We start from the raw sequence: 57,671 nt of genomic DNA on the forward strand, positions 1-57,671 counted from the left end.
TTGGCGCTGCAATGAGAAAGTTAGTACAGATTTGTTTTGGGGTGTTAAAGCACCAAAGCGAATACCGATCTCAAGCAATTTAAATGAGTGTTTGAAATCGGTATAGAGAGATGGTATCTACATTGGACAAACGTTTAGCAGCCAATTAACATAATAGGTCAACCGACATCTGCAGCGGCATATTTTTTTATCAGCATTTATGCCAATAACCGTTAAATTTCATTTAACCTGATGGACTGAAGTCCAACCTACATGGAACAAAAACTTAGTAAGCTTAGTGTTACTCAGTGCCCGCTTTTAACTCTATAGAGATAACTTTTGGCCAGATATAAGAAAAAAGCCAATTTACGAAGAAATAAACCACAAGCAGTACAACAATACGAACGTCTGAGTCATAGCCGCTAAATTCTACCAGTTGCTTACCCGTAAGCATTAAAAATATTAATGTCGCTAAAAAAATAGCAAACCAGATGCTTTTGGATTTTCCTGTTGAAACACAAAGGCTACCGCAGCTTTTACACTTTACCTCAGAGAGTCCAAACCGTTTAAGTGGTAATAACTTGTTTACATCACTTTTTGAAATAAGTGCATTTTGACAATTTGGACAAAGAATATTCATTTTAAACCTTACAGCTATTTCAGCAGAAAAATATAGCTGGCTAAAGTAAGCGACACAGCCGCAAAAAACAAATTTTATTTGTCCTATTTTAATCCTTCATAGTTTTTAGCTAGAGATATCATCATTTTTTTACCACTCTCACTGCTTATTTCCGCTAATTCAAGTATCTTTAAAACCTCTACTGCATCAGCTGGATTAATTGGATTACAACCACCTAACTTTATAGCTTGAGCAATTTCTAAGTAGTATTGCTTGTAGCAACCCTGCTCAGTTTCTATCGCTGTACTCGAAAACTCAGTGTATAAACGACCATAGTTTTCCTCATTTTCGACACCATACAAGGAATTTACTGGGCTTATACCCTTTTTTAATTGCTCTTCTTGCGGGTCAAAACCATATTTAATGAAACTTCCTTTTGTTCCTTCAATACGAAAGCGCATATTGGGAGCCGCGGAAAATGAACTTGCATGGAGAACAACCTCAAGATTTTCATAATGAAGTTGCACGTGAAAATAGTCAGTGGTTTGAGAGTTTGCTCTTAATGGTAAACATCTTGCCGTTAATGCTTCAGGCAGACCAAAAATATTGATGGCTTGATCCACTAAATGCGAGCCTAGATCAAACCATATTCCAGAGCCCTTTCCTGCTTGTTCTCTCCACCTTTGCCTAACGGTAGGGCGAAAACGATCATAATGAGATTCAAAGTATCGAACATCTCCAAGTTGATTGTTTTTTAAAAGCTTTTTAACCGTTAAAAAATCCCCATCCCACCGCCTGTTATGAAAAACAGACAGTAATAACCCCTGCTTTTTAGCTAAGTCTACTAGCTCCTGCGCTTCTACACTGGTGGTAACCATAGGTTTTTCTATAACGACATTAATGCCATGTTCTAAGCACAATTTTGCCAATGAATAATGCACATTATTTGGCGCTGTGATGACAATTAATTCAAGGTTTGCACTCGTTATTAACGCTTGTGCCGTATCAAAAATGGCAATATTAGGATGTTGCTCCCTTACTAATTCTTTTTGAGAACTATTTATCGCGACTAACTCCATATATTCTGATGTTTCTATCAGGGGAATATGAAATGTTTTAGCTGAATATCCGTATCCTATTACACCCACTTTTATCATGTAAAAATAACCTGTTTTTATGACCAGATGAATTTGTTGAAAACTAAGATTTTATTAAACATCATTCTAAAGTTTTTTGCCAAACTCAAGAGAAACGCCTTAGTACCACCATCCCATTGATGATTCATAATAAAATAAGCGGAAAACCCATTAGACAGATTCCCCTTGTTATACACATAATTTTATCGACGGCTGTCCTCATCTATTTTGGCAGTACAGCGAAAAAATAAAATTGTTTATTTGGCCACAGTTTTTTGATCTCTGCGCTAGCGATACATAGCTTAAATCTTTTCAAATACTGTCACTCTGAGCTTTCGATCGACATTCTCATCAGGAAAGTCACACTCACTGGTAAATCGATCAATCATTTTCAAGGTATGAGTCGATGCGGTAATAATTTCGGCATCTGACTGATCCCACGTTGCATCAAAGCGATGAAACATGCAAATCAACCAGCCTCCTGGGTTTAAAAGCTTTGAGCATAGACTGACCAATCTCGCAAAGTCTTGCCCTTTAGGTTGATGCTCTGAATGAGGTGACTTATACACTTTTGGTGGCGGATCTAAAATAATCCCGTCGAAGGTCTGGCCACGCTTTATTGCTTTAGGCAAATGCTTATAGATATCACCCTGTATAAAGCTGCGCGTGCCAAGGTCAAGGCCATTTTTTTTGTAGCTTTTTTCGATACGGGGTAACAAGTCTTTCGACTTATCCAAATGAATAGCGGCTTTTGCACCACCTTTTAAAGCAGCGATACCTAGACTACCAGTAAATGAAAATAAGTTGAGAACACGGCGACCCTCACTATGATCAGCTAACCATTTGCGCACTGGACGCGCATCAAGATACAAACCGCAGTTATGCATAGCATCCGGAAGTAAACTGTAATAAATACCATATTCTTTAACAAATTCTGGAGCGTCGGAAAAATCACCATATAGCGCAAACATTCTTTCCTTCAACCGTAATCCAAGTAATTGATCACCTTTGGCTAGAATTAGTGTAAAGGGAAAGTGCTGTAGCAGTGCATCTTTAATCGCATCAAGATCGTCACGAATATCCTCTTTATATTCAACCACAGCCATAGTACCGAATTTTTCAATAACAACACTTTTTGCGCCTTCAGCGTAACCATGAAAAACACGCCAACAATCAAATTCATCAGACTCATGTAAAACTTTTCGATCATTCCATGCTTTTGCGATTAAATCATGCCAGTTAATTGTCAATTCTATGCCCTGCCCGTATGTGTTTTTTAGTCTTGATTCCCACCTGAAATAAAAGGATGCGGGGACTCTAACTTATTGAGCTAGCATTATAACGAACCATAGCTTGTGTTAATACTGATATCCACACAGAAACAAAGTTCCTGTAAAGACTCTCTGTAAAAACCCTGCCAAAATACATAATTTTCACATACGTCTTACTAAACTAGTGATAATAACCTGTGATAAATAGTTGGCTATTCATATTTGGCCCATGACAGTAATCACTGGCTTTAAGGTTGACGGACTAAAGTCCGACCTACAAAAAAACACCTAACGCTACATAGTCGCTCGCAGGCACTATGTAGGTTGGACTTCAGTCCATCAAGTTAAATGAAATTTAACGGTTATCGGCACAAATACCGAGTGACAAAAGCAATACACAGCTGCAAGTTTTTTTTGACCTATGACAGTAATCACTGGCTAAACGGTTGACGGACTAAAGTCCGACCTACAAAAACGCCTAACGCTACATAATCACTCACAGGCACTATGTAGATTGGACTTCAGTCAATCAAGTTAAATGAAGTTTAACGGTTATCAGCACAAATACCGAGCAACAAAAGTAATACACAGCTGCAAGTTCTTTTGGCCCATGACAGTAATCACTGGCTTGACGGTTGACGGACTAAAGTCCGACCTACAAAAACGCCTAACGCTACATAGTCGCTCGCAGGCACTATGTAGGTTGGACTTCAGTCCATCAAGTTAAATGAAATTTAACGGTTATCGGCACAAATACAGAGTGACAAAAGTAATATACAGCTGCAAATTTTTTGGCCCATGACAGTAATCACTGGCTTGACGGTTGACGGACTAAAGTCCGACCTACAAGAAACGCCTAACGCTATATAGTCACTCACAGGCACTATGTAGGTTGGACTTCAGTCCATCAAGTTAAATGAAATTTAACGGTTATCAGCACAGATACCGAGTGAGAAAAGTAATACACAGCTGCAAATTTTTTTGGCCCATGACAGTAATCACTGGCTAAACGGTTGACGGACTAAAGTCCGACCTACAAAAAAACACCTAACGCTACATAGTCACTCGCAGGCACTATGTAGGTTGGACTTCAGTCCATCAAGTTAAATGAAATTTAACGGTTATCAGCACAGATACCGAGTAACAGGGTTGCACAACAGCGCTATTTACAAATAGGTTTTTTCAGCTTTAGTTACCTTCTCTAAATAACGACGAGATTCTACCTTTGGGTGCTTTTTAGTCAGCAGATAATAAACCACTTTAGGCGATTTAGTATTGAGTACTTTCATCGCGGTTTTACGATTACCATGAAAGGTTTTTAATACATTGCCGCTGCCGCCATTGTAAGCTGAAATAATGGCGTAATGACGACTGGTGTCATTACTAACATCTTTTAAATAACTGTTATTGAGAATGTGTAAATAGGCTGAACCAATATCAATATTAAACGCAGGATCAAAGAGTTGCTGCTTGCTTGGCATACCTTTTTTCTTTTTAATACGTTGAAAAACATCAACTCCAGCGGTACTAGGCACAACTTGCATCAAACCATAGGCATTAGCGGTACTTACAGCAAATGGATTAAAACTACTTTCAGTTTCAATAATGCCATAGATCAGCTCTGGTGATATTTGATAACGATTAGCCGCCGCAAGTACATGCTTACTGTATTTTTGTTCACGTAAGTGTTGATGTTTTTCAACCATTTTAATGCTAACAGCATAAATTTGTTTTCGATTTTTTTTGTATTTCTGTAAATTAAATTCTGTTAAATACTTAGAAAATCGATTAGCACGCCATGAGTATTGAATAGGCTTATTGTCGCGATCAAGCACCTGTTGGTACAAATATGGTGTGCCGGAGAGTTGTGGCGCTTCGCTTGAAAATATATCAGTTTTTCGAGGATCTGATGTTGCTAATAAAGTAGTCACAATGGCACGCTGTAAATTGTGCAAGGTTTTAGCCTGAGACTGAGCCGCTAAAGTTTCGATTAAAATGCTGCCTTTTTCAAAGTCAACAATGGCACGCGCTTGGTAGTCGTTAGTATATTTAACCAGTTTTTTATTGCTCGGTATTTGAGGCTTAGCTTCGCCCCATAAGTCACCTATATGCTTACTTAACTCTTTAAGCAACACTTTGATATTGTTGATATCTTGCTGAATAAGTCGATTAGTTTCAACTGTTTGATGAGCAATGGTAATAAGATCAGTATCGTTAGCATTTATTTGTTTAATTAAGCTTTCAGCACTACGAATTGAACTGAGGTTAGGTATGCTCTTACAACTGATTAAACTTATGACTATAAATAACAACAACACTTTTTTAAACATTAAACAACGACCTTTAGTTTATTTGCTTGCCACATAGCACTATATAGATTCATCTGCTGTAAAGTACAAAATAGCTTAATAATATAAAGCGAATGCTTTGCACTATACTTTTTGTGACCTTTATCAAACGAGTTGGACTCACTGTACTAGCGGTAAATGCAACACTTATTACAACGGGGTTCATTAAAAGAATGTTGGTTAGTTCATGGTAATTTGACCAAGTCAATTAACCTTATTAAAAAATAATTTGCCGCAATTAAACCAAGTAGCTCGCTATTATTAACCTTTGCTGTAAGTTGAAATCTAGAGCTGTGCTCTACCTCATGGCGTGTTGTTATGAGTTTTCAGACGCGCAATTCCAACATATTTCAAAAGACGGGGCATTTTTCTCTGAGCAGTTTGTGCAGGTCCAGTCCTCGCCATCAATGTCACTCTGTGATGAGTCTAATATTTCTGTCGCACGTTCCAAGTCGACATCATCTGTAACCCAAACTTCAGGCCAAGAGTCGAAAGCGGAGATTTCTCCTATAGCGCCCTGAGAAAATTCATTTTTAATAAATGTGCTTATTCCTTGTGCTTCAATAAGGTTTTTAATATTGCTAACCAGTAAAAGACTTTCGTTGGAATATACTATTTTCATAATTAAATTCACCTAAGCATTTAATCAGAGAAACTTCCCTCTGATTTATTTTATATATTAATAACAAAACTTTGCCAGTATTACCAATGCTCGCTTATAGATAAACTAGCTATTTGTCTTATTTTTCACCTCAAAAAGAAATAATAGCTAACTGTCTATAACAACAATGACTAAAATTGGATAAGATGAAAAAATCACTTTTTATAGATAATATTGCCAAGTGAATGTACCGCCAAAATCATGCAAAAAAATCTTGATACTTATATTTAGTAAATAGTAGCAAGGTGTTGTTTATAAAACACTAAAACAGTTTGTTCGTGCTACACTGCTTTAGTGTTTTGTATTGGTTAACCGCGTTTTTTGACCGCGCTTTATTAATGCTATTTTACTAGTGGCTAAGTCTAACTATGAGTATTCTTGCTGTTTTACCTCACTATAATGTTGTAAAACACGCGCAGTGAAAAAATAGCTTCAAACTAGTGGCTGGCGCTTATATTGACCTAAGTATAAAAACTAGCAGACATGAGCAATGTCATAGATAATCTGTGTTAACAATAATATTTATGATCAAATATTTATGATCAAATAATATTGAAGTCAGATTTATTAAGCGTAATTATAAAAGGCTATTGAGTGAGTATTTTAACAGTTGAGCATATCAGTAAAAACTTTGGCGCACTGCAGGCGGTACATAATGTGAGCTTTGAAATTAACCAAGGCGATATTGTTGGCTTTTTAGGTAAAAATGGCGCGGGTAAAACGACCTTAATGCGCATGATAACCGCTTTTCTTGCCCCCTCTTCTGGCAGAATTTTCATTGATGGCGACGACATTACTAAACACTCGTTAACTATCCGGCAAAAAATTGGTTACCTACCCGAAAATCCGCCTTTGTATACCAATATGACCGTATTGCAGTATGTAAAGTTTGCGGCTGAAATAAAAGGCGTTGCCGCTAAAAAACAAGCTGTTCAGCTCGCTAAAGTATTAGAAGACTGCCAATTAGACCAGGTTAAACACAAAACCATCTCAACCTTATCTAAAGGCTATAAACAAAGAGTGGGTATTGCTCAAGCGATTATTCATGAACCTAAATTACTTATTTTAGATGAACCCACCAGTGGCCTTGACCCCATGCAAGTTCAACAAGTATTAGCACTTATTAACAACCAAAAAGAACAAAGAACCGTGTTACTGAGCACACATACCTTGCCTGAAATTGAAAAAATAGCCCAACGTATTTTAATGATTAAATCTGGGCAACTTATTATTGATCAGTCATTACAAACCTTACTAAAAGGCAATATAAATAACACTGATAAAAACAGCCAAGCTCAAGCATTAACCTTAGAGCAAATATTTTTTAACCATCACCAAGAGTCAGCACCTGTCTCATCAAAAAACCCCATACAAACGCCAAACCAAAATGTAAGTAATTACTGATGAATAAAATTATCGCACTGACCAAAAAAGAGCTACATAGCTACTTTAGTAGCCCTGTGGCCTACATTATTCTCATTGCTTGTTTGTTATTATTTAATGTGCTTTTTTATATGTTGATAGAGCAAAATAGAGAAGTGTCATTACGAGACATCTTTCAAGTGATGGAGTTTATGTTTATTTTTATCATCCCTTTATTAACCATGAAGTTATTTGCCGAAGAAAAAGCTAACGGCACCATGGAGTTTTTGCTCACTGCCCCCTTAACACCGAGTATGATCGTGTTAGGTAAATACTTTAGTATGCTAATTTTTTACTCACTGTTAATTAGCATCACTGGCATTTATTATTTTATTGTTGAGTATTATGGCAACCCCGACCCTGGCAGTATTTTATCGGGTTATGTGGGTATTTGGTTAGAAGGCGCACTTTTCATCGCCATAGGTTTACTGACCTCGTCGTGGACACGAAATCAAATTATTGCCGCGATGACCTCGTACCTGATCCTATTCTCACTGTATTTTTCAATCAGCTTTACCAAGTATTTCACTGGCTTTGCAGAAAACTTTTTGATCCAACTCAGCACGCGTAGCCATCTTGAAAATTTCGCTATGGGTATTATCACGGCCAGCGATGTTGTCTATTACTTAGCCGGCATTGTGCTCTGCTTGATATTAACTGGCTTGAGCATCAACCATAGGTTGTGGCAATAAATGATGATTAAAAACAATAAAACTTTACTACTTAAAAAGTTATTACCTACGTTGATTGGCGCAGCGCTCTTGCTATTTATATTAGGTTTAGCGTTATTTTATATTGATGCGCAATTTTCTTTGCTGTCATTGAGCCTTGCTAGTGGCCTTACATTAGGCGGCGGCATAGCATTTTTAGTTTTGCTCAAGCTTAACAGTCAGCTTAATCAGACTGACGCTAAGGCGATAAAGGCGGCATTCAACGCCACTAATTCAACTGATACTAATCAAGGCAAGGCTAAGCCCCGTTTTATTAGCCCACAAGGAAAAAAAGTCTGCCTTATTTTTGCTATGATTATCGCGAGTATAGGTTTTCTGGCTATCAGTCATCATGCGGCCAATAGCATAACCACGCGATGGGATGTCACGGCAAGTCAACAACACACCTTAACTAAAAACACTATCGAGTTTATTAGCACACTGAAAGAAAAAGTTGAATTAACCGCGTTTTATGTCGGTTTGCCACCAAAATATTTACAAGATTTATTTAAGGAATATGAAAGGCTTTCTGCTGGCCTGATCAGCACGCAAATAATTGACCCAATAGAGAATATTTCATTCGCCGCTAAGTTTGGCAATGTAGTCAGTGGCGCCGAACGTAAAGTTATTGTCCAATCAATTAATGGCCGAAAAGATGTTGATTTTAGCGATGACGCACTGACAGAAGAAAAACTCACTAATGCCATTGCCCGCGCTAGTAGCCCGCCAAGACAGCTTTACTTTCTCACTGGCCACGGTGAATATTCACTGAAAAACACTGACAATGTCGGTTTATCGACCTTTAAACAGTTATTGGCTGATAACAATATTAACAGTAAACCACTGATGTTAGGTATAACTCAGTCGATTCCTGCTGATTGCGATGTGCTGGTTATTGCCGGTGCTCGCACTGAACTTACAACACAGGAAGATAAGTTAATCATTGATTATTTAAGCGCCGGTGGTGATGCCTTATTTCTGGTTGAACATACCAGAGTTACCACGCCTGATAAGCCACTAACCGCAGAACAGCTAGAGCAAAATCCGTCATTAAATAGCATTATTAATCAGTGGGGACTTAAGGTTAAATCCGACATTGTGGTTGATTTAACCAACCATGTCGGTAACGATGTTGGCAGTCCTGCCACCAAAAACTACCAAAAGCATAAAGCCATTACCCAAGGTTTAGATTATACCTTTTACGTTAGGCCGCGCTCCATTGAGATGTTAGCCCAACGTCGCCCAAGTATTAAGTTAGCGGTTATTGCCGCGACGGCATCAACAGAAAAAAGTTGGGCAGAAACTAACCGAAATTTAGCGATTCAATATGATCAAGGCATAGACACCCCTGGCCCAGTGCCCATTTCTTATGTAGTACTTGAAGAGCATAAAGAGATAACTGCTAGCCCGAATAAAGTGCAAGCGCCTCGTTCTGACACTCGAATGATTGTTTTTACCGATGCAGATTTCTTAACCAATGTTTATATTAATCAATACAGTAATGCCCAAATGGGGCTAAATATTGTCAACTGGTTAGCTGAGACAGATTATCAGACTTTTTTAAGTGCGAAGGTTATAAAAGTTGAACGCTTAGATTTAACCAGTAAACAAAAACGTCAGGTCATGGTGATATTATTTTTCAGCCTATTTTTCTTTGTTATTGTTGGCATAGTGGTTTGGTTAAAATCAAAACAGCATTAATATTAGCTATTGCCTTTTAACATTAGCCGTTAACATTAGCCAATGAATACTAGCCAATGCCCAGCTTGGCTAGCCATAATTGCCAACGCAGTTGCCGATAGCTAAGTTGTAGTTTTATTAACTGCTTAGCACGCTCTTGTTGGTTAATATCATCAGCAAAATTTTGATAGCTTAGTTGTGCAAAGCCGTTTGATATAGCACAAAAGTTCGCTGACAACTCAGGTCGAGCTGTAGCAATAACATCAGCAAACTGTTGCGCGGTCATCGACCTTGCTTTGACCAATTGATGCTGCGCCATTAATTTTAAGGTTTTTAAATACAGGGCTTTAATTTTATCCTCAGCTTTCCCTTTCGCCTTGCCCTTAACAACTTTATAGCCATAAAACAGCAAGGTGGCACCAGCTAATATCAGCAAAAAATATAAAATATTTTTACCCTCCTTTAAACTCGCTAACAGCTGCGCCATAACACGCGATTGCTTTTCGCCCGTATAACCAATAACCCAACGTGTCCATTGATAGTCAATGGCGTCAATTTGCATTTTAACTTGCTTATACCACCACATGGCGTGTAATGGTTGCAGCGAAAAAAGTCCGGAAGATAAATTATCATACTCCTGCATTAAGCTAGTCGAAAATCCCCTTTCAACACGTTCTGGATCAACCGCTGCCGTTGGGTCTATGCGCTGCCAACCGCTGTTAGGTAACCAGACCTCAGACCAAGCATGGGCATTGCGCTGATAAACACTTAAATAATTTCCACTGAGATTGAACTCGCCGCCTAAGTAACCAACCACCATGCGAGCAGGAATGCCGGCAGCACGCATTAAATAAGTAAAGCTACTGGCATAATGCTCGCAAAATCCCGCCCGAGTGTCGAAATAAAACTGGTCTAAACTATTATTATTCAGCCGAGGCGGCTGCAAGGTGTAATAATAGTTTTCTTCATTAAGTTCAGTTAACACCTGATTAATTAACTGCCGGTCATCAGGATACTGCTGACGCAATTGTTGGCCTTTAGCGAGCAATTTAGGGTTGTTGTCAGTGCTTAATAGCAAATTTAAAGCACGGGTAGCATCAGGCAATGTCGCTGACATTTTGGCTGCTGGATAACTGGTGACTTGATAACTTAATGTTTGACTAATAATACCGCGATAAAACAAAGCAAAGTCATCACGCTGACCAATATTGCCTTGCTCACTAGTGGCAAAGTCGAGCGCAAATAACCAAGATTGAAAGCTAGGCTCAGCAATCACCTGATAGCTTAATCCTGTGCCACGTAATTCAATATCGGCTGAACTGTTCGCCTGCTCCAAGGTAGCTGAACCATAACTACTTTGAGCATTTTGACCACTTTGACCACTTTGACTATTTTGACTTAGGTCTCGACGGCTTTGTCGCCAAGTTACCCCGTCAAAATCATCTAATACCATCGCCCGCCAATACAGCTGAGCATGTTCAGGGTTACTATTTTGGAAACTGACACGAAACGCCAATTCATCCGACAAAGCTAATTGCGCAATATCACCAATTTTCACACTATCTGACAGCCCAACTTTTGCTGATTCAACACTTGGCACTTGCCAAAACGGACTTAGCTTGGGAAACCCGACAAATAACGCCACCGCTAAAGGCACTGAATATAAGCCGAGTTTAGCGACTAATTTAGCTTGTGCCAATACCGCCATTGTTGGTGCAAATAAGTTAAGTAGAATCATTAAATTGCCAAAAACCAAAACAATAACAGCCAATGAAAAATAAATAGATTGAATAAAAATTAATGAAGAGGTGGCAACAAAAATGCCTAATACCACCAGTTGATATAAATCTTTTCGCCTCGGTATTTCAAACATCTTTAAACTATAAGCGAAGCATAATAAATGCATCATGCTCAGCAAAAGCCCTAATGTTTGCCCCGCAACAGCGATAGCCACACTACCTGAAATAGCCAATAGTAGCATCAACCAAGGCGGTAATATTTTAGGTCTTACATAGCTTTTTATCGATTGGCTCAGCCTTGATACCAGAGCGCCTTTGCGAGCAATATTCAAATGCACAATAAACTGCAACGCCAAGGCAAAAGTGGCAAACAACAAATATAACAAGTGCAACTGTATAACTAAGGTTGCAAGGTTAAGTAGCTGAAAAATTAATAAACAAAAATACATTTGACTAGTAAGTTTTAGATCATTATTTTCACTAGGATTTTTACTTTTTCTGGGCTTAAATTTTTGTTTAAAACTGGGTTTAATTATGTTTTTCATCATGCACTCAATAACGTGCCAATGCGGTTAAGCATTTTAAGGTATGTTGTGCACTATGGTCATACTCAACCACTTGGTCGGGGAGTTTCAATGAAAAGGCAATTTGCTTAGTGCTACAGTCTTTAATTGCATAACTTAACCAACTTAAACGCTGTTCAAGTGTGCCGTTTGGCAGGCGCTCAAAGTCTAACTGCAACTTGCCTGATAGGGCTTGTTGATATTGTTTTGTTAACCAACCTTGTCCTTGTGCCACATGCTTCCATGCCACACGACTCAAGGGTTCACCCAGTTGATAATGTTGCAATTGGTGAAATTCATCTTGGCCCGGTTGAAAACTGTCTTGATAACTTTCAAGGTTATTTTCCGCCACTTCAATCGCCAGATTTTGTTGCTTAACGGTCCAAACATTGGCAATAGGCTTTGGATAAGCGGTAACTTGCTGAGCAAAATCTAATCGGGTCCAAGCTTTAAATAACCCAAAGCCAAATTCGCTGATAATTAACACTCGACCCAGTGGGTATTGGCCTCGTTGACAAACTCGATAAGGTATCCGAATGTTGTTTTCACCTATTTCGAGTTGTGCCAATGTTGTTTTGCTAAGCGCACTGTTGCTTGGTTTACGCTTGCTTGATTTATTTTCGTCCACGCTGTGATCAATTACTTGTTCGGTCTTTACCCTTGCTTGATCAAAAGAAAAACTAATAGTAAAGCGCACTTTTTTACTGGTGATCACCAGTGGAAAATACAGCGTTGAATCCACAAAACCTTGCAATGAATTTGTCGCTTTAAACTGTAAGCCAGAAAGATTAAAAAAACTATGGTGCAAAACCACAATGAAAAAACTAACTAGTAAATAGCTGATTAATATAATGACATTATTCTGATAATTGGTGCCCAGTAAAAACAGCAACAGCATAAACATTAACAAACCGGCACCAAAACGTGTGGGCATAATAAAAATATTACGATGATTAATTTGTTGTCGGCTGGCTTGTGGAATTCGACGAGTTAGCCAAGCATTAAAGTACTTATGCAGTACGCTTTTCAAGCTAGCGATTATCGACCCTGAGCTTATCGAAGAGAACACGGTGTTTTTTCCTTTGCTTAACAACTAACGCCCCCTTTTCACTCGATGGCAATCACTGAACTTCGTAACTAAAATTAATAACTTAACATATTAATTTTAAAATATTACTAAACGCTGTGATTTAAATTACAGCCTTAAAGCAACGGATTAGTCGGGTCAACCTGCGACAATATTTGCTGAGAAATTTCATCCGTTTGCTCAAACATATGATGTTGTTGTGGCGCTAGTCTATGTTCACATACTGGGGAGAATACCGCTTGAATATCTTCGGGTATAACATAATCACGATTTTGAATAAAAGCCCATGACTTTGCAGCTGCCAGCAATGATTTTCCAGCACGCGGCGATAACGCCTTAGCTTGCGACTCACTTTGTCGGCTCACTCGGCATAGTGCAATCACATAATCTACAATAGCAGGCGCAACACAAATAGTCGCAATATGCTGTTGTATTTCTCGTAATTGCTCAACACCAAGAAAAGGCTTAATAGCCATGACATCGCGGTGTGATGTTACTGATTGTAAAATTTTACGTTCGGCATCTATGCTAGGAAATCCTAAAGAAATTCGCATCATAAAACGGTCTAATTGCGACTCTGGCAACGGATAAGTGCCCGCATGTGACATGGGGTTTTGTGTCGCTATAACAAAAAATGGCTCAGGTAATAGATGGGTTACACCGTCAACACTCACTCGTCCTTCCTCCATAGCCTCTAGCAAAGCGCTTTGGGTTTTAGGACTGGCGCGGTTCACTTCGTCAGCTAACACCACTTGATTAAATATTGCGCCCGGATGTAATTGAAATAACTTTGTCGCTTCATCAAAAATAGCAATACCAATAACATCGGCGGGCATCAAATCTGAAGTAAATTGAATACGTTGATATGACAAGCCTAAAGTTAAGGCTAAGGTGTTAGCTAAGGTGGTTTTGCCCATACCGGGTAAGTCTTCAATTAAAATATGGCCTTTAGCAAACAAACACGCCAAGGCTAATTTCACTTGATGGGGTTTGCCAATAACGACAGATTCAATTTGAGCCAAAACATTGGCAACCACAGTTTGCATACTTGTCGTTCCTTCTTATTGAAACATTAGCATAATTAATTATTCAACGAATACCAAGTAAAATAAACCCTCATTAGATTATGTGCACACTAGATACAGCAGTAAGTGAAGGAGTAAGTGCAGTAATAAAACCCTGAAAAATAGTATTGAAATCAAAAAAGCTGTCATTGGCCAAAAAATAGCGCAAAAAAACGCCGCTTATTTGACCTTAGTCAACAAACGACAATATGGCCTTGTGGCATGCTAGCCAAATGTGTAAATCGAGACAGTAAATAAGCATGAACTTTCTCTTGATATATCGCTATTTTTTAGCTCAGTTGTGCTTTCACTCTCGAATATAGGTCGAGAATAGTGGCCTAATAATGGTCGAATCATTCTTGCATCATTTTCGAATAATGGTCGAGTTTACCTTTATCATTAACAGCAACTGACTCAACAAACATGCGCGATTATAGGTCGCATTTCGGAGATAAGTTATGGATGTCGATTTTAGCGAAATAAGCTATTTAGTTAACCCATCTAGTCTTACATTACATGCCGATCATCAGCAGTTTTTGTTATCGTTAATTGGCCCTACCGTTATAGATATCCATGGCGAAAACAATAATGAATGGCGAGTTATTTCAACATTACTACAGGGTAATGAAGCTTCAGGACTGATAGCCATACATAGATGGCTCACCACAGGAAATAGATTACCTCGACCTAAAACGAATATTCGCATTATTATTTCATCTGTTGAAGCGGCTACTTATCAGCATTTATTTCATCACAGATACCTGCCCGAGGGCATTGATTTAAATCGCTGTTTTAACGAAAAAAGCATTCGAGGCGGTATTGATGGAAAAAATAAAAATATTGACGGCTATATTCAACGAGCGAAATTAATAGAAAATGCCATACGCGAGGTTAACCCTACAGCCATTATTGATTTACATAATACTTCAGGTAATGGCCCTGCCTTTGCCGTCAGTACGCTGATAAATCCCAATGTGTTGTCGATTACGTCTTATTTTTGCGATACCTTGATTTTATCTGATATTAGCATTGGCGCTATGATGGAGCTGAATTTCTCCTGCCCTGTAGTTACGATTGAGTGTGGTGGTAGTTTTGATGACCAAGCGCATGATGTTGCTTATAATGGTATCAAAAAATTTACCCTTTGCGATGGCCATTCTACTTTACCACAAGATAAGGCCGTGCAAATTCTTTACAAACCTTTGCGTTTAGTCATTAAAGCAGAGCGCAAACTATCCTTTAGCAAACGTGACGAAGGCTATAGTGGCGTAACCTTGCGACAAAATATTGAACAATTTAACTATGGTGGATGCTGTGAGGGGCTGCTATTAGGCTGGCTTGATGATAAGGGTTTAGAAAACCTTGAAATGTTAAACGACCAAGGCGTAAACGTGATCGAACAGTACTTTAAAATGGTTGATAATAAATTGCTCTGTGCAACCAACTTGAAAATGTTCATGGCGTCAAATCAAAGCCATATTGTCCGTTCTGATTGCCTATTTTATGTTGTAAATAGCGTCAATAATTACCTTTCATAGCTAGCTTTATTAAAAATAAGGCAATAATCACTAGCCAATAACTTTCAAATAACGCTCAAATAACTATCAGTTTGATTAACGCGATAAAAAGTCAGTTTACGCTGGCTTCATGCAGCGCTATAAAGCCGTTAATGTTTGGCTTGATATTTTTTGATACGCTTAATTCTTTCGCGGCAACACTGATTTCATTTAACCCAAGAGAATAAAGCCTAGCTTACACTGGTTTATTTCTTTAGATTGAACATATCAACAACTCTGATCTTATTGATACTTACCCCATTGATAGACCATTTATATTTTGACCCCATTGATAGTAAAAAAGCTGAGGTAACTAACTCATACTAAACGGTGCATCAGCTATCGCTTGTTCTAGGGCTATATTCTCTAAACCTAAGTCGCGTAGCGCGTGAATAAACTTCAAAGTTTTAAAACTATCAAACCATACCGTCAGTTGTTTGTTAAATTGTGCTTGCTTGTTCACTTTTTGCTTAGCCACAAAATTCAGTAAACCTATACTGATTAAAGCCTGCTGGCTATTTTTAGGTAAAAAAACTAGCCATAGTTCAGGTTGTTGTCGATATTGCCATAGGCATTCAAATGCTTGTAAACAGGCTTTTAATTGCACAAAAACGGCTGGATTATAGTATTGATAATCTAGCCCTTGTTCGACAAGTTGCATGATGTTTTGCACTGCTGGCCCAGTACCAAAAGGCACGCGCTGTGAAGGCCTAGCTTCTAATTTTATCGTTACGTCGGCTAAGTAAACCACCTCACCCAATTTAGCCAGCTTGTTTAACAGGTAAAAGTCTTCACCGGCATTGCGTTTAGGAAAACCTCGCGCCTGACAGTAGGCCAGCATATCAAAAGATAAAATACTGCCAATAGTAAAATAAGCATAAGGTGATTGCGCATAGTGCAAACCAGCAACGTAATAGCGTAAAGCGTTTTCGTAGCGTAAATTGGCTTGATGAATGGCTTGGTGTTCACTGTAATGATAAAAATTACAACAAGTAGCAACGGCATGCTTAAGCGCTACATTATTAACAGCATGAGCGGTAAAATAATTATCAGGTAAATAGGCGTCAGCGTCTGTTGAATGTACCCAAGAAGCATTAATATGACCTTGAGTAAATAGTGTTATCGCTAAGTCTGCGCCAATTTTTCTTGCTAAACCTACGCCTTGATCCCCAGGAATCGGTTGGCTGTAACGATTAACCATTAAGATTGACGCATTAAGCTTTTTATGGCGACTCGAATGGCAAAGGTCAATTAAACTTAAATTACCCTGCTGCCAAATCAGTTCACCCCGTTCAGTAATACTCTGGGCTAAGTCACTTTGCGCTTGTTGATGCTGACGACCAAAATCGCTGTCGGGCTGATTAATCACCACGATTAACAAACACTGTTGCTCAACCAGTGTCGAGTCAATAAATCGGTCAATAAATTGCGCAGACTCTTCAAACGCTGGAATAACAAGCACGTGCTGATAGCTGCCCTGTTCTGGAAACGACGCCAGCAATAGTGCTTCTGGCTCAGCATAATGGGCTAAATATTTAGCGCATGTTTTATGCTGTTGTTGCGCAGCGCTGTTGTTAGTCATGGTGCTTATTACCTTAAAAGCTTACGTGCTTTTGTAGTACTTGAAGAAAAAATCAGTTTCAAGGCGATGACCTAAATGCCGCATTGCACATTAATGCAAGGCCGCACGAAAAGGTAGCGCCGCACAAATGTCCGCTTCAATGTCTAAAACTTCGGCTAAACGTTGATCAACGTCTGCTTTAGGAAAATATTCGTAAGCTAATTCAATAAATAAATTTTTATGCTTTTCTTCTGATTTAGCGATAGTTTGATAAAATTCTTTGTCTTTGCCTTCTGGTAGCGCTTGTGCAATCAAAAAAAATCGTTCATGACCACGCGCTTCAATTACGCCGCCCACGATTAATCTGTCCATAAAAAACACATCACTACCGTTACGAAAAACCTTTCTAATTTGATTAATGTAAGGGTCTTTTTCATCCGCGCCTAATTGTCCGCCACGGGCATAAATTAATTTTAGTACCTGTTTAAAGTGAATAAGTTCTTCAATAGCTAAGTCCGCCATCGCTTTCACTACTGATTTTCGATCTGGATAATGAGAGATCATCGACATCGCCATACCTGAGGCTTTTTTTTCTGCTGCGGCATGATCAGTTAAGAAGGTGTCGAAGTCATTCAGCACTGCATCGGCCCAAGCTTTAGGGGTTTGATATTTTAATTCGAACATAGGTAAGTTTTACACAATAAACAAGAAAGAAATAATAGCGGTATTTTACACGGGTAAAAACAAGCGACAAGAAAAATACCCTGATAATGTCCAAGATAGTAGCAATAATGTTGTCATAACTTGCTCAGAGTAATTTAAATGATAATTTGCGGCTAACCTCGAGCTAAAGTTAATATTTTCAGGGGTTAACTACAGTACTAAAAATAACACTAATGACGTTAATGTTAGCAGCACTAACTAACGGCACTAATAATCACTCGCATATACTGCCACTAAACAATAGTTTCAGCTCAGTGGCTTTAGCAAAATTAGCCTTAAGCACTAGCGTAAAAATAGCTGGACCAAGCACATTTTTGTCATGGGTGATGATGTAATTAACGCCAGTTTCCAGTTGATATTTTAATCGCTATAGTGGCTGATTTTTAAGCGCTTAATTCACTGGTTAATTCACTCATTAATTACCGCATCAACTCAGGCTAAATTTTATATTTATCTGGCTCAAACATTTGTTTATTAAAGCGTAAATAAAACTAATTTTGTCTACAAAATTAAGTTATTATCAAACAAAATAAAATTACAATAATAAGAAAAAAGCTCGGTAAAAACTTGGATGTTAACTTAGTGGCCTTTTTCAATACTGACATCCTTTTAACCCTTTAAGTGTTTTTTATAGCTATGTTCAACAAACTATTAAGTCAATTATTTCAAAAAACTGAAAGTAGTACCCCCAATGTATATTTTTTCGAAGAAAGCAGACAAGGTGTTGATTCAGAAAAAGAAGTTGAAAATCAGCAGGCTAATAAAAATCGTAATATAAACAATAATACAAACCACGATGGACTGATGCTTTACTCATTTGAAGATGAATATCAACAAAATTTTTATGACTACCTATTAGGCGAATCTAACCAGGTAGAGTCACCAAATGACCATGAACTATCGCAACTTATATCATCAAAAATACAAGGTTTATTGAAAAATCCAAAATTGATTTTAGATGTATTACCTATATTACCCTTATCTTTAACAAAAATTATTCAGCAGATAAATAACCAAGACTTTGATACTGAAGCTTTAATCCAATTAATTCAGCAAGAGCCTGCCATTGCCGCAAAGGTTATCGAGCTAGCTAATTCGGTTTATTATAATCGTAACAATAAAGAGATCACGGATCTTAAATCTGCTTTTTTGCTGTTAGGTGCCAACGGTTTATCAGAAGGCGTTATTAACGGCTTTGTTAATAAGCTAGTACCAAATTCAACTATTTACTTTAGACAATATGGTCAGAAAATATGGCAACATAGCTTATCTACCGGCATAACAGCAAAAGCACTGGTGGCTAAATCGTCCATAAAAGACAGTGCAGCTCAAGCTTACTTTATCGGTTTAATTTGTAATTTAGGCGACCTCGTCATTTATCAGTTACTCACTGATGCGTTTGCTATTGTTCATCCAGATTGTCAGCCAAACTCTACCTTATTTAAAAATTTAATGGCTAAAGAATCAAAGAAACTGACTTATTTTATTGCTAAACATTGGAATTTTCCTGATTCAATATTAGACGCATTAGCCTTACAAGCAAAAGTTAAACGCGCAGCATTATTACCCACATTGCACCATAAAATGCCCCTAGCCTGTTATGTTTATGAAGCAAAAATCATTAGCCAACTTGAGCTAAGACTGGCGCATAGCGCTATTGATGATGAATATATTAAAGAAGTGTCAACCTCCTTACTTTTCACGGAAGAAGCCAATAATCAGTTGCAGCAAGTATTAGCCGATAAGCAGTTAGAGAAAACTTAACATTATAGCCGTTATTTATTTTTATTGAGCTCATGGCATTGTTAAGGTAAGTAATACATCCTAAAAATTCATACCAACGATAACATCAGCACAAGTATATTATTCGCTCAACTCCATCGAAATATTATGTACTGCTGCACATTTTTGGTCACTATTCAGTGCCTATATAATGACCATAAATATGCAGCCGTAGTTGTCGTAAGCGCAAACATCAATAAAAAACACTGGACTTAAAGTCAGCATTTCATCTTCTCACCCATCACTTCGGTGTTCAAAATTTTTGCGACTCAGTTGGCTTTCACCGCAAAGAAAGCTGCAGCGAATACTAGGAAAAAATCACCTTTAATGCATCATAAATCTAACCAGGCGTTCTCTAGCGGTAATTATCAAGCACCCGACTTGACTAATGTGCTAATCCTGAAGAGGGCTCGATAATTTGCAATTAACTTTGGCTGTTGTTAATTTTGATAACGATAAGCTTGGTTATAAAAGTTATCGTTATCAATACACACTTATTATCTTTACAATATTGCTACTGTTTAATTATTTTTTTTAATAGTGATCGTTATTAAATGTCACTGTCTGAGTCTCATCACCATGATTGAAATAAAAACACCCGCTTACCGCCGAGCAAGCTTCGCGTTAGCCTTAGGGTCTTTCCTCGTATTTTGCAACTTGTACATGTTCCAACCTATGTTGCCCTTGATGGCTGAAACCTTTAGCGCCAGTGCCATTGAAATTAACTGGTTACTCGCGGCATGTACGTTAACGTTAGCGCTTACTCTTGTGCCATGGGCTATCGGTTCAGAAATGATTGGCCATCGTAAGGTCATGATACTGAGTCTTTTTTTATTACCATTTACGGGTATAGCCATGTTGCTAGCCGATTCATTGCTAACGTTAACGTTAACACGCGCGGTGATGGGCATCTCTCTTGCTGGTTTTATAGCCGTTGCTGTGGCATATATGGCTGAAGAATTTACCCCAACAGCCTTAATACTTGCGATCGGTGGCTATATTAGTGCTAATTCATTAGGGGGAATTTTTGGGCGTTTATATGGTGGTTTTATCACTGAATATTGGGGATGGGAACTCGCGGTAATAGGTATGGCTATTTTCAGTTTATTCGGTGCGTTACTCGTTAACAGACTGTTACCCGAGCAGCAAAATTTCATCCCCACAAAGGGGCAGTTTCGCGTTCATAGTCGTCATGTTATTGGTCACTTGAAAGAGCGTAAATTGTGGTTGGCTATGATGATTGGTGGACTAAATTTCTCATTGTTTGTTAACCTTTACACGGTAATGGGATTTCGTCTTGTCGCACCACCCTATTCGCTGTCAATTAGCTTAACCTCGATGATTTTTTTGTGTTATCTCACCGGTACAATTACCGCAAAGTTAAGTGGCCGTTGGAGCCAAAATTATAGCCCGATTAGTGGCATAGTATTAGGAACAACAATCAGTGCGATAGGCATGTGGGTTGCAGCTTATGACTCATTACCCGCAATGCTTATGGGTTTATTGCTTATTAGTTCTGGCGCTTTTTTCACCCACTCACTTGCTTATGCATGGGTAAGTCAAAAAGCGAGTGCAGCGAAAGCCACTGCCACTGCGTTATACCTTGTACACTATTATGTTGGCGGTAGCCTAGGTGGTTTTTACTTAATTGCCTGCTGGCAGTATGGAAGCTGGAATGGCGTACTTACTGGAGGAATGGTGCTTTATAGTTTGATTTATCTGCTCTGTTGGCAATTACACCGCCGTACTTTTTCACCGTTGAAAACAAAGGCACAAAGCAATATATGAAGCTAGGTGTAGAAGCTGAGTAAAGTTGGAGTTATCTAAATAAAAATGGAAACACCCAATAGGAAAAATCAACTAAATGTGGAAGCTTACAATTTTATGGGTTAAGCGGCAGCTAGCTATCGGTTGTTTCTTAGGTCAGCTGACTAATATTTATCACAATAAATAGTCCGCTTAGGCACCATTGAGGTCGCAGCGACTTTAAAGAAAAATAGCCAGCCAAATTTTTGTATTTATTGATATTAGGTATTATTGTTGGCACCCTAAGATAGCGCTAAAGCTCCTCCAAGAATAAATACACTCCCCACGGTACGATTAACGAAATTCATACTACGAGATCTTGAGAGAAAAGGGCTTATTTTAGAGCCAAGTGCCACATACATAAACATGGAAGCAACATCGAGGAAAAACCAAGTGCTTGCAAGTAAGGCATATTGCTCAATTGAAGGTAAGTATGCATTACATGCCCCATTGCCGAAATAAAGATAGCGATAACGATTGTATTCTTGCCTGCTTGAATTATTTTTAATACAAATGTTCTAGCATTATTTGGCATTACAAAGCCCACAGACTATCCATTGAAGTTTTGAAAAGCACGACTATATAAATTGATATCGGTTTCTTTCACTTCGCCACGCATTAATTTTTTTTCTATACCAGGACCTAAACGCATTGTTGTATTAGTCGCATTAATTTGTTCATCACAATGACTACAGGATAGTTTCGGTTTGGCATTTTCACCGCAGTTTTTGTGAACATATTCGACGGGTGGTCCATCAGCATCAGCCGTCCACTTATCTCCCCACATAGTAATACTAATTAATATGGGGTAAAGCTCAAGCCCTCGCTCTGTCAGTTTATATTCAAACCTATTGTATTTTTCATCATACAAATGTTTATAAATTATTTCTTCTTCTACCAGTCTATTTAACCTATCGGATAGTCGGTGTTTAGTTATCCCAAGAGATTGTTGTATATCCGAAAACCGGCGAATTCTCATGAAAATTTGCCGAATAACTAACAGTGTCCATGAGTCACCAAATATAGATAAAGAACGGGCAATAGAGCAAGTTTGAGTATTGACTTGATCCCATCTCATTAATAGCAGCCTTTTATCATCATAAAGTATTATCGCCAAATTATACTTGACAAGTTCCATTTTGCAACCATAGAATAAGTAAGGTTCTATTTTAGAACCGAATGTACTTGTAGTTAACCGGAGGCAAAAATGTCACAAGAGAAACAAAATGTAGAGTTTAAAAAATCATCGTGTATTCTTTGCAGTGTCAATTGTGGTCTAGACATTCAAACTGGTGGTGAATCAGGTAGAGAACTTTTAAAGATTAAAGGTGATCGAGACAATCCATCATCTCAAGGTTATCTCTGCAACAAAGCGGCTCGTTTAAATTATTATCAAATGGGACAAGACAGGATTGATACTCCCATGCGACGTAAAAGCGATGGTAGCTACGAGGCTGTATCTTGGGAAACGGCAATTAAAGAAGTCGCGGCAGGTTTAAATAAAGTCAAAAATAGTCACGGTGGTGATAAAATTTTGTTCATTGGCGGTGGTGGTCAAGGCAATCACCTAGGTGGGCTTTATAGTGATGGCTTACAAAAAGCTTTGGGCGTGCGCTACCGCACAAACGCTTTAGCACAAGAAAAAACAGGCGAATTCTGGGTTAGCGGTAAAATGTTTGGTGGTGGCCCTCATGGCGATTTTGAACATGCTGAAGTCAGTGTGTTTCTAGGTAAAAATCCATGGCAAACGCACGGTTTCCCAAAGACTCGCACGATACTAAAAGATATATCAAGAGACCCCAAGCGGGCAATGATCGTTTTAGACCCTTGTGTTACCGATACAGCCAAAATTTCCGATTATCATTTACAACTACAGCCTGGTACTGATGCTTGGGCATTATCAGCAATGATTGCTATTGTGATCCAAGAAGAACTTGAAGACAAAACTTTCCTATCAGATCATACTGAAGGCTTTGATCAAATTCACGCTTACTTTGCTCAGTTGGATATTGCAGAGTATTGTAAAATTTCTCAATTAGATCTTGATTTAGTGACTCGAGCTACTCGACGATTAGCTCAGGCGAAATCAGTATCAATATTTGAAGATCTTGGTACGCAGCAAAATATTAATTCGACACTGGTAAGCTACTTACAGCGCATTTTATTTGTTATTACTGGCAATTTTGCCAAAAAAGGAACGGCTAATATCGGTGTATCTTTATTATCAGTAACCGATGCAAGTAAGGGAGATGTTTCAGCAAAAAGCACCAAGAAAAACATCAATAAGAAAGTAAGCCCTGTCCTTGGCTCAAAAGTCATTGTAGGTTTATTGCCTTGTAACGAAATAGCAGATGAAATATTAACCGACCATCCTGACCGATTTAGAGCGGCAATAATTGAAAGTTCAAACCCTGTTCATTCTTATGCTGACAGCGCTCGAATGCGCGAAGCAATGCAAGCATTGGAATTTTCTGTAGTAATCGATGTTGCCATGACAGAAACAGCTAACATTGCTGACTATGTTTTACCTGCAGCAAGCGCCTATGAAAAACATGAATGTGTATTTTTCCAAGTCGACTTTCCTAAAAACACTTTTCAGTTACGTCACCCTATTGTTGACAAGCTGGCAGGTACTAAGATTGAAGCTGAAATTCATACCCTCCTAATTGAAGAACTTGGTGCTTTAAAACCTCTTCATGTGGCTATTTTGAGAACGGCAGCAAAGTTAGGTCGACGAAGCTTTGCGCTTGCATTCACCGCATTACTTAAATTTAAACCGGAGTTGATGAAAGTATTACCTTCTTTGTTATATCGTTCTTTAGGGCAAACGTTAAATCAAGGAAAGTCTGCATCCGCGGCTCCTTTTTGGGCTTTGTGTCACCAATTTGTCCGTAAAAATCGAACTTATGCTAACAATGCTGGCTTTACAGGTTCGCTATGGCAAGCAGGTGAAAAAATGTTTGAAACCCTATTAAATAGTCCATCAGGCTTTATTTTTTCCGACTCTGGCACTGACTACAGTGATACGTGGAAGCGAATGTCTAGAGCGGATAAACAGATTCAATTGCATCTACCCGAACTATTCCCACAAGTTTGTAATTTAGACACGAGTTTGTTGGCTTGCCCAAAAGAGTTCCCATTAATTTTGACCGCAGGACAACGACGAGGTGAAACGACAAATACAATTATTCGTGACGCTTCTTGGGACAAAAAAAATAAATCATCTAGCTTATATATTCATCCTGTAGATGCCGATAAATTAAAAATTGAATCTGGTGATCAAGTAAAAATAAGCACTCAAACAGGCTCAGGACAAACCCATGCATTTGTTACTGAACAACAACGACCTGGCTTTATTAGTTTACCAAACGGACTAGGACTTGATTATAAGAATTCCCAAGGAAAGAAAGTTCATATAGGCATAGCCCCAAATGAACTGACATCATCAGACCGAAAAGATTTTTTTGCTGGTACGCCTTGGCATAAATATGTGCCTGCAAAAATAGAAAAATTATCAATAGCTTAATATAGGGAATTACGATGGCTTTTTATAAGCAAGAAGTACTTGAAGTAACACACTGGAATGACACGTTATTTAGTTTTAAAACAACAAGGCCGGAAGGTTTAAAATTTCATAATGGTCACTTTGTCATGCTCGGATTAGAAGTTGAAGGTAAACCTTTAATGAGAGCCTACAGTATAGCAAGTGCTAATTATGCGGAACACTTAGAGTTTTTAAGCATTAAAGTACCTAACGGACCTTTAACCTCTCGACTACAGCATTTACAAAAAAATGATTCAGTTCTGCTCAGTATGAAACCTGTTGGCACTTTGGTGATACATGATCTAACACCGGCAAAAAATTTATATTTATTTGCAACCGGCACTGGATTAGCCCCTTTTATGAGCATTATTAGAGACTTTGAAACCTTTGAGCGTTTTGACAAAATAATTCTCGTTCATGGAGTTCGTTATGTCAGTGAACTTGCTTATTATGATTACCTGCTTACAGAGCTAACTGAAGATGAATATATTGGTGACATGGTTAAAGAAAAACTGATTTATTATCCTACAGTTACACGAGAATCATTTAAAAACCAAGGACGTTTAACTGATCTTATCACTAACGGTAAGCTCTGTAGTGATGTAGGTCTAGAGCCGTTAAATTCAGAAACTGATCGTGCCATGATTTGTGGCAGCCCTAGTATGCTCAAAGATACATGCAAAATACTTGATAACTTAGGGTTTAAAGCATCAGCACACACAGGTGATGTCTCAGATTATGTTATTGAACGTTCGTTTGTTGAAAAGTAATTCACGGAATAAAAAAAGGAAATAATATGGCATTTTATGTAACTGACAATTGTATTAATTGTAAACATACCGATTGTGTTTCAGTTTGCCCTGTTGATTGTTTTCATGAAGGTGAAAATTTTTTGGTCATTAACCCTGATGAGTGTATTGATTGTGCAATGTGTGAACCTGAATGCCCTGTGGGTGCGATATACAGTGATGATGATTTACCGGATAACCAAAAACATTTTATTGAAATAAATACAGAATTAAGCCAGACATGGCCCGTTATTTCAGAACAAAAGTCAGCACCTTCAGATGCAGATAAATGGGACGGAGTGGCAAATAAAGTTGAATTTTTGATTAAGTAATAACTGCACCACAAAATATTAACCGAGTTCTAAATAGTCAATGATGACAAAGAGAAATGAGGATGAAAAAATGCAAATAGATTTTATTTTTGACCTAGCTAGTCCTAACGCGTATTTCGTACATAAAATGCTCTCCAATATAGAGTTAAATACGGGTGCAAGCTTTAACTATGTTCCCTGCTTATTAGGAGGCATCTTTAAAGAAACCGGTAACAAAGCCCCTTTTGAAGCTTTTGCTGGTGTTAAAAATAAAATCGCTTACGAGCGATTGGAAATCCAACGTTTTATTCAAGAGCATAATCTAACCGACTTTGTTTTTAATCAACATTTTCCTATCAACACCCTATTTTTAATGCGCTGTGCGGCAGCAGAAAGCCTTAAAGGTACAGCAGAGCTAAAGAAATTTATTGATACTGCTCTGCATCACATTTGGGAGAAGTCAGCTAACATGAATGATCCTGAAGTGGCCGCCAAAATACTCATACAATCAGGCTACGATTTTGCAGATCTTACTTTAAGAGCAAATAGTAAAGATACAAAAGCTTTATTAGTCGCTAATACTAAAAGTGCGGTGGCACGAGGTGCTTTTGGTATCCCAACTATATTTGTCGGTAAGCAAATCTTCTTTGGTAAAGAACGCCTGAGCCAAGTAGAACAAGAGATAAAAAGGCAAACACAAGATGAAAAATAATTCCAAAAAAGCTGTTTGTTTGGTGGTGGGTGCCGGAGATGATACAGGGGCCGCAATAGCAAAAACCTTTGCCGCTGATGGCTTCAAGGCATGTATTGTAAGACGACCTAGGCATATCGACAAACTGCATTCCTTAGCTGACGAAATAATTAATCAAGGAGGTGAAGCCTATCCTTTTGGTGTTGACGCCAGAGATGAAACTCAAATGGTTGAGATGATAGAAAAAATAGAAAGTGAAATTGGGCCTATTGAAGTCGTTGTATTCAATATTGGTGCTAATGTACGTTTTTCCATTACTGAAACCACCAGTCAAGTTTACCGTAAGGTTTGGGAAATGGCTTGTTTTGCTGGCTTCTTAACGGGCAGAGAAGTGTCAAAACGCATGTTGTTACGTAAGCGCGGCACAATTATATTTACAGGAGCTACCGCCAGTATGCGAGGCAGCGAGGGTTTTTCTGCTTTCTCTGGCGCTAAATTTGCGCTGCGAGCACTGGCGCAATCTATGGCTAGGGAGCTTGGACCAAGTAACATTCATGTTATCCATAGTATTATTGACGGTCCTATTAACTCAACGTTTATTCGTGAAAATTTACCTAATGTTGACCAGATGCTTGAAAATGATGCACTGTTAGCCCCGATGGAAATAGCTAAAAACTATCTCAATCTTCATAAACAAGCACGGACAGCATGGACGCATGAAATTGATTTAAGACCTTGGTCTGAAAAATGGTAACCCTAATACAACTATCTATAAAGTGGGAATATAAAATAATTGAATTTAGAAGTAGTTTACAGCTACCTTAGAGACTACATTATTTTGGGCACTAACGCCTAACTGACTATGGATCAGATAGCTCCTTAGGAATGAGCTTCTATTTTAAAAACCATTGATAAAACTTAATTTGAACTTTGGTGACGAAGCGGACTATTTATTAAGTTCAGTTCACCCCAGAAAATGAATTCTTAGGTAACTTTTAAAAATTGAATATGAACGACTATAGTGAGCTTGAAGCAACGTTAGGGTTAACAAATTACTAACTTCCCCCTTAGCTTACCAATAAGTCAGGTTTCAACTTTATCTAGAGTGTTTTTGGTGCTTTTTTAATCAATAAAACTACTACCAAATTTTTTTCTATCTTTATTCACCAAAGCCCATTTTGCTCACCGGTATGAATAGGCTTGCATGGAATTTTTGTTTCGATCTTTATTTAGCTTCTACACTAGGCGTTGTTTACATAGCGTAATCGTTTAAAGTTAATCAGTAATTAATTACTGATTAACAATTATGCTGCAGAATAAAGGCCGGCAGTTTCAAGTTTTAAACAAATATTTATAACTTGAAACTGAGTGACTGACTCAAGTGTATAGCAGGTAATATAACGAAAAACTCAGGGTAAAAAAAAGCGACTTTCGTCGCTTTAATAAAATGTACTTGAATACAGGCTGTTGATATTTTTATAAGCCCTACTTAACCTCGCTAAGGGGCAAATATATGGGTTGTATAGCTGCACTCGCTATAAAACCCATTAGCTTAGCTGTTATCTCAATGGCCTAGCGTGGGCTGCGGCTCTGAAAATAGTATTCATTAGCATAATATTTAGCCCATCTAAATAGGCTCTAGTGGTGGGGTCTTGGGTAAAAGCGATCACCATGCCTTGTTCCATAGGTTGATGAATAAGGTAAGGTTTATAAGCCAATTGCTTTTTATTTTCTGCCCATAAATAACCACTTGCTAAAACATTTTCTGCATCAGTAAACCAAGCAAGGTTTTTACCTGACGCTAGTTTTATCGGCGCATAGATATCGCTGCCATAGGCAATAGCGGTCAGCTTGTTATGTACCCCAGCCGTTAGCCAATGTTCTTGATCAACTTCAATATTAGCCAAAACGCCGGCAACAAAGTCAGGTTTTTCTTTTGGATTTTCACTGGCTGACACTAGCGCCTTTTTAGTGGTAAATAACTGCCCGTCAACCATAGACTCGCCTTCAACTTCTTTAACCTCTTTAGCTGCGTTTGATTTATCGTCTTTATTGTCTTTAAACGCGCGTTCTCTTTTGACATCTAACAAGGCTATATCATGCTCTGCAGCAAATTGCGTTGCACTACCCAGTGTGATCAATACGCCACCACGTTTTACCCATTGCTTGATATTTTCAGCGCCACTGATGCCCAGCAACTCTTTATAGTCACCCGAGGGTAAAATAAGCACTTGGTAATTAGATAGATTGGCACTTTTAAGCGTGTTGGTCCGTATTGCCGTCACGGGGTAATTAAACTGACGTTCAATAACGAAGCGAGTATTACCTGCACTTAGCGAACTCACAGGTTCGTCCCATGCCATAGCAATATTGGGTGCTGTCATGGTAACGGTATTGCTACTACCAAAACTGGGGCCTTGAGTAACCCAACTTGAATTAACCCCTTGAACTTGCGCGCCTGAAGCTTTGGCTATTTTCATCACTTTCGTCGCTAAGTCATCGTCATTAGTTCGCTTTTCGATGATCAAGGTACCGGCATTGTATGTTTTTTCAGCTAAGGTAAAAGCTTTATCCGCACTTTTAACAATAATGTTTTGCTGCAGTGCTGCGGTTAAAAATCGACCGGCGGCCATATCACCCCAAGACACCAAATAGGCAACGCTAGCGTCAGGATTAATCACTTTGCCGATAAGTGGGTCATCACTTTTAACCCTATGGCTTGCTACTTTCACGGCTTTTGAACAGGCGTCAACATCAACATCGAACATTAACGGCAATGACCAACCCGTAACATCATAGATTTCATCGGCTAATTTTCTTGCGCGTCGACGCTCTTGCTCTTTAACAAATGCCGGTGCCATATCAACTTGCTTGGTAAAGGTGGTGGTAACAAAACGACCTTTAGGCTGAGCTGTATCAATAAAATAAGCACCGGCTTGATAGCTTTTACCACATTGTTTAAAGGCCTTGTCGGCTTGTTTTACTTCAACGCCGTGCTGCGCCATCAGTGTTGCAAGGCGATGACCTCCTGCGACATTTCTTCGGTTAGGTAAAATATAGACCCGTTCTTTTTTATTTTTTTTACCTGCTGCAATCGCACTGGTTTGATAATTGTAATAGTCATTAAGTAATTTATCGTGACGGTCAGCAACGCCTTCCGCTGTAGAAATTGAAGCAACAAAATGTCGTTGAACGGTATCTTTATAGGTTAACGTTTCACCGGTTTTCTTTTTAAAGATCTCACCTCTTGCAGAAGAAACCTCATAGGTTGACGCAGACGCACCATAAAATGTTGGCCAACTATCACCATAACCAGGGTAAAAAGCGTCAAAGACTTCACGGGTAAAATAATCAAAACCAAGACGGTCAAAATGTTTGCCATGGTTTTTACCAATAGCGGTCATGTTATCAATTTGAGTTTGCGTCATGTGCGGGTTAAAAGGCTGTGCGGCGGGTGAAAAGTAATAACTGCTGTCTCCGCCCATTTCATGTAAATCAATCACCACTAATGGCCGATAATGATTCATCACACGAATACGGCCTGCGGTTTCAGGTTGTGTTATCGCTAACCAATCTCTATTCATGTCAAATAGATAATGGTTTGAACGGCCACTTGGCCAAGGTTCGTTATGCTCGGCGCTTAGTCTGTCTGCACTGTGTTGCATGCCCACGGTGGCGTAATAGCGACTGGTAAATCGGCTGCGCCCGTCTGGATTTTGTAAAGGATCAATAAAAACGATGGTGTTTTTTAAAATTTTACGATTAGTCGCTTCATTGGGCGCGGCTAATAAATGATAAGCGGTCATCATCGCCGCATCTGTGCTACTAATTTCATTGCCATGAACGCCATAGCCTAACCATACTGAAGCAGGCAGTTTAGCAATTAACTGTTTCGCCGCCTCTTTATCGGTGATGCGTGGATCAGAAAGCTTTTGCATTTTATTGGCAAAATCATCTAAATTATCAATAACATCACTTTTACCAATAGCGACATATATAAGCTTACGGCCTTCCCATGTACGGCCGTATTCAAATAATTTAATTTGCTTGGGCGCTGCACGTTCGAGCGCTTCAAAGTAGCGCAGCATATCACCGTAATGAGTGATTTTTTCGCCAACGTCATAACCTAAAACGTCGGCAAAAGTTGGTATTGAGTTATCATATTCACTACCAGGCCAAATCTGCTCGGCACTATTGGCTAAAAGTGTAAACGAGCAAACAAAGCTGATCAGGAGTGAAAAAAGTAATTGGGAACATTTTTTTAGCATATTATTTCTCGTTCATGAGTCTGAATTAAGCTCAGAAGTTAAGTGTGTCGACTTAACTAAAATACTACGCGAAAAATAGCCTAAGTAGCGAATTTATCGATGAAATTTATTAAATATCAGCTGAATGCCCTTCTTAACCCATAACTCGTCGCTAAAACTAAAACCCTTAAAAAATTTTAGCTGACATGAGGTGCTTTAAACTATTGCCACTGAAAGCACTTAGTGAAGTGGTTATGTATATAACCCCTTCACTATAGCGTTTCAGCGCTAAGCAAAGAAAGCAGATTAAGGCGCAATAACAGGCTTAATTACGGTATAAATGTTTAAGGTAGTCGTGTGCAACATCACTCCACAAGTACCTTGATTTAAAAGCATTAGTTGAGATTTTAGTCCAACTTTTTGGGCTTTTTTGTTTTATTGCTAATGCCGACTGAAAACGGCTGAGCATATTTTCAGCTTGTTGTAGCGGATTATCGCCATTGAAGGTAAAACCGTTTTTATTATCAGTTATTGTGTCACTCAAGCCACCTACGCTGTGCGCTAAACAGGGTTGCCCAGCTCGCATTGCCAACATTTGACTGATACCACAAGGTTCAAATGAGCTTGGCATTAAGAATAAATCGCCAGAATTATACATACTGATCGATAACGCTTCTGAGTAGCCTTTTAAGAAAATAAAATTACTATGCTTCGAGGCTACCTGGGCTAAAAACGCTTCTAGCTTATTATCGCCACTGCCTAATAAGATAAAAACACCCTGATCAGACAAGTGTGTTAATAACTGCTCTAACGCGGTTTCGCCATTGGCCATGGCTTGTTGAAAAAGCCGTACCTTTTGATCGGTAATGCGTCCAACTGACGTTAACACTAAAGGCAATTTTTTATGCTTTTTCGCGGCCAGTTGTTTTAAGCGCGTTATCGCGATTAAATGTGCGTTATCAACTAAAGGCTTATCGGCTAGCCACTTCATAACTTCCTGTTCACAAAGCGTCACTAAATCTGTTAAGTTAAGGCGAACATTGACTTTATCTGGATATTCGCAACCATTCAATATACCGTGCAAGCGTCCTGTAGCAGCGGCATGGCGCAAGTCATTTTCTAAACCTTCACCGCCATAATATCCCTGTTGGTCATTGCTGGGTAATAATATTTCTTTGGCGTAAGTGGGTGACACTGCATGGACTTTATCTGACAGGTTAATGCCAGAACGCATCGGGTTATAACAGTTGTGGTATCTAGGATCTTTGATTTGGTTTTCATCGAAAGCTAAGTCAGGAAACCAAGCCTTTAATGATGATTCATCGCCATCAAGGGGTCTAATACCTTGCAGTGCTATATTGTGAATGGTGTAAACAGTTTTAATGGCTTTTAAGGCTTGATATTGAGGATCGTATGCGCGCAATACTGACACCATAGCGGTATGCCAGTCGTGTAAGTGTATTACATCAATTTTACCAAAAACATCACTGATAACCGCTTTAGCCACCGCTGCGCTAAATAAGGCAAACTTGCTGGCGTCAGACGCAAAAGGTCGATTACTGGGGTCATCACAGTAAATTTCACCTATGCCACCAATGGCAAACAAAGGATGTTCAATCACCCATTGCGTCACTTTTTTTGCTGACGAAGTCGTTGGCGATGGTGTTAATGAAATTTTGAAAATATCAACGCTTTGCGCTTGCCCACCAAACATAACCTCTAATGCCGTCACATGTTGGGCTCCGGCAAGCTTAGAAAAGCTACCATAACCTGGCATGACCACATCAACCTCTTGACCTATTTTGGCTAAAGCGAGTGGAATATCTCGAACTACGTCACCAATACCACCAACTTTTCCGCGCGGTAAAGCGTCATTCTCTGCCGCCGCCATTAATATTTTCATTTCAATACCTTTCATTTGTTCTTATATTTTTGGTTATTTTTTCAGCAGTATGCTTATAGCTCTATACTTAAAAAATAGGCTAACACACTAATGATAAAGCTAATTTTAGTCGGCAATTGCAATTACATTATCAGCGTTATGTGATCACGTCAGGCTTTTCTCTGCCGGTAAATTGTTTAATGCCTGCTACCGTTTCTGCTACTTGAATTAACTCACTAAGGGCTTGCTGTGTTTCTTGTGCTAACAGCGCTGGATCCTGCTGGTAACAATCTAAATAAACTCTTAAAGTGGCTCCTTGCGTACCTGTACCTGAAAGCCTGAAAACAATACGTCCACCATTTTCTAAATAAAGTCGAACGCCTTGTTCAGTAGTTTTACTCTTATCGACGGGATCAATATATTGAAAGTCATCTGCAGAAGTTATTTTCACACCCGCAATGACCTGGCCTGGTAACGTAGCGAGTTTTGCTTTTAGCTGACCGATCATGGCTTGTGCATTATCACTGTCAACCGCTTCATAATCATGGCGAGTAAAATAATCACGGCCATATTGCAACCAATGGTTTTTAACAATTTCACTGACCGGCTGTTTTTTTACGGCGATTAAGTTAAGCCAAAACAATACCGCCCATAAACCATCTTTTTCTCTGATATGATCAGAACCCGTACCGAAGCTTTCTTCGCCACATAGGGTGATTTTACCGGCATCTAATAAATTACCGAAGAACTTCCAACCGGTTGGTGTTTCATAACAGGGTATATTCATCGCTTTGGCGACTCGATCAACCGCTCTGCTGGTTGGCATTGAACGAGCAACACCCGCAATACCTCCAGCGTAAGCTGGTATCAAATCAGCATTGGCCGTTAATATCGCTAAACTATCGCACGGGTTAATATAAAACTGCTTACCCAACACCATATTGCGATCGCCATCACCATCTGAGGCGGCGCCAAAATCAAAGGGATCATCTCCATATAATAAAGCAACAAGCTCATGAGCATGCACTAGGTTAGGATCGGGATGCCCCCCACCAAAGTCGGTTAATGGCACACCATTAATGACAGAGCCAGCTGGCGCACCTAAGCGTTTTTCAAGTATTTCTTTGGCATAAGGGCCGTTAACCGCATGCATAGCATCGAAACATAGACGAAAATCGCCTTGTGCAAGCAAGCGCTTCATAGCCGTAAAATCAAACATCGATTCCATCAAATTGGCATAATCATTAACGGGATCAATAATATCAATTTTACACTGTGCTATTTGCACTGTACCGAGTTGGTCAAGTTCAACATCATTAGCGTCAATACTCAGGTATTGCTCCATAGATAAGGTTTGTTGAAAAATTGCATCGGTTAATTTTTCAGGCGCAGGGCCACCATTTTCGCCATTGAATTTAATCCCAAAGTCTTCATCTGGTCCTCCGGGGTTATGACTAGCGGATAAAATAATACCACCGCAGGCTTGGTTTTTTCTGATCACACAAGAGGCTGCCGGTGTTGATAATATGCCCCCCTGACCGACCAAAATATGAGTAAAGCCATTGGCAACCGCCATGCGGATAATCACTTGTATCGCTTCACGGTTATAAAATCGTCCATCTCCGCCTAATACCAATTTTTTGCCGGCACAAGGCGCAATGGTATTAAAAACCGCTTGCACAAAGTTTTCCAAGTAACCTGTTTGCTGGAACTGCGTCACTTTCTTTCTTAAGCCCGAAGTACCAGGTTTTTGATCGGTAAATGCTTGAGTCTTTATTTGCTTGCTTTGCTGCACTTGCTTCACTTGCTCAGTGGTCATAACTTACCCTTAAAAATAATCTGTCTTTGACTAGAATCACCTGTAGGTTGAACTTCAGTCCATCAGGTTAAATAAAATTTAACTGCTCTGCTATCAATGCTGGTCGAAAATGCTGGTCGAAAAAAAATGCTGTGATTTTTTTGTCCCAGTAGTTTAATGCCCTGCTTAACGTTTGACGGACTGAAGTCCGACCTACAAAACACTTGCCCAACGCCGCATTATCACTCCTAATCATTAGAAAGATAATGCTAGCTGCCGATCAATTTATGACTGCAACTTAGTCTTTTGCTTGCCATTCAAAAATCATGGTCGCTAAAGGAGGAACAGACATAATAAGCAGGTTATCTTGACCTGCGTAAGGCTCATTTACCGAGTAGACACCGCCGCCATTGCCGATATTACTACCGCCATAGTTGCTGCTGTCAGTATTTAAACATTCTCGATAAAAACCTGACAAAGGCACACCGACACAAAAATTTTCGTAACTGCTGGGTGTCAAATTAACCACAACCAAAGCGGGTGCTGTTCCTGCTTGCCCTTTTCTTAAATAAATCAATATTGATTGTTTATTATTTTGTGAGTCTAACCATTCAAAACCGCTATTGTCACAGTCAAGCTCATGTAACGCTGGGATATTTCGATAAGTGTGATTAAGATCTTTAATCAGCGTTTGCACGCCTTTATGATTAGCATGCTCAAGTAAATGCCAATCTAAACTTTGGTCATGATTCCATTCTTCACGTTGAGCAAATTCACAGCCCATAAACAATAATTTCTTCCCAGGATGAGTCCACATAAAGCCGTAATACGCGCGTAAGTTGGCAAACTTTTGCCAATCATCCCCCGGCATTTTATTCAGTAGTGAGCCTTTACCATGCACGACTTCATCATGACTAATAGGCAAAACAAAGTTTTCACTAAAACTGTAAACTAAACCGAAGGTCATTTCGCTGTGATGATGTTGGCGATGAATGGGATCACGCGCCATAAATTTTAACGTGTCATTCATCCAGCCCATGTTCCATTTAAAACCAAAACCTAAACCACCAGCGTCAACCGGTTTAGACACACCGGGCCAAGCGGTTGATTCTTCAGCAATCATCATAACACCAGGATGTTTTGCATAAGAGCGAGTATTAACCTGTTGTAATAATTCAATCGCTTCTAAGTTTTCTCGGCCGCCATGAATATTAGGTAACCACTCGCCCGCTTCTCGGCTGTAATCTAAATACAACATAGAGGCAACGGCATCAACGCGTAAGCCATCGATATGGAATTGGTCTAGCCAATAAATAGCATTACTGATCAAATAGCTTTGTACTTCTGCGCGACCATAGTTATAAATAAGAGTTTGCCAATCGGGATGAAAACCTTTGCGAACATCTTCGTGTTCATAAAGACAAGTGCCATCAAAGTTACCCGTGCCATGCTTATCCGTTGGAAAATGTCCAGGTACCCAATCCAGTAGCAAACCAATACCTGCGCGGTGACAACAATCAACAAAAAATTTAAAGTCATCGCTACTACCAAAACGTGCCGTAGGTGCGAAAAGTCCAATTGGTTGATAACCCCATGAACCGTCAAAAGGGTATTCACTTACTGGCATAAGTTGCAGATGGGTAAAGCCCATTTCTACGACATAGGGCACTAATTGCTCAGCTAATTCACGGTAAGTTAAATAACTTGGCGCGTGAATATGATCAGCATTATTTTCTTGGTTTCTTTTCCAAGAGCCTAAATGCACTTCGTAAATAGAAACCGCGCCATTATATTGATTAGATGACCTGTCGCGTTCATTTATCCACTGCTGGTCTTGCCATTGATAGTCACTGTTTTGCATCACTTTAGACGCAGTTTCAGGGGCAAGTTGCATAGAAAAAGTATAGGGGTCGGCTTTTAAAGGTTGAATTTGAAAGTTTTGATCGGCTATTTCGTATTTATAACTGGCACTAGCAGCAACATTAGGGAGAAATATTTCCCAAACGCCAGAGCTTAGATGTTTGCGCATAACATGACGTCGACCATCCCAAAAGTTAAAGTCGCCCACTACAGAAACACGAGACGCGTTAGGCGCCCACAAAACAAAATGCGTTCCTTGGACATTATCTACTGTCACTTCATGCGAGCCCATCCATTGATAGGTTTGTTCGTCAGTACCTTCACAAAAAAGGTATAAGTCTTGATGCGTTAATAAAGAGGGATAACGATATGGGTCATCGACAATAATGCTTTCATTTTTATAATAAATGCGTAAACGATAATCAAATGTATTTCTTCTTCGACCTAATTTTCCTTCAAAAAGTCCAGCTTGATCAACTCTATTGAGTGTTGCCACCAATTTATTATTTTTGCTATCGATTACCTCGACACTGAGTGCTTCAGGTAGAAAAGCTCGCACAATTAACCCGCTCACTGTTGGGTGATTATGCATACCTAAGACAGAAAAAACATCTTGATGTTGCAGATTAACTATTGCTTTAACCGATTCGTTATCTAACAAGCTTTTTGCTAGGTTATCCATTGTGTCTTCCTAGTATATCGTTAACTCTTTATGTGATTACTTTTACCAACCTAGATTTTATGACTTTAAAATAAATCATTAAAAACAAGAGATTAATTGTAATTAATCAAGATAAAACCTAAAGATTTACTCACGATAGTTCATGACAAACTAACCTTTGTAAACTGCTATAAAAGTTAAGTAAAATTGATAATAACTTAGGTAATTTCATCGATGTTCGAAATTACCCGTTAAATTAATCATGCTTATCACTAACTAGTTAGTATGCTTCTCTAGTTTTTCAAGCATATCTCTAGTGACTAAAACCACGCCTTTATTAGTAACCCTGAAGCCATTGGCACGGTCATCATCATGATTTATGCCAATTTCCATGCCTTCTGGAATAACACAGCTTCGATCGATAATGGCTTTTTTAATTTTACTGTTACGATTAATAATAACCCCAGGTAAAACAACTGCTTCATCAATATCACAGTAAGAGTTAACTCTTACTTTTGAAAATAATAAAGAGCGTTTCACTGTAGAACCCGAGACAACAACGCCGCCAGATACTGTAGAGTCAATCGCTATACCGCGACGATTGTCTTGGTCAAAAACAAATTTTGCTGGGGCGGTTTGTTCTTGAAAAGTCCAGATAGGCCAGTTTTCATCGTACATATTAAGTTGCGGCTCAGGCTCAACTAATTCCATATTAGCTTCCCAGAAAGAATCTAAAGTACCTACATCACGCCAGTAAGGTTGTTTTTCGCTATCAGGGTCTTTAAATGGAAAAGCAAATACCCGATGAGATTTGATTATTTTAGGAATAATGTCATTACCAAAATCGCCACTTGAGCCTGCTTCTGCGGCATCTTTTTCTAGTTGCTCAAATAAGAACTCAGTATTAAAAACATAGTTACCCATTGACGCTAATGTGACGCCGGGTTTACCAGGCACTTCAGATGGATTGGCCGGTTTTTCATCAAATCGACAAACTCGACTGTCTTCATCAACGGTCATTACACCGAACTGACCCGCCGCTTCTTCAACCGAGGTTTCAATACAACAAACCGTCATATCAGCCTCATTAGCAACATGCTCGGCCAGTAATGGACCATAATCCATACGATAAACATGATCGCCTGATAAAATCATCACGTATTTTGGCAATTCATGCCTGATGATATCAATGTTTTGAAAAACAGCATCTGCCGTGCCTAGATACCAACCATCACCCTTTTGCTGTGATGCCGGTAAAATTTCAATTGACTCACCTAATTCTTTTTTAAAGTGTCCCCAGCCACGGCTGATATGACGAATCAGCGAGTGTGATTTATATTGAGTTGCAATACCAACGCGCCTAATGCCTGAATTAATACAGTTAGATAAAGGAAAGTCGATGATCCTAAATTTACCACCAAAAAATGTTGCCGGCTTAGCTCTTTTGTCTGTTAATTCATACAATCTTGAACCTCGGCCCCCCGCCAAAATCAACGCATAAGTCTCTTTTGTTAAATTACTTATTCTTCTTTCTACATTATTGGGCATAACTTATCCTTTATAAACATTAATTAACGTTCAAGAAATAGCGTTTTACTTTTTAAGTAAGTAAATTACTAAAGCTTCCATATTTCATCTCGATACTGCCTGATCGTATGATCGCTCGAAAACACACCACTAGCCGCAGTGTTTAAAATACTCATTTTGGTCCACAATTTTTGATCCTTATAAGCTTTATCAACAAGGCGTTGAGCTTGAAAATAACTGTCAAAATCATAAGCGGTTAACCACATATCATCTGGATTACGAATAGCATTAATAATTGAATCGAAAATACAGGGTTCAAATAAATTAAAGTGACCACTTTCTAACAAGTGCATTACCGCCGATAACGTTGCGGAATTAGCGATAATGTCGTTAGGTTGATAATTTGCTCGAATAGCTGAAATTTCGTGAGCTTGAGCGCCGAATAAGAAAAAGTTTTCTGCGCCAACGGCATCTCTAATTTCAATGTTTGCGCCATCTAATGTCCCTATAGTTAGCGCACCATTCATCATAAACTTCATGTTACCCGTACCCGAGGCTTCTTTACCTGCCGTTGATATTTGCTCAGACAAGTCAGTTGCAGGGCAAATAATTTCCATCGCAGAAACATTGTAATTCGGTACAAAAGCAACTTTTAAGAACTTAGCGGCTTTAGGGTCTAAATTGATGGTGTCAGCGACATTATTAATCAGTTTAATAATCTCCTTCGCCATCACATAGCCTGGAGCCGCTTTACCGCCAATAAGTACGCAACGCGGTGTAATATCAGCGGTATCGCCTTTACGAATACGATCATACAAGCCAATAACATGCAAAATATTCAGTAGTTGACGTTTGTATTCATGAATACGTTTAACTTGCACATCAAACATCATATCAACACCAAACTTAACGCCTGTTGCTTTTTGTACATAGTCAGCTAAAACGGCTTTATTGGCCTGTTTACTTGCTCGCCATTTTTCTTGAAAAGCATGCTCTTCTGCAAATTTACTTAATTGAGCAACATGAGCAAAATCAGCAACCCAGCCTTTATCAATTTTACTTGAGATAAGTTTAGCTAAACTGGTATTGCAATGAGATAACCAACGGCGTGGAGTAACACCATTAGTTTTATTATTGAATTTTTCAGGCCAAAGTTGGTAGAAGTTATTAAATAATCCGGCTTTTAACAGTTTAGTATGCAAAGCCGCCACACCATTAACTGAATAACTACCCACAATCGCTAAGTGTGCCATACGTACCTGTGGTTCATGGCCTTCTTCAATTAATGACAATGCTTGTTGCTTACTCGAATCTCCAGGCCATGCAACAGCAACCTGTTGAAGAAAGCGGGCATTAATTTCATAAATAATTTCTAAAATACGCGGTATTAGCTTAGCAAATAAACTAACAGGCCACTTCTCTAACGCTTCAGGTAATAACGTATGATTGGTGTAGGCCATCGTTTGTGAGGTAATATTCCAGGCGTCATCCCATGACATAAAATAGTCATCCATCAAAATACGCATTAATTCAGCGACAGCAATGCTTGGATGGGTATCGTTGAGTTGAAAACTATTCAGTGCAACAAATTGATCAAAGTTGTCACCACAGTTTTCAACATAACTATTAATTGTATCTTGCAAGGATGCTGAAGATAAAAAATACTGTTGTCTTAGGCGCAGTTCTTTACCATTTTCACTACTGTCGTTTGGATAAAGTACCATAGTGATTTGTTCAGCTAGATTTTTTTTAGCGACTGATTCAGTATAACTACCAGCGTTAAATTCATCTAAATCAAATTCATCTGTCGCTTCAGACTTCCATAGTCTTAAGGTATTAACAATACCATTTTGATAGCCAGGAATCGGCATATCATAAGGCACGGCAAGCACGTCTTGGGTATTATTCCATTGGCGATGCTGTTGCCCATTGCGCTCTTTAATCACATCAACATGACCAAAAAATTTAACTCTGATGGTTTTTTCAGGTGCGGCAATTTCCCATGGATTACCGTTACGTAACCAATTATCAGGATGCTCAACTTGCGCGCCATTTTTAATTTCTTGATTGAACATGCCGTATTCATAACGAATACCGTAGCCTATAACGGGTAAAGACAAACTTGCACAGCTATCTAAGAAACAGGCCGCTAAACGTCCTAAACCACCATTACCTAGGCCAGCGTCATGTTCTGCTTGTTCAACATCTTCTAGATCACAGCAATAACCTTTTAAAGCATCACGAACGGTATCATCTAAATCTAAATTCAAAATGGCGTTATTAAGTGTGCGCCCCATTAAAAATTCTAATGAAATATAACCCACACGGCGCTGATGACCTCGAGATTCTCTGGTGGTTCGCCATTGTGCAACTAAACGATCACGAATGGTGATCGCGAGCGCGTTATAAAGGTATAGGTGAGACTTTTGCATCTTGTCACGACCTAATGAAAAATGAAAATGTCGGGCTAAATCTTCTGAAAAGGTGTGTTCATTCATCAGAACACTTCCATCTGATGCAGTAACTTCACATTGGGTATTTTTTTTATTCATCAATCCGTACATCCTATTTGTTTTTATAAACAATCATTTAATAAAACAATTGTTGAAAATGGTGCCATGGTAATCAGTCGTTCTGCCGGTATATTTCGTACTTCTGCTTGCTCACTGCTCGACGTTGTATCAATCATAACTTGCCAGTGTTTTACGGTATCAATCTCTGGCAATTGAAATTCTATCGGCTCTGCTCCGGCATGAAAAAGGCATAGAATAACCGGCGTATCTGGCGCTTTCTCTTGTATCAAATAACCTAATGTTGCCGCATGATGAGAATGCCAATGATCTTTTTGCATGGCGAATCCTGACGGATGGAACCAAGTGATATCCACGGGAGATTTCTCATCATCTTTATGAATAAAACGATCATGGGTTAAGATAGAAAAACGTTTTCTTAGTTCAGCCAAGCTAGCGGTAAATAATTTAAGTTCTTGCGCATAAAGCGCGTTTTCATCCCAATCTAACCAATTTATTTCATTGTCTTGGCAATAAGCATTGTTATTGCCCTGTTGACTACGCCCTATTTCATCTCCTGCCAGCAGCATAGGTACGCCTTGAGACAACATAAGTGTTGCCATCATGTTTTTTATTTGCCGTAATCTCAGCGACAAAATAGCCTCATCGCTAGTTTCACCTTCTATGCCGTAATTATGGGCAAAATTATCGGAATGACCATCGCGATTTTTTTCACCGTTGGCTTCATTATGGCGGTCTTGATAACTGACTAAATCACGTAAAGTATTACCATCATGACTGCAAAGAAAATTGATGCTGGCAAAGGGTTGGCGACCACTGTGTTCAAAAATATCACTTGAGCCATGAATTCTGCGGGCAAACTCAGGCAATAAGCCTTTATCGCCTCGCCAATAACGTCTCATGGTATCTCGATAACGGTCGTTCCATTCAGACCACGGCGATGGAAACCCACCTAATTGGTAGCCTCCGGGACCAATATCCCATGGCTCGGCAATCATTTTTACACTATTGAGAATGGGATCTTGTAAAACAGCGTCTAAAAAGCCATTACTTTTATCAAAACCATGTAGCTCTCGCCCTAAAATAGTGGCTAAATCAAATCTAAAGCCGTCAACACCCATCACCTGAACCCAATAACGTAAACTGTCCATCACCATTTGCAATACACGGGGATGACTAATGTTCAGGGTATTTCCACAGCCAGTGTCGTTAATGTAATATCGGGGTTCAGCAGAGTTTAAGCGATAGTAAGAAAGGTTATCTATACCTCTAAAACTTAACGTTGGCCCTAATCTATTCCCCTCACACGTATGGTTGTAAACCACATCAATCAACACTTCAAAACCCGCCTGATGCAGTTCATCAACCATGCGTTGAAAATCAAGTATTTGATTATGGTTTAAGTAATCTTGATGGGGCACAAAAAACGCCAGTGAGTTATAGCCCCAATAATTAGACAATTTTTTGTCCGTTAAAAATTGCTCTGAAATGAATTGCTGTACCGGTAGTAATTCTATCGTTGTGATACCAATAGCACGATAATGAGCGATCATCGCCGGATGACTAATACCTAAAAAAGAACCGCGTAAGTGTTCAGGTACTTGCGGGTTAAGTGCCGTTAGGCCTTTAACATGTCCTTCATAAATAACAGTGTTTTTCCACGCGATGGGCTTTCTTTGTACAAGCGTTGCAGAAACGTCGGTAACCACAGCTTTGAGCATTACATCGGCATTATCTCTAGCATCAAACGATAAATCTTTTTTAGGATCATTGACATTATAAGCAAAGTGACGCTCTGACCATGAAAAGTTACCTGTTAATGCTTTTGCATAGGGATCTAACAATAATTTATGATGATTAAAGCGATAACCAAACTCTGGATTATAAGGCCCATAAACGCGATAACCATAAACTAAACCGGCTTTAGCACCTTTAAGAAAGCCATGCCAAATATCATGTTCACGTTGGGGTAAAACAAAGCGTTTTAATTCTTTGCTGCCATATTCGTCAAAAACACACAGTTCAATTTTTTCAGCATGAGCTGAAAAGATAGCAAAATTAACCCCAGTCTCGGTAACAGTTGCCCCTATTGGATAGACACTGCCGGGCTCCATTCTATAATGTTCCATGTTTCTCCAGTAACCTAATACAGATGGCTATCGTTTAATTTATACAGAGTGCCATCTTAATTAAAGTAATAAATTAAAGTTTCTTATAAGTTGAATCATCAAAAGCAAAACTTGAAGTAGACATTAGCTTTTTATTTTTATTTTTATTTTTATTCTATTAAAATAGTGTTCGTCGTTTATAAAATAAAAGACAAAGGCTTTATTCAATACTTGCCCAACATAACCATTGTTTCAGTTACATTTTAAGGCGTAGTGACTACGACACTATTTTCACTGCCAAATTCATTGGGTAAGTATTGGTCAGCTTGATAATCATTTTCCCACTCAGTAGCATTTAACAGATAACGAAAATGAAAAATGCCCCCTTTAGGTAATCTCAGCTTAGTTTTAAAACTCTGTGTTTTTTTATTAAACTTCATTTCAATGGCTTGCCAGTCATTAAAATCACCAACGAGTGCGGCTGTTGTTACGTCACTTCTATTAAATTCAAAAGTGACTTCAGTTTCATCTTTGGTTTTAAAAAATTTCTTAGTTAGCATTGTTATTCTCCATAAATAATGCACTAATTGATCTAACATCAGTGATTGCGCTTTATTTAAGTGCTAAATTTTACAACTAATTGCCCATAATGCGCGTTGTTGATTGCAATAGTCATTTATATATCACCATGATAGAAAAGTATAAATCGAGTCAATTATAAAAACTAACCAGCATCATTAAAGTGATTTTACTATTTTGCTTATGATGTAACTTTATTTTTGTTGTAAAGTTATGTAAAAAAATTACATTTAATAAGTTAACAGCTAAAAAAGTACTATTAAAAGCTTTTATCGCTGTAATTCTAAACTATAAATTGTTAAAATTACAACAATATGTAATTTTATTTCATAATAAAAAAGAGAGTTTACATGAGTCTCATCGAACAATTAGCCGATATAGTGGGTTTTCACTCAAGTTACACAGGGACATTTGGCGATCAAGTGTATGCTAAAGACCAAGCGAAACGGGCGTTGTTAAAAGCAATGGGTTTTGAATTGGATGACAAGTCATTAACTGAATCAATCGCTTTTTTAAAGCAAAGTCAGTGGCTTAATATCTTACCTGTTGTTCATATTGCCAAACTTGAAGAACAGCAACATGCGATTAAAGTAAGTCTGCCTAAAATGGGCAAGTTATTACTCAATTGGAAGGTCACACCTGAGGTAGGCAGTGAGATAGAGAGTGGCGTAGATAGTGGAGTAGAGAGAAAAATAGCCAGTGAAGTCATAGGCTCCATTAACGTTGGCGACATGCAAATTATTGCTGAGCAAAAAATAGCTGAAACACAATATCGCCAATATTTATTAATTTTACCTAAAGTTGAGCAAGGTTATTACCAACTAACTATAAGTTTTGGTGATGTTCAAGCTAGTTGTCCACTTATCTATGCACCTAAAAACTGTTACAGCGCTCAAGAAGCTTCAGTGAATAAAATATGGGGCTACACTGCCCAGTTGTATTCACTGCGCAGTAAAAATAATTGGGGCATAGGTGACTTTACTGATTTAGCTAAACTGGTTGAAACCTCTGCGCAGCAACAGGCCTCTGCTATTGGATTAAATCCATTGCATCCGCTTTATCAAAAAAATCCTGCTCATCGTAGCCCTTATTCACCATCAAGTCGTTGCTTTTTAAATCCACTTTATATAGATGTCACCAAGGTAGCCAACTTTGAACACTGTGAACTTGCACAAATAAAAGTAAAAACTAAAACCTTTCAGCAAAATATTACCGATGCTAAAACCAGTAATTTGATTGATTACTCTGCGGTTGCAAAACTTAAGTTTGAAATTACCGAGTTGTTGTTCGAAGATTTTTATCACTACGATACCAGTGCTAATAAAACCGATTGTTATAAAAAAATGTCAGTCGAGTTTGATCATTTTAAACAAATAAATGGTCAAAAATTACAACGTTTTGCCACCTTTGATACTTTGTATGAGTATTTTAATATCGCGGATAAAAATGCTTATGGTTGGCAAGATTGGCCAACTAGCTTTCAAGATCCAGATAGTGAAGAGGTCTATAGATTTCAACTTGCTCATGCTGCACGCATTGAGTACTTTTGTTTCTTACAATGGATAGCACATCAACAATTGAGTGCCGTCGCTCAATACACCGTCGACAAAGATATGGCGATTGGCTTATATCTTGACTTAGCTGTGGGTTGTGATGGCTCAGGCTTTGATGTTTGGTCTGATAAGGAACTTTATGTTGCAGGTGCTGCAATCGGCGCACCACCCGATGGTATGAACCCGCTAGGACAAAATTGGGGATTAACGCCAATTAACCCTGTCGCATTACAAAAGCAGGGCTATCAGCCATTAGTAAAAGCACTTCGTAGCAGTATGCAATATGCCGGTGCTTTACGTATTGATCATATTTTAGGCTTAATGCGTCAATATTGGGTAGCGCCAGGCATGGCAGCAAATGAAGGTGTTTATATTAATTTTCCTTGGGATGATATTTTACGGGTGATCGCCTTAGAGTCTCGTCGTAATCATTGTGTTGTGATTGGCGAAGACCTGGGTAATGTGCCTGAAGGATTTAGCGAAACTATTCAAAATGCAGGTCTTTTATCTTTCAAAGTATTGTTTTTTGAGCGCTGGGAGTCTGGTTTATTCAAACGTCCTGAAAATTTCCCCACTCAATCAGTGATAACGGTTGCCACCCATGACACCGCAACATTAACGGGTTGGTGGCAAGGGCGAGATTTACAGTGGCGTCAACAACTTAAGCTTTATCCTAATGATGAAGCCGGACATGCTGATAGAGATGCAAGAGCCAGTGAACGCGAAAACCTGCTTGCGGCTTTAGACGATCTGCAAGTAATCGATATGAGCAAAGCGCCACAACTTGAACCCGCACTGATGAATAGCGAACTGAGCATTGCTGTGCAAAAATATTTAGCCACTTCGCCAAGCCATATTCAACTCATTCCATTGGAAGATGCCTTAGAAATATCAGAACAAGTGAATATTCCAGGTACCATTGATCAGCACCCTAATTGGCTACAAAAATTACCGGTAGCGCTAGAGGATTTTTCTCAAACCAGTTCAGTGAGAAAAATAGCTCAAGCTATGAATATAGCGAGGCCGAAATAAATAAATTTTTATAGCATATAAACTCTGCTGAAAAGTTTATAACTCAGTAAGCCTAACTAAATGTTCAATAAAATATAACAGAACAAAAGCAAATATAGGTAAAGTGCAGATGACAAAAGTTCATTATTGATCTGCACCTTACTATAGTGCTAATTTCAAGCTATATGTTGGCAAAAAATATAACGTTCATTCGTTCATTCTATTCTGCCATTAAGTATCACATCCTGTGACTTATTGGCTGATTTAATCTACCAATAACCACTTGATAGCAATGCTAATATCATTTAAAAATCGCTTATTTTAAAGCCCTAAAACATTTTGCATCTAACGGATTAAAGCTTGAGCAGGCCATAAAACCTAGCTTGTTTTAGTTAGTGAATCACTGCTGCATGTTGTTTTAATAAACCTTTTAGTGAGGTAAAGTTCTCTAGGCAGTTCTCACAGATTGGATGCTTTTTAGCGAACATTAAAATAGGTGATAAGGTTAGCCTAAGGCCATTAAAAGCGGTAACTTTTGCATCTTCTTCTGCGCTTTTTGAGTTCGCTATACTGAGTAAATATTCATGTGGAACTGTTAGGAATTTCAACGATAATTCCAAATGGTTGGTTGACTCGTACAAGGCTGATAAATTATGACAAGCGCAAATCCAGGCCATCAGTGTTTCGGTGCACATAGGATGATTATGATAAGATAACGCCAATAAATTATAGGCTTCACTATAAAACAACTCTGCTTGGCTCCACTGTTGTTGATGAAAGGACTCATTGCCCAGTTGTAATAATGATTGCCACTGTTTATCTTCCATTTGCGAATCCTTTATATTTTTGATATCTGTAACAACGCGTTGTTTACTTATCTCCACGACAGCTCCTTTAATTCAGACATTAATCTCTCATCTTTTATTGTCATTCTTGCGAACAACCCACAACACAAATGATAATCATTATCATTTGTGTTGTCAAATGAAGTGATCAAACTTTTTAATAGTATTTTTCACCATCGACTTATTAAGTGCGTTTAAATACACATAAGTACAGATCAATACGCTTAGATGCTATTAAAAAACATAAATGAAAGCAGAAAGTTTTGTCAATAACTCAGCATTAAAACGACTTGCAATATTGCGTATTAAGCCTTTGTATATGATTAATTATTTTTGATGATGAGGTAACTAAAAATGCGTAGATTTAGCTGAAAGGTACAGGAATAAAACAGTTAATTTATCTCAAAAAGTAGTTTACTGGTAATAAAAAAAGCAGGGTTTTATAAGTATTAAAAAATATAAAACCCTGCTTGTTATTGTACCAACACGCATAATATTTAGTGAATAATGTGCAAGTTTTCGATGTTGATATTCAATGAATTAGCTACTGATTGATTTAGTTTCCAGAAAATCATCAAAACCAAATTCGCCCCACTCTCGGCCATTACCCGACTGTTTAAAACCGCCAAAGGGTGAATTAAAACCATGCGCAGCGCCATTGATACAAATCATACCTGCGCGTAATTTTCTGGCGATTTTTTGTGCTCGCTCAGGACTTGCTGATTGAATAAAGGCGGCTAATCCATAAGGAGTATCATTGGCGATACTAATCGCGTCGGCTTCGTCTTCATAGGGGATCATGACCAACACTGGGCCAAAAATTTCTTCTTGCGCAATAGTCATATCATTAGTGACCTCGCTAAAAATAGTCGCTTGGGTAAAGTAACCGCTTGCAAAACCTTCAGGCTTGCCTACTCCGCCAGCAACCAATGTTGCTCCTTCATCAATACCCGCTTGGATCAGGGCTTGCACTTTTTCAAACTGAACGGCACTCACTAATGGGCCGATATGATTACCCGGCTCAGCAGGGTTACCCACCTTTATTTTTGCTGCAACAGCTTTTGCTACCCTAACCGCTTGTTGATATTTACTTACCGGTACCAACATACGTGTGGGTGCGTTACAAGATTGACCAGTATTACTCATGCAATGAAATACACCATGGGTTACCGCTTTATCGATATTAGCATCATCTAAAATAATGTTCGGTGATTTACCCCCTAGCTCTTGTACTACACGCTTAACGGTATTCGCTGCCGATTTTGCAATGGCAATGCCCGCACGAGTTGAGCCGGTAAATGACACCATATCGATATCTTTATGAGCAGAAATGGCTGAGCCAACCCCCATGCCATCCCCGTTAACCATATTATATACACCTGCGGGATAACCGGCATCATGTATCATTTGTGAAAACAATTGTGCTGATAAAGGCGCAATTTCACTTGGCTTAAGGATCATGGTACAACCTGTGGCTAGTGCCGGTGCTACTTTACAAACGATTTGGTTAATCGGCCAATTCCAAGGCGTGATAAAACCACAAACCCCAATAGGCTCTTTTATAATTTGAGCATTGCCGACAATACGTGAAAATTCAAAAGCTTTTAGTGTGGCTAATGCTGATTCAATATGAGCTTTACCCGCATAAGCTTGTGCCTTGGTAGAGAAGTCGATAGGCGCGCCCATCTCCAATGAAATAGCATGAGCCATGGCGTCATAGTTATCCATGTACTGGTTTAATAGCGCTTCTAGTAACGAAATACGTTCTTCTACGCTGCTGTAACCAAAAGTCGCAAAAGCATTTTTCGCAGCGCTAACGGCTACATCAACATCTTGGCTTGAGCCTAAAGAAATGGTTGCAATTTCTTGTTCAGTTGCCGGATTAAGTACAGCATAGTCTTGTTTTACTAATGGCTTAACCCACTGACCATTAATATAAAATTGACGGTAATCTTTCATCTAAATCTCCAAATTAATTGTGACTGCCTATTTATAGCCCGCTTATGTTTATGCTTATAAATAAAAAATGCCATCAACAGCTAGCGCAAACGCATGGGTCAGTATTAATTGTCATAAAATTAATAAGGGCATGCCAACTCTCATTGACATGCCCTTAACTTATGCTGTGGCCGTTGTTATCTAGCTGATATGCTTATAACAATCTCACTCATTATCTGATCATTTTTACTGGTTAAAATAATCAACTACTGCGTTATTTATTTAATAATTAGCACGGCTATTTTTGTTATTTATGCGCTAATCATTAACAAAAAGCCTGAAGGCCTGTAATGGCACGACCTAAAATTAGCGCATGAACATCATGTGTACCTTCGTAAGTATTAACCGCTTCAAGGTTCATCATATGACGAATTACGCCATATTCATCACTAATACCATTGCCACCGTGCATATCACGAGCAACACGAGCTATATCAAGTGACTTACCACAGTTATTACGTTTCATTAATGAGATTAATTCAACCGGGCATTGATCCGCATCCATTAAACGACCCATTTGTAAGCAGCCCTGTAAACCAAGCGATATCTCAGTTTGCATATCAGCGAGTTTCTTTTGAATGAGCTGATTAGCCGATAGAGGACGACCAAATTGTTCGCGATCTGCGGTGTAGTTTCTCGCTGAATTAAAGCAAAACTCTGCCGCTCCTAATGAGCCCCAAGCAATACCATAACGCGCTTTATTTAAACAACCAAAAGGCCCAGCTAAACCTGTAATTTCAGGGAACATATTTTCAGTAGGCACAAACACATTATCCATAACAATTTCGCCGGTTATTGAAGCACGTAAAGAGAATTTACCTTCAATTTTTGGCGCAGATAAACCATCCATACCTTTTTCAAGTACAAAGCCACGAATTTTACCCTCAAGTTTTGCCCAAACAACAAAAACATCAGCGATAGGTGAATTCGTGATCCACATTTTATTACCCGTTACGCAATAACCACCCTCGACTTTCTTAGCATGAGTGGTCATAGAAGCTGGATCGCTACCTGAATTAGGCTCAGTCAAACCAAAACAGCCAACCCATTCACCTGAAGCAAGTTTAGGTAAATACTTCATACGTTGTTCTTCACTGCCGTAAGCATAGATAGGGTGCATAACCAATGACGATTGCACACTCATCGCGCTGCGGTAACCACTATCAACACGTTCTACTTCACGAGCAATTAAACCATAGCTGACATAATTGACTTCACTGCCGCCATATTGAGCGGGTAAAGTAGCACCTAATAAGCCTAACTGACCTAACTCACGCATTATTTCGCGATCAAAGTGTTCATGTCTATTGGCTTCAAGCACACGTGGTTGAAGTTTTTCTTGGCAATAGTCATGGGCAGAATCGCGGATCATACGCTCTTCTTCAGTGAGTTGACTATCAAGAAACATCGGATCTTGCCAGTTAAAAGCAGTTAATTTTTGGCTCATAGGATTACCCTGTATGTACTGTTTTGCAGTAATAGTTTGATTTATGATTGTACTCTATCCTTAAAGCATAAATAAATATAATATATAGTTATTATATTTTTCATAACTTTTACTTATAGCACTTACTCATATGAATTTGAAACGTCTTGAATATTTTTGTCAATTAGCCGTACTGGGCAACTTTACGCGGGCAGCACATAAAATAGGCATTGCTCAACCCGCATTAACTATTGCCATTCAAAAGCTAGAACAAGAAGTTGGACTCAAGTTAATTAACCGTGCGGAAAAAAATGCTTTATTAACTGCTGAAGGTGAAGTGCTGTATAAACTGTCAACCCAACTATTAAGCCAAGTAAAACAAGTTGAATTAGAATTAGAAGAGTTAAAAAATCTCGAACGGGGCACCATTCGTTTTGGCGTTTCAGCCATGATGGGGTCTTACTACTTCCCAAAAATATTGACCGCATTTAAACAAAAACATCCAAAAATAAAAATACACTTGGTTGACCAAGGTACCGCAGCGCTGGAGAAAATGTTATTGAACGGCGAACTTGATTTAGCCTTAGTACGTGGTGATTTAGAAAATTCACAACTGCGTTACACTGAGCTGATTAATGAGGAAGTTGTTGCCGGCATGGCAAAGTCGCACCCACTAGCGGCTGAGCAAACCCTATCACTGGCACAATTTTGCCAACAGCCACTGGTGTTATTTCATGAGGGATATTTCTTACGTGAAGTGGTTAGTCAGTATGCAAAAAAACATCACTTAGCATTAGATGTTCGCATGGAAACTAATCTTATTGAGCTGCAAAAGTCATTGGTTCGCAATGGTGTTGGTATTACCACTTGTCTATCGCGTATTTTACAAAACGAGCAGCAGATGACCTCCATCCCCTTTGAGCCAAAAATTGAATTTAAATTGAGTTTAGCGTGGAAAAAAAATCATTCTGTTTCTCAAGCCAGTAAGGCTTTTATGACTTATTTAAGCTCAATGGTTGAGCCTTTGGAGGAAGCTTAACGGTTTTATATCACTTAGTTCATCTTAAAAGCAGTCGTAAGTACTGAGCCTAAGCGTACTTTAGCCACTTGTTATAACAGGGGTACAAAAGTGACACGCCGTTGATTAATTTTACGAAGGCAAGAATACTTAACTTAACGATATCTTGCTGTCACTTAACAGAATAAAACACTGATATTGCTGTTCATTGATAGTAATGAAGTTTTATCTTGATCACCCGGGTATACGCAATGCTTTGATTGTTTTTTAAAGAGTCTGACTTCTTTCCCTTTTTCTCAAAGATATAAAAAACCAAACACCTGAATAAAGTTGGTGGCTAAAAAATGATTAATAACAAGGCTAAAAATAGCCAAACCCTGTAGAAACTTGCATTCCAAAAGTCATCCCCCTATGGTGGTTACTAAAAGCAAGCTAATGCTTTAATTAACCAACTACAAAGGGAGTGCGACGAATGGAAAACAACAACGACCAAAGCATGAATAACTTTGCCGCCATAAAAACCACCATAGCCAATAACGAAGAACAACGGCTCAAAGAGTTACTGGCTGGCCAAGTAATGCAAGAACTTGAAAAAAGCTACCTCATCGACCTAGCCAAAATAGGAAATAATCACGCGATTTTGAAGATCCTAGAAGACATTCCTGTGGAAAATCAAGAACAGCAATAAGCTGAGTTTCAACTTTATAAAAGTTTTGAAAAATAGTATGAATTTGATTAGCCACAATTTGATTCGAATTTTCAAGCTTTGTTATCATACTGCGACCTGCCTCAAAACTTACATTGCTATCTAACGCCTAAGTTCAGGGGCATTTGAGTCGAAGCCTGTTTTTACGACAGCCAAAATGGGTGGCAGGTAAAATGTACGCTTCAACGATTTGTTAGGCACAGTAAACTCTCAATGGTCCTGCTTGATTGAAACAATGCCTAGGTATTCATGGAAAGGTCGCTCAATAAGTTAATCGAATCGTTAAATCAAGGTTTTTCCCATCGTACGAAAAGCTGGCGGTTTCAAACGATGGCGCGCTCATCAAGGCTTTTGCACCGCTTGAAAAACCGTAGCCTTCCGTCGGGACCCCTAGCAAGTTAGTGCCAAGCTTACCGTCCATATTTTTATCATGAATGACAACCAACGCATACCTTCCCGGCGGGATATCTAAAAAGTTGCAACGCGCCTGCGTATCTCGAATTTTCATCATCATTATATTGGTTGCGGAGTGCAAAAATTCAGTTGGGAAACCTGCTGAAGATTCGAAAAGCGCACAAGCTACAACCCCAGTGCTGTTTTTAATATTCGGAATTTTCACTTGAATTCCAGAGCACGTTGATTGGGCAAAGACCATAGCGGGAAGATGTGCAAACACCAGCACGGCCCAGCATACTAAACACCGAATCCCTTTAGAGAAGCGCCTCACCGGACGCCTGACAGTGGAGGCAAACGCAGACTTCCGATTAATTAATTCACTCATTAGTTCCCTCATAGCTTTTATTCCCCTAACCTGATTGGATCCGCCAATAGACGCCTAACGTCTTGATAACCCGCGACGGGTAGCCAGCAATGAAGCTGATCACTGACGGAACCTTGGCAAAACCAATGAACTTCGATTTGCCTCAGTGGCCATGGTCAGCTTTTATTAAATTGCTCAGCGATTTTTGCCGTTTGAGTCCAATATTGTCCATTTGGCCTCAAAACCAACAATGCAGCCTAGGAACATCAAGTACTACATGATACGTCAACCAGCATTGCATTGAAATATTAGTTACCCAGCGTGGCCATAGCCCAGACTTGATAACGTTTCCCCTGGATTAATTTTTTAGGTTGATAAAAAATATTGATGCCGATAACTAGGTCTTTTCTTGTATCATTGTACTATTTTTATATCATTTGTTTTCACACAAGTATTGTTGAAGTCGTCAAACTTATCGCATCTGGTTCGCACAAACGACTTCTGCCCTGAGTCGAAAGAACACTTAGTCTGATAATGACAGCTGCTGTTGAACTTTTCCCAGTACTGACATTCTTCAACGCATTGGAGATTTTTGTATGTATAAGTCTTTTTTTCAAACAGGCACTTTTTATTAAAATCGTCCCAGTACTGACAGTCTTTGAGCGCCTGCGGTACATCCTCAGTTAAGGTTAGGCCGCAGGTGACGGTGAGGTTTCCCTGTCGAAATGTTTCTCCCGTTTCAAGACTTACCTCTTTTGCGCAGACACTACCGGCTAAAAACGTCACCGCTCCAATGAAAGCCATTAAAAAAATTTTATTCATGATCTGATTCCTTATTAACTTAATTTTCTATAATCTAACAACACAACTGCAAAGACTGTAAGGTTTTGTTTCATATATCAAGGTTTCAAGTCGTTTTTATTTTTTAGCACTAACTGTGTAAAACTAACATCCCACTTAAAAAATTCAAATTGAATCATTTAGGATTTCCTTACTACTGAACTGAGTTGTCACAAATAAGAGGATCCTTCAATGACAGCTGTAGCGGCGAAGCAGACTATTTATTATGATGGCTTTGTACCTAAATTAGGTCAATTTTGTGGCGTAAGTACCGTTAAAGCAAATCTTCCAAGTAATTGCCATTTGGCCTTAAGAATTATTTATTGCTAACGACTTTTCAGTTCGCATTGAAAACATTAGAATAGTTAGTCTTAATGGAAACTATTCTCAACGAAAAGTGAAAATAATTAAAAAAATAGTCTTGTAGGAGAGGCAATAAATGAAGTCGTGGTTAAAACAAATCTCTTTTATTGTCATCGTTTTTCTCATCACGAGTTTTGCTGTAGATACGTGGCGAACTTGGGGGATTGATCGACAATCACTGCCCGATCTACAAGGAAAGACAATCTATAATAAAACCATTAATTTAAAGGAGCTAAGTTTTGAACAACCCATCTTGGTGTACTTTTGGGGGACTTGGTGTCCAGTTTGTTCCTTTGTTAGCCCTTCTATAGATACTATTTCACAGCATTACCCTGTTTACAGTATTGCCATGCAATCTGGTAATAATGAGACACTACAAAAATATATGGAAATAGAAAGTTATCAATTTAATGTCATTAACGACGATAATAATCGCATAGCTAACTCGTTAGGTGTGCAAGTTACGCCATTAGTAATGGTGATTGACCAAGGTGAACTCGTTCACTTCACAACAGGTTATGTGAGTTTATTTGGTTTATGGTGGCGCATTGCTTTTTAAAGATCTCAGGGCGTTAAGCGGAAGGTAGCAGCTATAATGTAGGGATAACGTAGCGATAAATTTTCTAATGCTTTGTTTTTTATGCGAGATTAGGATATATACTTTTATCCTAATCTGATAATTTGTCAGTCATAAACGTTAAACGCTAAGGGAAATATCGATGGTCATACATCAAAGACCTGATCCCGCAGGCTTATTGGCGATGGCAGACAATCCCTGAAATTTCGGGACTGTCGCAAAAACAACATACTGAATAGGACCTCTTTAGTCGCGCTGACAAAATAAAGGTAGATTATCTCGTTACTGCTTTGCTTATTAGCGCTGTAAACAGTGATAGTCGAATCCTTTAAATCACGTCTATTAATTGTCCTATGTTGGCCAAACAAAGGGGGCGGGCTTGGTGGAAGTCGTTTCTGATACGGCTGTTTTCTGAGAGAGTATCCCCCTGATTACTTTCCCCGTTGCTTTATGCTTACTACAAAATGTTTTTAGGTATAAAATTTCAACTCTACTGCGCGCCCAAGGGGTTGTACGAAGAAATTTTAAACTTGATTTAAGACGTGGTTTATTAGTGAAACAACGAATATTAAGTAACTCACCCATCTTATCCCAACCAACTTCCTTCTCCAACTCGGTTAGAATCTGTTCAAGTTTAACGCCGTGTAGAGGCTCATTACTGTTATTCATAGACCACCTAAAATCAAAAATAGCATTGTAACAAGTTTCCTAAATATTGACAGACTTATACGTTTAACTCAGGTAAAGCTATACGGAATGCCTATCTATGGTTTATTTTGACGGCATTTATTGCTTCGTTGTCATTTTAACGACTACTAACATATCAACATCATCGATCATCCGCTCAACCTCTCCTGTGAAATTGAACCCTTGATAACAATCTATTCCATAATTTTTATTTCTATAATCGCTAGAGCTACTACTTTTAATGACGAGTATAAATCACCTTGATTTTATCTTACCTTACAGTAGACTCGTGAAATAACTGGCAACTATTAATGAAAATTAATAGACGCAAAGCTACCAGCCTAAGTGCATTGCATAGGGTCGTGGGGTTGCAATTTATATGGATATTTTTACAACCTTTACTGTGATTTATTAATTACATCATTTATTAGAGGTTGTGGATGTTTTTCTCAAACAAGTATTTTATTCAATTCGTTGTTATTTTTCTCCTAAGTGCCTGTGGCGGAGGTGATAGTAGCGATACCGTCTCAAATCCACCACCAGTAACAACGCCTCCTGTAGCCACGTCACCTGTAACGGCTTCATGCGTCAATCCTCATTCTGCTGACTACCCTGAATTATATAAGGGTAAATTTGAAACCCCCTCCCCCAGAGGTAAACTTTCTAGCCATATAGTCAGAGGTATTAGTTTTAAAGACTACTCCCCTAGTTGGATTTATGATGGCCTATCCCAGTCTCAACGCGATAATTGTTCCAGAGATGAATATGTAAAATTAATGTATCTTGAAGCATTACAAGCAATGAATGCTTCTGGTGCACAAAGGGTTTGGGTTTACAATTATGGTCAGTGGAACGATAGCCAAGAACCATGGATAGTCGCCGAAGCTAATTATCATACGCCTAAAAAATATGTAGAATATATTGTTGAGCAAGCGCGTTTGCTCGACATTGATATTTATTTTTCTTGGCAGTTTACTCAAAACAATGTCGATGGCGATATTATTGTTGAGCAAGGTGAGAAACTCACGTTGGACAAGCTTAAAATCATATTAGATGCCCATCAAAACAATATGATTATTCAGGCAAAACATGCCCAAAAAATAGCTATAAAAGGTATTTCTGCTGACTGGAACGCGATGTGGGTCACCTTGCATACCGACGAATTAAAAGAATATTATATTGAGCGGTTTGCCGAAATTATCGATGATATCAGAGCCAATTTTGACGGTGAGATTACTTGGGGGCAAATAGGGACTGTAATTAATGATCAACGAATATTTTCCAGAGTAGATAGTATTTTAATCAATGCGTTACAGTGCTGCGGAAATCAATTTAACGCCGAAGAAGATGCTAAGCTAACAACGGAACTGATCAAGCAGAAAACCTTTGAGTCACTGACCAATCAGCATATGCAAATATATTGTGGTGATATTAACCAACCATGCTGGCACGGTACGTCAAATATAGAATTACCGATAACACTTATTATTCAAGTGCAAAGTCGTGAAGACTTTTTTCTCAATGGCTGGAAAGAAGATGGTTTCTGCACCCCAGGAAGTTTAGAAGACGGGACTGAAGTCAGTTGTATTCAAGAAAGTTTTGTCACTGACTTTTCTGTGCAATCAGTCGGCATAGAAGGCATTATGCAAGCAA

The 57,671-nt window shown here is 38.8% G+C and carries 41 protein-coding genes and 1 riboswitch (1 of these 42 running past the window's edge); of the genes, 16 read left to right on the top strand and 25 right to left on the bottom strand.

The window, feature by feature from the left end; all coding sequences use genetic code 11:
• Positions 1-280: 280 nt before the first annotated feature.
• From H4J65_RS01040 to H4J65_RS01060, 5 genes are all read right to left on the bottom strand, one after another.
• Positions 281-619, bottom strand: coding sequence for a hypothetical protein (locus H4J65_RS01040; protein WP_182184747.1), 339 nt, complete (start codon positions 617-619; stop codon positions 281-283).
• 83 nt (positions 620-702) lie between these two features.
• A complete protein-coding gene (locus H4J65_RS01045; protein WP_182194379.1) occupies positions 703-1,755 on the bottom strand; it encodes an oxidoreductase in 1,053 nt (350 codons plus the stop codon).
• 281 nt (positions 1,756-2,036) lie between these two features.
• On the bottom strand, positions 2,037-2,984 hold the full coding sequence (locus H4J65_RS01050) for a class I SAM-dependent methyltransferase (protein ID WP_182194382.1): 948 nt from the start codon (positions 2,982-2,984) through the stop codon (positions 2,037-2,039).
• Between the two features lie 1,187 nt (positions 2,985-4,171).
• Positions 4,172-5,335 carry a murein transglycosylase domain-containing protein gene (locus H4J65_RS01055; protein WP_182194386.1) on the bottom strand — a complete coding sequence of 388 codons (1,164 nt, stop codon included), beginning with the start codon at positions 5,333-5,335 and terminating at the stop codon, positions 4,172-4,174.
• Positions 5,336-5,669: 334 nt separating this feature from the next.
• Positions 5,670-5,975, bottom strand: coding sequence for a DUF2007 domain-containing protein (locus tag H4J65_RS01060; protein WP_182184743.1), 306 nt, complete (start codon positions 5,973-5,975; stop codon positions 5,670-5,672).
• A gap of 633 nt (positions 5,976-6,608) precedes the next feature.
• Here H4J65_RS01060 and H4J65_RS01065 point away from each other — a divergent pair.
• The 3 genes from H4J65_RS01065 to H4J65_RS01075 are packed head-to-tail and all read left to right on the top strand — an operon-like array spanning position 6,609 to position 9,847.
• Entirely contained in the window at positions 6,609-7,418 is an 810-nt protein-coding gene (locus tag H4J65_RS01065) for an ABC transporter ATP-binding protein (RefSeq protein WP_310649895.1), read from the top strand.
• Positions 7,418-8,128 (top strand): ABC transporter permease, encoded by a 711-nt coding sequence (locus H4J65_RS01070; protein WP_182194390.1) that lies wholly within the window; start codon positions 7,418-7,420, stop codon positions 8,126-8,128. Before H4J65_RS01065 ends, H4J65_RS01070 begins: the two co-directional genes overlap by 1 nt.
• Positions 8,129-9,847 (top strand): GldG family protein, encoded by a 1,719-nt coding sequence (locus H4J65_RS01075; protein ID WP_259367464.1) that lies wholly within the window; start codon positions 8,129-8,131, stop codon positions 9,845-9,847.
• 49 nt (positions 9,848-9,896) lie between these two features.
• Here H4J65_RS01075 and H4J65_RS01080 read toward each other — a convergent pair whose 3' ends face one another.
• The 3 genes from H4J65_RS01080 to H4J65_RS01090 all read right to left on the bottom strand — a co-directional run bounded on the left by H4J65_RS01080 (position 9,897) and on the right by H4J65_RS01090 (position 14,261).
• Positions 9,897-12,110, bottom strand: coding sequence for a DUF3488 and transglutaminase-like domain-containing protein (locus H4J65_RS01080; RefSeq protein WP_182194393.1), 2,214 nt, complete (start codon positions 12,108-12,110; stop codon positions 9,897-9,899).
• A 7-nt stretch (positions 12,111-12,117) separates the two neighbouring features.
• Complete coding sequence (locus H4J65_RS01085; RefSeq protein WP_182194397.1) at positions 12,118-13,197, bottom strand: DUF58 domain-containing protein; 1,080 nt, start codon at positions 13,195-13,197, stop codon at positions 12,118-12,120.
• 134 nt (positions 13,198-13,331) lie between these two features.
• Positions 13,332-14,261: a MoxR family ATPase gene (locus H4J65_RS01090; protein WP_182194401.1), complete on the bottom strand. Its 930-nt coding sequence runs from the start codon at positions 14,259-14,261 to the stop codon at positions 13,332-13,334.
• A gap of 476 nt (positions 14,262-14,737) precedes the next feature.
• Between H4J65_RS01090 and H4J65_RS01095 the strand changes: the two genes are divergently transcribed.
• Positions 14,738-15,817, top strand: a complete 1,080-nt coding sequence (locus H4J65_RS01095) for a succinylglutamate desuccinylase/aspartoacylase family protein (RefSeq protein ID WP_182194404.1) — start codon at positions 14,738-14,740, stop codon at positions 15,815-15,817.
• A 331-nt stretch (positions 15,818-16,148) separates the two neighbouring features.
• On the opposite strand, the gene H4J65_RS01100 is transcribed toward H4J65_RS01095, so the two are convergent.
• Together H4J65_RS01100 and H4J65_RS01105 are read right to left on the bottom strand one after the other, a co-directional pair.
• The gene (locus H4J65_RS01100; RefSeq protein WP_182194408.1) at positions 16,149-17,417 is read right to left on the bottom strand and encodes a hypothetical protein; all 1,269 of its coding nucleotides are present in this window, start codon (positions 17,415-17,417) and stop codon (positions 16,149-16,151) included.
• Between the two features lie 90 nt (positions 17,418-17,507).
• Complete coding sequence (locus H4J65_RS01105) at positions 17,508-18,080, bottom strand: tRNA-(ms[2]io[6]A)-hydroxylase (protein WP_182184731.1); 573 nt, start codon at positions 18,078-18,080, stop codon at positions 17,508-17,510.
• A 675-nt stretch (positions 18,081-18,755) separates the two neighbouring features.
• On the opposite strand from H4J65_RS01105, the gene H4J65_RS01110 reads away from it, so the two are divergent.
• Positions 18,756-19,883 (top strand): HDOD domain-containing protein, encoded by a 1,128-nt coding sequence (locus tag H4J65_RS01110; RefSeq protein ID WP_182194412.1) that lies wholly within the window; start codon positions 18,756-18,758, stop codon positions 19,881-19,883.
• A 597-nt stretch (positions 19,884-20,480) separates the two neighbouring features.
• On the top strand, positions 20,481-21,689 hold the full coding sequence (locus tag H4J65_RS01115) for an MFS transporter (protein WP_182194415.1): 1,209 nt from the start codon (positions 20,481-20,483) through the stop codon (positions 21,687-21,689).
• A 568-nt stretch (positions 21,690-22,257) separates the two neighbouring features.
• Here the strand turns inward: H4J65_RS01115 and H4J65_RS01120 are convergent.
• A complete protein-coding gene (locus tag H4J65_RS01120; protein WP_182194418.1) occupies positions 22,258-22,785 on the bottom strand; it encodes a helix-turn-helix domain-containing protein in 528 nt (175 codons plus the stop codon).
• Positions 22,786-22,914: 129 nt separating this feature from the next.
• Here H4J65_RS01120 and H4J65_RS01125 point away from each other — a divergent pair, with 129 nt between their 5' ends.
• From H4J65_RS01125 to H4J65_RS01145, 5 genes are all read left to right on the top strand, one after another.
• Positions 22,915-25,233, top strand: coding sequence for a molybdopterin-dependent oxidoreductase (locus H4J65_RS01125; RefSeq protein ID WP_182194422.1), 2,319 nt, complete (start codon positions 22,915-22,917; stop codon positions 25,231-25,233).
• Positions 25,234-25,247: 14 nt separating this feature from the next.
• The gene (locus H4J65_RS01130; protein WP_182194425.1) at positions 25,248-26,021 is read left to right on the top strand and encodes a ferredoxin--NADP reductase; all 774 of its coding nucleotides are present in this window, start codon (positions 25,248-25,250) and stop codon (positions 26,019-26,021) included.
• Between the two features lie 26 nt (positions 26,022-26,047).
• A complete protein-coding gene (fdxA, locus tag H4J65_RS01135) occupies positions 26,048-26,371 on the top strand; it encodes a ferredoxin FdxA (RefSeq protein WP_182184723.1) in 324 nt (107 codons plus the stop codon).
• A gap of 70 nt (positions 26,372-26,441) precedes the next feature.
• The gene (locus H4J65_RS01140) at positions 26,442-27,062 is read left to right on the top strand and encodes a 2-hydroxychromene-2-carboxylate isomerase (protein WP_220465058.1); all 621 of its coding nucleotides are present in this window, start codon (positions 26,442-26,444) and stop codon (positions 27,060-27,062) included.
• Complete coding sequence (locus tag H4J65_RS01145) at positions 27,052-27,795, top strand: SDR family oxidoreductase (RefSeq protein ID WP_182184721.1); 744 nt, start codon at positions 27,052-27,054, stop codon at positions 27,793-27,795. The genes H4J65_RS01140 and H4J65_RS01145 overlap by 11 nt, the downstream gene beginning before the upstream one ends.
• Positions 27,796-28,600: 805 nt before the next feature.
• On the opposite strand, the gene H4J65_RS01150 is transcribed toward H4J65_RS01145, so the two are convergent.
• The 8 genes from H4J65_RS01150 to H4J65_RS01185 all read right to left on the bottom strand — a co-directional run bounded on the left by H4J65_RS01150 (position 28,601) and on the right by H4J65_RS01185 (position 44,215).
• Positions 28,601-31,309, bottom strand: coding sequence for a M14 metallopeptidase family protein (locus tag H4J65_RS01150; protein ID WP_182194434.1), 2,709 nt, complete (start codon positions 31,307-31,309; stop codon positions 28,601-28,603).
• A 304-nt stretch (positions 31,310-31,613) separates the two neighbouring features.
• Positions 31,614-33,191, bottom strand: coding sequence for a glycogen synthase (locus tag H4J65_RS01155; RefSeq protein ID WP_182194438.1), 1,578 nt, complete (start codon positions 33,189-33,191; stop codon positions 31,614-31,616).
• A 136-nt stretch (positions 33,192-33,327) separates the two neighbouring features.
• Complete coding sequence (locus tag H4J65_RS01160; RefSeq protein WP_182194441.1) at positions 33,328-34,989, bottom strand: alpha-D-glucose phosphate-specific phosphoglucomutase; 1,662 nt, start codon at positions 34,987-34,989, stop codon at positions 33,328-33,330.
• Between the two features lie 277 nt (positions 34,990-35,266).
• Positions 35,267-37,510 (bottom strand): 1,4-alpha-glucan branching protein GlgB, encoded by a 2,244-nt coding sequence (gene glgB, locus H4J65_RS01165; RefSeq protein ID WP_182194445.1) that lies wholly within the window; start codon positions 37,508-37,510, stop codon positions 35,267-35,269.
• Positions 37,511-37,765: 255 nt separating this feature from the next.
• Positions 37,766-39,037, bottom strand: a complete 1,272-nt coding sequence (glgC, locus tag H4J65_RS01170; protein WP_182194450.1) for a glucose-1-phosphate adenylyltransferase — start codon at positions 39,035-39,037, stop codon at positions 37,766-37,768.
• Positions 39,038-39,105: 68 nt separating this feature from the next.
• Positions 39,106-41,568: a glycogen/starch/alpha-glucan phosphorylase gene (locus H4J65_RS01175; protein WP_182194454.1), complete on the bottom strand. Its 2,463-nt coding sequence runs from the start codon at positions 41,566-41,568 to the stop codon at positions 39,106-39,108.
• A gap of 23 nt (positions 41,569-41,591) precedes the next feature.
• On the bottom strand, positions 41,592-43,676 hold the full coding sequence (gene glgX / locus H4J65_RS01180; RefSeq protein WP_182194458.1) for a glycogen debranching protein GlgX: 2,085 nt from the start codon (positions 43,674-43,676) through the stop codon (positions 41,592-41,594).
• A 242-nt stretch (positions 43,677-43,918) separates the two neighbouring features.
• Complete coding sequence (locus H4J65_RS01185) at positions 43,919-44,215, bottom strand: isoamylase early set domain-containing protein (RefSeq protein ID WP_182184714.1); 297 nt, start codon at positions 44,213-44,215, stop codon at positions 43,919-43,921.
• A 369-nt stretch (positions 44,216-44,584) separates the two neighbouring features.
• Between H4J65_RS01185 and malQ the strand changes: the two genes are divergently transcribed.
• Positions 44,585-46,819: a 4-alpha-glucanotransferase gene (gene malQ / locus H4J65_RS01190; protein WP_182194463.1), complete on the top strand. Its 2,235-nt coding sequence runs from the start codon at positions 44,585-44,587 to the stop codon at positions 46,817-46,819.
• Between the two features lie 371 nt (positions 46,820-47,190).
• On the opposite strand, the gene H4J65_RS01195 is transcribed toward malQ, so the two are convergent.
• The 3 genes from H4J65_RS01195 to H4J65_RS01205 all read right to left on the bottom strand — a co-directional run bounded on the left by H4J65_RS01195 (position 47,191) and on the right by H4J65_RS01205 (position 51,088).
• A complete protein-coding gene (locus H4J65_RS01195) occupies positions 47,191-47,682 on the bottom strand; it encodes a hypothetical protein (protein ID WP_182135455.1) in 492 nt (163 codons plus the stop codon).
• 501 nt (positions 47,683-48,183) lie between these two features.
• Positions 48,184-49,602 carry an aldehyde dehydrogenase family protein gene (locus tag H4J65_RS01200; protein WP_182194466.1) on the bottom strand — a complete coding sequence of 473 codons (1,419 nt, stop codon included), beginning with the start codon at positions 49,600-49,602 and terminating at the stop codon, positions 48,184-48,186.
• 304 nt (positions 49,603-49,906) lie between these two features.
• Positions 49,907-51,088, bottom strand: coding sequence for an acyl-CoA dehydrogenase (locus tag H4J65_RS01205; protein WP_182194471.1), 1,182 nt, complete (start codon positions 51,086-51,088; stop codon positions 49,907-49,909).
• Between the two features lie 130 nt (positions 51,089-51,218).
• On the opposite strand from H4J65_RS01205, the gene H4J65_RS01210 reads away from it, so the two are divergent.
• A complete protein-coding gene (locus H4J65_RS01210; protein ID WP_182194475.1) occupies positions 51,219-52,106 on the top strand; it encodes a LysR family transcriptional regulator in 888 nt (295 codons plus the stop codon).
• Positions 52,107-52,557: 451 nt separating this feature from the next.
• Complete coding sequence (locus H4J65_RS01215) at positions 52,558-52,773, top strand: hypothetical protein (RefSeq protein WP_182194478.1); 216 nt, start codon at positions 52,558-52,560, stop codon at positions 52,771-52,773.
• A 280-nt stretch (positions 52,774-53,053) separates the two neighbouring features.
• On the opposite strand, the gene H4J65_RS01220 is transcribed toward H4J65_RS01215, so the two are convergent.
• Both H4J65_RS01220 and H4J65_RS01225 read right to left on the bottom strand, forming a co-directional pair.
• Positions 53,054-53,572, bottom strand: coding sequence for a DUF2141 domain-containing protein (locus H4J65_RS01220; RefSeq protein WP_182194482.1), 519 nt, complete (start codon positions 53,570-53,572; stop codon positions 53,054-53,056).
• 393 nt (positions 53,573-53,965) lie between these two features.
• The gene (locus tag H4J65_RS01225) at positions 53,966-54,373 is read right to left on the bottom strand and encodes a hypothetical protein (RefSeq protein ID WP_182194487.1); all 408 of its coding nucleotides are present in this window, start codon (positions 54,371-54,373) and stop codon (positions 53,966-53,968) included.
• Between the two features lie 457 nt (positions 54,374-54,830).
• On the opposite strand from H4J65_RS01225, the gene H4J65_RS01230 reads away from it, so the two are divergent.
• Positions 54,831-55,313: a protein disulfide oxidoreductase gene (locus H4J65_RS01230; protein ID WP_182194492.1), complete on the top strand. Its 483-nt coding sequence runs from the start codon at positions 54,831-54,833 to the stop codon at positions 55,311-55,313.
• Between the two features lie 369 nt (positions 55,314-55,682).
• Here H4J65_RS01230 and H4J65_RS01235 read toward each other — a convergent pair whose 3' ends face one another.
• A complete protein-coding gene (locus tag H4J65_RS01235) occupies positions 55,683-56,000 on the bottom strand; it encodes a VF530 family DNA-binding protein (RefSeq protein ID WP_182184704.1) in 318 nt (105 codons plus the stop codon).
• 308 nt (positions 56,001-56,308) lie between these two features.
• Positions 56,309-56,394, top strand: a riboswitch (cyclic di-GMP riboswitch).
• A gap of 64 nt (positions 56,395-56,458) precedes the next feature.
• On the opposite strand from H4J65_RS01235, the gene H4J65_RS01240 reads away from it, so the two are divergent.
• Positions 56,459-57,671 carry the 5' portion of a hypothetical protein gene (locus H4J65_RS01240; protein ID WP_182194495.1) on the top strand. The gene runs 167 nt beyond the window's last position, so only the first 1,213 of its 1,380 coding nucleotides appear in the window; its start codon is at positions 56,459-56,461; the stop codon falls past the right edge of the window.

It is taken from the genome of Colwellia sp. MB02u-9 (genome assembly GCF_014077085.1).
Classification (GTDB): domain Bacteria; phylum Pseudomonadota; class Gammaproteobacteria; order Enterobacterales; family Alteromonadaceae; genus Cognaticolwellia.

What these genes read in the sequence shown, in the direction of transcription:
- H4J65_RS01040 (WP_182184747.1), bottom strand. Translation starts at nt 619, where the DNA reads ATGAATATTCTTTGTCCAAATTGTCAAAATGCACTTATTTCAAAAAGT.
- H4J65_RS01045 (WP_182194379.1), bottom strand. Translation starts at nt 1,755, where the DNA reads ATGATAAAAGTGGGTGTAATAGGATACGGATATTCAGCTAAAACATTT.
- H4J65_RS01055 (WP_182194386.1), bottom strand. Translation starts at nt 5,335, where the DNA reads ATGTTTAAAAAAGTGTTGTTGTTATTTATAGTCATAAGTTTAATCAGT.
- H4J65_RS01060 (WP_182184743.1), bottom strand. Translation starts at nt 5,975, where the DNA reads ATGAAAATAGTATATTCCAACGAAAGTCTTTTACTGGTTAGCAATATT.
- H4J65_RS01070 (WP_182194390.1), top strand. Translation starts at nt 7,418, where the DNA reads ATGAATAAAATTATCGCACTGACCAAAAAAGAGCTACATAGCTACTTT.
- H4J65_RS01075 (WP_259367464.1), top strand. Translation starts at nt 8,129, where the DNA reads ATGATGATTAAAAACAATAAAACTTTACTACTTAAAAAGTTATTACCT.
- H4J65_RS01080 (WP_182194393.1), bottom strand. Translation starts at nt 12,110, where the DNA reads ATGAAAAACATAATTAAACCCAGTTTTAAACAAAAATTTAAGCCCAGA.
- H4J65_RS01090 (WP_182194401.1), bottom strand. Translation starts at nt 14,261, where the DNA reads ATGCAAACTGTGGTTGCCAATGTTTTGGCTCAAATTGAATCTGTCGTT.
- H4J65_RS01095 (WP_182194404.1), top strand. Translation starts at nt 14,738, where the DNA reads ATGGATGTCGATTTTAGCGAAATAAGCTATTTAGTTAACCCATCTAGT.
- H4J65_RS01100 (WP_182194408.1), bottom strand. Translation starts at nt 17,417, where the DNA reads ATGACTAACAACAGCGCTGCGCAACAACAGCATAAAACATGCGCTAAA.
- H4J65_RS01105 (WP_182184731.1), bottom strand. Translation starts at nt 18,080, where the DNA reads ATGTTCGAATTAAAATATCAAACCCCTAAAGCTTGGGCCGATGCAGTG.
- H4J65_RS01110 (WP_182194412.1), top strand. Translation starts at nt 18,756, where the DNA reads ATGTTCAACAAACTATTAAGTCAATTATTTCAAAAAACTGAAAGTAGT.
- H4J65_RS01115 (WP_182194415.1), top strand. Translation starts at nt 20,481, where the DNA reads ATGATTGAAATAAAAACACCCGCTTACCGCCGAGCAAGCTTCGCGTTA.
- H4J65_RS01120 (WP_182194418.1), bottom strand. Translation starts at nt 22,785, where the DNA reads ATGAGATGGGATCAAGTCAATACTCAAACTTGCTCTATTGCCCGTTCT.
- H4J65_RS01125 (WP_182194422.1), top strand. Translation starts at nt 22,915, where the DNA reads ATGTCACAAGAGAAACAAAATGTAGAGTTTAAAAAATCATCGTGTATT.
- H4J65_RS01130 (WP_182194425.1), top strand. Translation starts at nt 25,248, where the DNA reads ATGGCTTTTTATAAGCAAGAAGTACTTGAAGTAACACACTGGAATGAC.
- fdxA (WP_182184723.1), top strand. Translation starts at nt 26,048, where the DNA reads ATGGCATTTTATGTAACTGACAATTGTATTAATTGTAAACATACCGAT.
- H4J65_RS01140 (WP_220465058.1), top strand. Translation starts at nt 26,442, where the DNA reads ATGCAAATAGATTTTATTTTTGACCTAGCTAGTCCTAACGCGTATTTC.
- H4J65_RS01145 (WP_182184721.1), top strand. Translation starts at nt 27,052, where the DNA reads ATGAAAAATAATTCCAAAAAAGCTGTTTGTTTGGTGGTGGGTGCCGGA.
- H4J65_RS01150 (WP_182194434.1), bottom strand. Translation starts at nt 31,309, where the DNA reads ATGCTAAAAAAATGTTCCCAATTACTTTTTTCACTCCTGATCAGCTTT.
- H4J65_RS01155 (WP_182194438.1), bottom strand. Translation starts at nt 33,191, where the DNA reads ATGAAAATATTAATGGCGGCGGCAGAGAATGACGCTTTACCGCGCGGA.
- H4J65_RS01160 (WP_182194441.1), bottom strand. Translation starts at nt 34,989, where the DNA reads ATGACCACTGAGCAAGTGAAGCAAGTGCAGCAAAGCAAGCAAATAAAG.
- glgB (WP_182194445.1), bottom strand. Translation starts at nt 37,510, where the DNA reads ATGGATAACCTAGCAAAAAGCTTGTTAGATAACGAATCGGTTAAAGCA.
- glgC (WP_182194450.1), bottom strand. Translation starts at nt 39,037, where the DNA reads ATGCCCAATAATGTAGAAAGAAGAATAAGTAATTTAACAAAAGAGACT.
- H4J65_RS01175 (WP_182194454.1), bottom strand. Translation starts at nt 41,568, where the DNA reads ATGAATAAAAAAAATACCCAATGTGAAGTTACTGCATCAGATGGAAGT.
- glgX (WP_182194458.1), bottom strand. Translation starts at nt 43,676, where the DNA reads ATGGAACATTATAGAATGGAGCCCGGCAGTGTCTATCCAATAGGGGCA.
- H4J65_RS01185 (WP_182184714.1), bottom strand. Translation starts at nt 44,215, where the DNA reads ATGCTAACTAAGAAATTTTTTAAAACCAAAGATGAAACTGAAGTCACT.
- malQ (WP_182194463.1), top strand. Translation starts at nt 44,585, where the DNA reads ATGAGTCTCATCGAACAATTAGCCGATATAGTGGGTTTTCACTCAAGT.
- H4J65_RS01200 (WP_182194466.1), bottom strand. Translation starts at nt 49,602, where the DNA reads ATGAAAGATTACCGTCAATTTTATATTAATGGTCAGTGGGTTAAGCCA.
- H4J65_RS01205 (WP_182194471.1), bottom strand. Translation starts at nt 51,088, where the DNA reads ATGAGCCAAAAATTAACTGCTTTTAACTGGCAAGATCCGATGTTTCTT.
- H4J65_RS01210 (WP_182194475.1), top strand. Translation starts at nt 51,219, where the DNA reads ATGAATTTGAAACGTCTTGAATATTTTTGTCAATTAGCCGTACTGGGC.
- H4J65_RS01215 (WP_182194478.1), top strand. Translation starts at nt 52,558, where the DNA reads ATGGAAAACAACAACGACCAAAGCATGAATAACTTTGCCGCCATAAAA.
- H4J65_RS01220 (WP_182194482.1), bottom strand. Translation starts at nt 53,572, where the DNA reads ATGAGTGAATTAATTAATCGGAAGTCTGCGTTTGCCTCCACTGTCAGG.
- H4J65_RS01225 (WP_182194487.1), bottom strand. Translation starts at nt 54,373, where the DNA reads ATGAATAAAATTTTTTTAATGGCTTTCATTGGAGCGGTGACGTTTTTA.
- H4J65_RS01230 (WP_182194492.1), top strand. Translation starts at nt 54,831, where the DNA reads ATGAAGTCGTGGTTAAAACAAATCTCTTTTATTGTCATCGTTTTTCTC.
- H4J65_RS01235 (WP_182184704.1), bottom strand. Translation starts at nt 56,000, where the DNA reads ATGAATAACAGTAATGAGCCTCTACACGGCGTTAAACTTGAACAGATT.